The organism is Streptomyces sp. NPDC029526 (assembly GCF_040637405.1).
Classification (GTDB): Bacteria; Actinomycetota; Actinomycetes; order Streptomycetales; family Streptomycetaceae; genus Streptomyces.
In genome coordinates this window covers 508420-566090 of sequence record NZ_JBEZWE010000002.1, presented here as the reverse complement: position 1 = coordinate 566090, position 57671 = coordinate 508420, and the positions used below count along the sequence as shown (strand labels likewise).

The window sequence follows — 57671 nt, the reverse complement described above, 5'->3', positions numbered from 1 at the left end:
GGGGCGCCGGGTGCCGAGGCGGAGTCGGGCCGGGGGCTGGTGCTGCTGGACGCGCTGGCCGTGCGGTGGGGGGTGGACCGGGAGCCGGGGTGCAAGACGGTGTGGTGCGAACTCTTCGCCTCGGACGCCGAGGACGGCGAGGACGGGGAGGACGGCCAGGACGGCAAGGACGGGGAGAACAGCGAGGACGGCGTTGACGGCCAGGACGGGGCAACGGCCGAGCGCTCCGGGCGACGGGGTCCGTCGGCCGGAGCGCTCGGTCATCCATCGGCACGTTCGTGAAAGCCCGCGGGGCGGGCCGTGCCGCAGGGGGCGGGGGTGGTCCCGCCGCCGCCGTTCCCGTCGGGGCTGACGGGGAGCGGCGGCGGGTCCGGTACCCCGCACGCCGTTGTGCGGGGCCCCGCCGGTCGGTTCCGCGGCCGGTCGTGGCGTGACGATCGCTGGTCAGGGCATCCTCAAACCGAGTACCGACCGGCCGCGGGGTTCATGGGGCGAGGGCTCAGCCCAGGCGCTGCACCAGCGCGCGGTACTGGTCCCACAGCTCCTTGGGGGTGTGGTCGCCGAAGGTGTTGAGGTGCTCGGGGACCAGGGCGGCCTCCTCGCGCCAGACCTCCTTGTCGACGGTGAGGAGGAACTCCAGGTCGCTGTCGGAGAGGTCGAGGCCGTCGGTGTCGAGGGCGTCCTTGGTCGGCAGGATGCCGATGGGGGTCTCGACGCCCTCGGCCTTGCCGTCCAGGCGGTCCACGATCCACTTCAGGACGCGGGAGTTCTCGCCGAATCCGGGCCAGACGAACGTGCCCTCGTCGTTCTTGCGGAACCAGTTGACGTAGTAGATCTTGGGCAGCTTCGACTGGTCCTTGTCGGCGCCGACCTCGATCCAGTGGGCCATGTAGTCGCCCATGTTGTAGCCGCAGAACGGCAGCATGGCGAAGGGGTCGCGGCGCAGTTCGCCGACCTTGCCCTCGGCGGCGGCGGTCTTCTCGCTGGCGACGTTGGCGCCGAGGAAGACGCCGTGGTTCCAGTCGAAGGACTCCGTGACGAGGGGGACGGCGGTGGCGCGGCGTCCGCCGAAGAGGATCGCGGAGATCGGCACGCCCTTGGGGTCCTCCCACTCGGGCGCGATGATCGGGCACTGCGCGGCCGGGGTGGTGAAGCGGGCGTTGGGGTGGGCGGCCGGGGTGCCCGACTCGGGCGTCCAGTCGTTGCCCTTCCAGTCGGTGAGGTGGGCCGGGACCTCCTCGGTCATGCCCTCCCACCACACGTCACCGTCGTCGGTGAGGGCGACGTTGGTGAAGACGGAGTTGCCCCAGAGGGTCTTCATGGCGTTGGCGTTGGTGTGCTCGCCGGTGCCGGGGGCGACGCCGAAGAAGCCGGCCTCGGGGTTGATGGCGTAGAGGCGGCCGTCCTCACCGAAGCGCATCCAGGCGATGTCGTCGCCGATGGTCTCGACCGTCCAGCCGGGGATGGTCGGCTCCAGCATGGCGAGGTTGGTCTTGCCGCAGGCGCTCGGGAAGGCGGCGGCGACGTACTTGGACTCGCCGCGCGGCGGGGTCAGCTTGAGGATGAGCATGTGCTCGGCGAGCCAGCCCTCGTCGCGGGCCATGACGGAGGCGATGCGCAGGGCGTAGCACTTCTTGCCGAGCAGGGCGTTGCCGCCGTAGCCGGAGCCGTAGGACCAGATCTCCCGGTCCTCGGGGAAGTGCGAGATGTACTTGGTGCTGCTGCACGGCCAGGGGACGTCCTGCTCGCCCTCCGCGAGGGGGGCGCCGACGGAGTGCACGGCCTTGACGAAGAAGCCCTCGTCGCCGAGCTCGTCCAGGACGGGCTGTCCCATGCGGGTCATGGTGCGCATGGAGACGGCAACGTACGCGGAGTCGGTGATCTCGACGCCGATGGCCGAGAGCGGCGAGCCGAGGGGGCCCATGCAGAAGGGCACCACGTACATGGTGCGGCCCTTCATCGAGCCGCGGAACAGCCCCTGGTCGCCGGTGAAGATCTCCCGCATCTCGGCGGGGGCCTTCCAGTGGTTGGTGGGGCCGGCGTCCTCCTCCTTCTCGGAGCAGATGAACGTCCGGTCCTCGACGCGGGCGACGTCGGTGGGGTCGGAGGCCGCGTAGTAGGAGTTGGGGCGCTTGATCGGATCCAGCTTCTTGAAGGTGCCCTTGGCGACGAGTTCCTCGCACAGCCGGTCGTACTCGGCCTCCGAGCCGTCGCACCAGACGACGGCGTCGGGCTGCGTCAGTTCTGCGATCTCGTTGACCCAGGAGATCAGTCCCTGGTGGGTGGTGGGGACGCTGGGAGCCGCGATGTCGCGCGCCACGATTGCTCCTAAATGAGGGTTTTTGGGTTGGAGGCCCCGTGGGGGCTGCGGCCCGGATGCTTCACGGTGGGTGGCGCTCATCCGGTACCGACCGCACTCATATGATCATGCGATGCGAGCGCCCATCTGTCCAGAGGGGCGCACAGGTGAGCAACGTGACGATGACCACGGTTTTCCGTGGCTCTTTACGTACCCATTGAGGACACCTTGCGCATTCTTTGCGTGACGATGTCCGGGGCTGCCCGCCGTGACGATGTCCGGGGCTGTCGCCCACCCCGGAAGGCGTGAGACGATGGCCACTTCCCGTCGGCCCGGACCTCGCACTCATCCGTAACTTACGGTCGCGTAGGTACGATGAGGCCATGACAGCGTTCGTCCCCGACGCACACCGTGAGACCTCCACCGGCCGTGGACCGGTGACCCTTTCCCTGCCGCACCCGGTCAAACCGAAGCTCCGCGGCTGGCTGCACCTCGGCATGTTCCCCGCCGTTCTGGTCGCCGGCCTCACGCTCACCGCGCTGGCGGACTCGACCCGGGGCCGCATCGCCTGCGGGATCTACGCCCTGACCGCCTGCCTGCTGTTCGGCGTCAGCGCGCTGTACCACCGGGGCGACTGGAGTCCGCGCATGGACGGCGTCCTGCGCCGCCTGGACCACGCCAACATCTTCCTGATCATCGCCGGCACCTACACCCCGCTCACGATCCTGCTGCTGCCGGACGCCAAGGGGCAGTGGCTGCTGTGGGGCATCTGGGCCGCGGCCGCCGCGGGGATCCTCTTCCGGGTGTTCTGGGTGGGGGCGCCCCGCTGGCTCTACACCCCGTGCTACATCGCCATGGGCTGGGCCGCCGTGTTCTACCTCCCCGACTTCCTGCGGGCCGGCGGCGTCGCCGTCCTGGTCCTGGTCGTCGTCGGCGGCCTGCTCTACAGCGCGGGCGGGGTCATCTACGGCATCAAGCGCCCCAACCCCTCACCGCGCTGGTTCGGCTTCCACGAGGTCTTCCACTCCTTCACCCTGGCCGCCTTCATCGCCCACTACGTGGGCATCTCCCTGGTGGCGTACTAGCCGGCTCCCGCCGGACCGCCCGGGAGCCCGGCCCTCCGCACACTCTCCGCAAGCCGCGGCGTCGAGACCGACGCCGCGGCTTTCTCGTGCCCGCTCCCGCGATATTGACAGCCACACTCTTATGACAGTTACTCTCACTTCATGGCCACTGTCACTTCGGGCGCCCCCGCCCACGGCACCGACCCCCGGCGCTGGCTGGCGCTCGGCGCGTTGGTCGCGAGCATGCTCACCCTCGGTTTCGACCTGACGATCCTCAACGTGGCGCTGCCGACCATGGCCGCCGACCTGGGGGCGAGTACGGGTCAGCTCCAGTGGATCGTCGACGCCTACGTCGTCGTCTTCGCGGCGCTGATGCTGCCCGCCGGACTCCTCGGCGACCGCTACGGACGCCGCCGGATGCTGGTCACGGGCCTCGTCCTCTTCCTCGCCGGGTCCCTGTTCGGGGCCCTCACCGACGCGCCGGAGCTCGTCGTCGCCGCCCGCTCCGTGATGGGCCTCGGGGCCGCGCTGGTCATCCCGCTCGGGCTGTCCGTGCTGCCGTCGATGTTCGGCGAGGAGGAGCGGGGCAAGGCGGTGGCGGCCGTCACCGCCTCCATGGCCGCCGGAATGCCGCTCGGGCCGCTCGTCGGCGGACTGCTCCTGGACCACTACTGGTGGGGGTCGGTCTTCCTGATCAACATCCCCATGGCCGCCGTCGGCATCGCCGCCTGCCTGTTCCTGCTGCCCGAGTCGCGCGACCCCGCGTCGCCGCGCGTCGACGCGCTGTCCACCGCGTACAGCGCACTGGGGCTGGGCGCCCTGGTGTTCGGCATCATCGAGGGACCCTCGCGCGGCTGGGGCGGCGGCTGGGTGCTCGGCGCGTTCGCACTGGCCGCCGTGCTGCTGACCGCGCTCGTGCTGCGGGAGCGGCGGGCCGAGCGGCCCCTGCTCGACCTGGGCCTGCTGGGCCGCCGCGTGTTCCTGTTCAACGTGCTGGCCGCGACGCTGGGCACGTTCGTGTTCGCCGGGCTGCTGTTCGTCCTGCCCGCCCGCTTCCAGGAGACCGGCGGCGCCGACGCGTTCGGCACCGGACTCCGGCTGCTGCCCATGATGGGCGGCCTGCTGGTCTCCGCCCGCGTGAGCACCTCCCTCGTGCGGCGCCTGGGCCTTCGGCCCGTGGTCACCGCCGGCCTGACCGTGCTGTGCTTCGCCGCCCTGCTCGGCGCCCGCACCGGGCCCGGGTCCGGCTACGGGTTCATCGCGCTGTGGCTGACCCTCGCGGGCCTCGGCTTCGGCCTCGCGATGGTGCCGGCGATGGACGCGGCACTCGGCGGCGTCCCCGCCGACCGGGCCGGCAGCGGCTCCGGGCTGCTGATGACGCTGCGCCAGGTGGGCGGCGCCGTCGGCATCGCCCTGCTGGGCAGTCTCGTCGCCGACGTCTACGCCCGCCGCCTGGACACCGGCGGCCTGGCCGGGCCCGCCGCCGACGCCGCCCGCGCCTCCCTCAGCGGAGCCCACGCGGTGGCCGAACGGCTCGGCCTGCCCGCCCTCGCCCGCTCCGCCGACGCCGCCTACGCCGACGGCATGTCCACCGTCCTGACGGTGTGCGGCATCGCCGCCCTGCTGACGGCTCTCCTCACGGCGGCGTTCCTGCCCGGCACCCCGCCGCGCCGGGCAGGAACGCAGTCCGCCGCGGACCCGGACGTGGCCGCCGAGGAGCCCGATGCCCGACAATGACCTTCATGACGGCCGCACGATCCCCCCTCACCCCCACCGGTCCGCAGCCCCCCGGGCTGCGCGAGCGGAAGAAGATCAGGACCCGGCAGGCGATCCGCGCGGCGGCCTACGCGCTCATCGAGGAGCAGGGATACGAGGCCACCACGGTCGAGCAGATCGCCGCGCGGGCCGACGTGTCGCCGTCCACCGTCTTCCGCTACTTCCCGGTCAAGGAGGACATCGTCCTCACCGACGAGTACGACGAGCCGCTGCTCGCCGAACTCACCGCGCGGCCCGCCGACGAGCCCTGGCTGGAGTCCGTCCGGTACGTGGTGCGCCGGGGCATCGAGGTCGCCATGGCCGAGGAGCCGGAGGTGACCGAGCTGCGGGCGCGGCTGATGCGCGAGGTGCCGGCCGTGCGGTCCCGGCTGCTGGAGAGCATGTCGGCCACCGGACACCTGCTCGGCCGGGCGATCGCGCAGCGCACCGGCCTGGACCCGGACGGCCTGGAGGTGCGCGTGTACACGATGGCCCTGCTCGGCGGCCTGCTGGAGGCCTCGAAGTACTGGGCCGAACACGCACCGCGGGAGGACTTCGGCGACCTCGTCGACCGGACCCTCGACGTCCTCGCGCGCGGACTGCCCGCCGGGAAATCCTGAGGACGCGACCGGTCGCCGTGTCATCCTTGCCGGGTGAACGGTCCCGAGATCCGCGTCGAGTTCGCCCCGCAACTGCTCGTCTTCGTCCCCCAGGCCCGGGACACCGGCACCGTGCGGACCGGCACCGACGGTGTCAGCGGCCTGGGCCACGTCGTCGAGTCCCTCGGGGTGCCGCTCACCGAGGTCGGCACCCTGCTCGTGGACGGCCGTGAGGTGCCCGTCTCCCATCTGCCCGGCGCGGGCGAGTCGGTGACCGTGCACGCCGTCGAGCACCCCCAGCGGGTGCCGGGCGCGCCGCTGCGGTTCCTGCTCGACGTGCACCTCGGCACGCTGGCGCGGCGGATGCGGCTGCTGGGCGTGGACACCGCGTACGAGTCCACCGACATCGGGGATCCCGCGCTGGCCGCCCGCTCCGCCGCCGAGCAGCGGGTGATGCTCAGCCGCGACCGGGGGCTGCTGCGCCGCCGGGAGCTGTGGGCGGGCGCGTTCGTCTACAGCACCCGGCCCGAGGAGCAGCTGGAGTACGTGCTCGACCGGTTCCGGCCCGAGCTGCGGCCGTGGACCCGGTGCACCGCCTGCAACGGGCTGCTGCGCTCGGCGACGAAGGAGCAGGTCGCCGACCAGCTCAAGGGCGGGACGCACCGCACCTACGACGTGTTCGCACAGTGCGCCCAGTGCGGGCGGGCGTACTGGAAGGGCGCGCACCACGAGCAGCTGGAGGCCATCGTGGACCGGGCGGTCGCCTTCCACGCCGAGCGCGGGTGAGGTGCGGCCGGCACGCGACGCGGGCGGGGGCGCACGGACCGTGGTGGTCCGTGCGCCCCCGCCGTCGTTCAGCGGCTCCTCGGCGGTTCCTCAGCGGCGGTGCCGGTAGTCCCCCTTGCCGCAGGCGATGCCGTCCCGGTCGCGGTCCAGCTTCAGCGGGTCGTCCTTGCCGTTGACCTTCAGCCGGCCGTAGTCGTGCTCCTTCAGCCAGTCGCAGCGGGCGGCCGTGGTGGGCTCGACGTCCGCCGGGAAGGTGGTGGGCACGCAGACGTTGGCCGAGCCGTAGTGGCGGTCGCAGCCGGAGACGGTCGGGGCGACCGGTTCGGCGGCGCGCTTCGTGCGGGGGCCGGTGACCTTGCCCCGCGGGGCGTCGGCGAAGTCGTGGACGTGCGCGTGGGCGTGGGCGTCCTGGGCGGTGAGGGCGGGCGGGCCCTGGAGGTGCACCCACTTCGCCACCGACGGGACCCCGTTGGCGTCGACGGCGAACAGCATGTACCAGCCGGGCGGGGCCAGGTTGGGGTTGCTCGTCACGTTCAGGTCGACGGTCGTGGGGTCGTCACCGTCCACCGACAGCGGCAGGTCCACGAACCGCTGGTTGGGGTCGGAGGAGTGGGTCACGGCCGCCGGGCGGATCAGCTCGGCCTTGGCGATCGGCCGGTCGACGGTGATCCGCTGGGTGTCGCCGTAGGTCCACTCGGTGTCGATCAGCGAGGTGATCACCGGGCGTTCGCCCTTGAAGAGGTAGGGCGGGCTGTAGATCGACACGTTGTGGTTCCAGGAGCCGTCGCCCGGGTTGTCGCCGGTGGTCATGACCCGGCCGTCGGGCAGCAGGAACGCCGAGGAGTGGTAGCCGCGGGCCTCCGGGTCGGCGGCCACCGGGTCGAAGGTCTCCGTCGCCGGGTCGAAGATCGACGTCTCGTACACCGGGTCGGCCCGGTTGTGCAGGGCGCCGCCGGTCTCCAGCACCGTGCCGTCGGGCAGCAGGACCGCGGAGACGTACATCTTGCCCTGGTCACCGGTCTGCGGGACGCGGCCGTTGCCGAGGTCGACGGTGCCCTGCGGGATCGGCGGGCCGGCCACGTAGGCGGGGTCGGGCTGCTTGAGGTCGATGATGTCGGTCAGCCGGTTGGCGTCCGGGTTGGTGTCGATGTTGCCGCCGCCGAGGGTGAGGACCTTCTGGTCCTGCGCCGGGGGCAGCAGCACGCTGGCGGACTGGTCGCGCTCGTCCTTGTTCCGCAGGCCCGGCACCTGGGTGATGGTGTTGGCCTCGTAGTCGTAGATCGCGGAGCCGGTGCCCGGGATGTTGTTGCCGAAGACGTGGCTGCCGGAGTAGAAGAGGCGCCCGTCCTGCATGAGGATCATCGACGGGTACAGGCCCCAGTACGACCAGGTCTGGTTGACCTGCCAGGTCGGCAGCCACCGCTGTTCGGCGTCCGACCACAGCTCGGCGGTGACCGAGCCGGTGGAGTCCTCCCGCAGTCCGCCGAAGCTGATCACGTCGCCGTTGCCGAGGATGGTCGCCGACGGGTACCAGTGGCCGTCGTTCATGTCGTTGGTCTTCGTGTAGGTCTCCGTCTCCGGGTCGAAGATGTAGGAGTCCTTGTAGCCCTGGTAGCCGATGGTGCCGTCGTCGGACGGGTAGCCCTTGTTGCCGCTCATCACCAGGACCCGGCCGTCCTGGAGCTGCACGTGGCCCGCGCAGAACATGTCGTCCGGGGTGGGGATGACCGTGTAGGTGCCGTCCTCCGGGTCGTAGACGGCGGAGGTGAAGGTGCCCGCCTCGAACAGCTCGGGGTCGTTGCCGGACCCGGCGATCAGCAGCACCTTGCCGTTGTGGAGCACCACCGAGTGCATGGAGCGGACCGGGTTCTCGGTGGCCAGCACCTCCCACTCGCCGTCGGCGCAGTCGGCCGGTGAGCTGGTGCAGTCCGGCTCCGGGACGGGGTCGGCGACCTGCTCCATCGTGTAGTCGTCGGTGGTGGCCGCGCCGGTGCCGTAGACGGAGACGCCCCAGGAGATGCGGTCGGTGCCCTCGGGGACCTCGGGGGTACGGACGGTCGCCTCGGTCCAGGTGTCGGGCTGCATGTCCAGCGTCTTGAGGTCGGTCCAGTACTGCCAGCCGGCCGTGGTGTCGTGCCGGAAGAGGGTGATGGACGCGTCCGGGGTGGTCGTCTTGTACCAGAGGCCCAGGTCGTACTGCTTGCCCGGCGTCACCACGGGCGCGCAGTCGGCGGACTCGGTGATCAGCGCCTTGCGGTCGCCGTCGGTGCGGCGGGTCAGCTCGACCTTCATCGCGCTGTCGCCGGTGCGGGCGTCGGAGGTGGTGGTGAACGTGAAGTCGTTGTCGCCCCAGCCGGACTTCTCCCAGCAGTACGGCATGTCGCCGGTGCCGGGGGTCTCGAAGCCGGGGTTCGTGATCAGGTTGGCGGCGGAGGCGGGTTGCGGCGCGGTGAGGAGCAGGCCCGTGGTGAGGGCGCCGACGGCCAGCAGGGCCGCCGGTCTGCGCCGGGAGAGGACGGTGGCGAGGTTCATGGGGTGCTTCTCCTTGGACGACGGCGGCGAGGGAGGTACACCAGCGCTTCGGTCCCGGCGAAGCGCAGGACGAAGGTGATCGCGAGGGCCAGGGCGGTGGCCGGCACGGCGGTCATCCCGAAGTGGCCGACCAGCAGCGCGATCAGCGGCAGGCGCACCACCAGGTCGGCGTTGGCGAGCAGCGCGAACCGCGCGGTGCGGTCCGCCCAGTGCCGGTGCCGCCGCCGCTCACGGAACAGCAGGGTCTCGATCAGCAGGAAGTTCCAGGCCACGCCGAACTGGTTGGCGGCGATCTCGGCCGGCAGGTAGTGCACGCCCGCCCCGGTCAGCGCCCACAGCGCGGCCAGGTTCGGCAGGAAGCCGGTGAGGCCGATCAGCCCGAACACCACCATGCGGGCGGGCGGCGCCTCGGTGCGCAGCCCGGTCAGGTGCCGCAGGAAGCGCAGGCCCTCCCGGGCGGTCGACTTGGACTCGCCCGCGAACCGCTCCCGGAAGACGAACGGGACCTCGGCGACGGTGCGGGGGCGGGCGCGGACGGCGAGTTCGAGGAGGATCTTGTAGCCGAGGGGCTTGAGGTCGTCGGCGGTGACCGTGCTGCGGCGGATGGCGAAGAAGCCGCTCATCGGGTCGCTGATGCCGTGCAGGCGGCGCGGGAACAGCGCCTTGGTCAGCCAGGTCGCCGCCCGGGAGACGGCGACCCGGTAGCTGCCGGCCAGCCCGGCGCGGCTGCCGCCCTCGAGGTAGCGGGAGGCGACGACGAGGCCCGCGTTGGCCCGCTCCCCCGTCGCCACCAGCTCCGGCACCAGGGCGGGCGGGTGCTGGCAGTCGCCGTCCATGACGACCACCCAGTCCGAGGTGGCGGCCCGGATGCCCTCGACGACCGCGCCGCCGAGCCCGCCGGTCGGCTCCTCGCGGTGCAGCACGGTCACCGGGAACGGGCAGTCCTGCGCGGCCCGGCGGATGGCCTCGGGGGTGTCGTCGGTGGAGTCGTCCACGAAGACGACCTCGCACGGCAGCCGGGAGGGCACCGACTCGGTGATCTGCCGCAGCAACGCCGCCACGTTGGCGGACTCGTTGAACGTCGGGACGACGATGGTGACGGCCCCCGGCTCGGCCACCCCGGCCGGGTCGAGCGCCGGGTCGCCGAGTCCTCCCGGGACCGTGTGCTCCTGGCTCATCGGCTGCCTCCGGCGGTCTCGACCCGGCGTATCTCGACGCGGTCCTCACCGGTGCCGAAGGTGGCCACCGGCACCGAGTGCTCGATGGCCGCCCGCACGGTCGGCAGGTCCTTCGCGTCGCGCCGGACCGTCGGCGAGGCGACCACGTAGTCGACGTCCCGCCAGCCGCGCGGCAGCGTCTTCGTCACCGCCGGGTCCAGGTCGGCCTTGTAGAACCAGATGACGCCGAGACCGGGCCGGTAGCCGGCGTGCACCAGGTCGAGCCACATCGCGTCGTCGACCAGCACCCGGGTGCCGCTGGGATCGTCGACCTCGGTGGCCATCCACGCCGAGGCGGCCTCGTAGGGGGCGTTGGCGTCGGTGGTGACGGCGGTGCGGGCGCCGTCGTACCAGCGGGGGCCGACGTAGGCGCAGGCGGCGAGGGCCAGGGCGACGGCGAGTGCGTAGCGCGCCCCGCGCACGGACCGGCGCTCGGTGTCGGAGCGTCCGCGGCGCAGCACGGCGTGCGCGACGCTCGCCGCGCCCCCGGCGAGGACCAGTGCGAGGAACGGCAGCGCCTGGATGACGTACATCGCGGGCAGGTAGCCGTCGGGGCGCATCGCCAGCGCGGCCAGGATGGCCACGGTGAGCGCGGGGCCCGCGAGCGCGCGGGCGGTGACCGACCAGCGCCAGGTGGCGAGCAGCAGCAGGGCGCCCGCGAGGCCGCCGAGCGGCAGGATGCGGTCGTAGTACAGCCAGGACTGCAGGACGCCCCAGGAGCCGGACCCCTCGTCGAGGATGAAGCCGGAGCCGGGCCGGGTCATCTGGTAGGCGACGCCGTCCCACAGGGAGACGTGCCCGTTGCCCGGGAACAGCTCGCCCTTGAGCAGGGCGAACAGGGGGTAGGAGAAGCCGATGAGCGCGCAGGCCGTGACGGCGCCGGTCAGCGCGAACTTGCGGGTGTCGCGGTGGCTGTGCCGCCAGGCGGTGAGGAACAGGGCGGGCAGGACGACGAGCATCGTCTCCTTGGTGAGCACGGCGGTCGCGGCGGCCATGCCCGCGCCGAAGTGGTGCCAGAGGTGACGGCTCGGGGAGGCGGCGAGGGTGAACGCCAGGAGCGTCCACATCACCGCGAGGTTGTCGAGGAAGATCTCGCGCTGGAGCACCACCGACAGCGGCGACAGCCCGAACAGGGCCATGCCGAGCCCGGCGGCCCAGCGCGGCAGGGCGAGCCGGCGGCCCAGGACGTACACCAGCACCGCGCTGATGCCGCTGATCAGCAGCATCACGGCGCGCATGGTGCCCACCGTCATCGACTCGGGGCTGAGCATGGCGGGGATCCAGGTCAGGACGGCGAGCTGGATCCAGCCGAGCGGCGGGTGGTCGTACCAGTAGGTGTAGTGGGCGAGGCCCCGGCCCTCCTGGACGGCCCACGCCTGGGCGAGGTAGGTGCCCTCGTCGTCGCTGAGGGTGGGGTAGTCGGCGATGTTCCAGCCCTGGACGAACAGGATCGCCACCAGCAGGGCGCCGCACAGGATCAGGTCGGAGCGGGACGAACGGAGCCGTCTCGGCGGCAGTGTGCGGCCGGCCGGAGTGCCCGAGGGCGCGGGCCGGCGCTGCGCGGGGACCGTGGTCGTGGTCGCCGCGGGGAGGGTGGAGGTCACGCGGGTACGTCCTCTCGGGTCGCGGCGGACGCGTCGAGGTGGGCGCCGACGTGGGTGGTCAGCTCCCAGTCGTTGCGGCCGCGCTGCTCGCGCCAGACGGCGCGGACCGCGGCACCGGCGAGGAGCACCTGGTAGAAGGGGCCGCCCACGATCAGCTTCAGGTAGTGGACGAACCGGACGCGCAGGCCGTACTGCCTGCCGAAGTCGTGCAGTCCGACGACCTCGAAGACGAAGGTGACCAGGGCGGTGACGGCCGGCAGGAAGGTGATGAAGGCGATGCCGACGGGCACGTCGAGGAAGATCGCGATGGCCACGTTGAGCGGGATGATCAGTCCGGTGAACGCCTGGAGGAACGGGGTCATCAGCGTGTAGCGGGCGAGCATCCGCTGCCCGAGGGTGGGCAGTTGCTTCCAGTCCTTCTTCCGGTACACCTGGAGGAAGCCCTGGTTCCAGCGGGTGCGCTGCTTGAGCAGGGACACCAGGGAGCCCGGGGTCTCCTCCCGGGTGACCATGTCGGAGTCGTAGGCGACGACGACCCGCTTGCCGATGCTGGACAGCCGCACGCCCAGGTCGCAGTCCTCGGCGAGGCAGTCGGGGTCCCAGCCGTCCGCCGCGCGCAGCACGTCGGTGCGGACGAAGACGGTGTTGCCGCCGAGGGGGATGAACCCTTTCTGCGCGTGCAGGTGCAGGCGGGAGCGGAACCAGAAGAAGTACTCCAGGCAGTTGCGCAGGCTGTACCAGCTGGAGTGGAAGTTGATCAGCTGCACCCCGCCCTGGACCACGTCCGCGCCGGTGGAGCGGAAGGCGTGGTCGACGTGGGCGAGCAGTTCGGGGTGGACCTGGTCCTCGGCGTCGAAGACCCCGACGACATCGCCCCGGCAGTACGGCAGGGCCGTGTTCATGGCCTTGGGCTTGTTCTTGCGCTCGTGGGTGTCGACGACGACCCGCACGCGCGGGTCCCGGTCCGCGGCGGCTTCGGCGACCGCGGTGGTGCCGGGGTCGTCGTGTCCGACGATGACGATGATCTCGAAGTCGGTGTGGCTCGACTCCAGCAGGCGCTGGATCGTGTGGTCGAGCACCGCCTGTTCGTGCCGGGCGGGCAGCAGCAGCGAGAACGAGAGGTGCTCCCCGCCGTCCGGGCTGCTGAACCGCGTGGAGGCCAGCACCTCCGGCGTGCGCCAGGCGTGCATCTGCCACCACAGGGTGAATCCGGCCATCCAGAAGAGGGCCAGCGAGACGACAGCGATGAATAACGAGGTGAGCAAGACAGATCCCCCCAGATCCCGTAACCCCCGTGCTGTGACCGCGCGTCACCGGCGCAACGGCGCATGCGTCACGTCACCGTGCAGAGATTAGGGGGGAGTTGTGAAGCGCGGGGGCTTTTCCGATAAACAGACTGTTTCCCAACTGTCCAGGATCCGACCGGAGTTGCCAGGAACAAGCCATTCCGCGACCACGTCCGGAGGGCACCCGGACCCCGGGTGCCCTCCGCTTTCAGCCGCCCAGCGCTCCCCTCAACCGATCAATTTCGGTCGTCGGAGCGTCACAGGTGAAGTTGCGGCAGACGTACGCCGTCGCCCGCCCGTCCACCAGCGGACGGTCGGCCAGCAACGGGAACTCGTCACTCTCCGCAGTCCCCACCGCCACCACCGCACCCGGAGCCGCCCCCAGCAGCGCCGCCCGGTGCAGCGCCACGGTCCCGGGGTCGTCCGGCGCCGGACCCACCACCGCCACCTCCCGCGGACCGTCCAGCGCCGCCTCCGCGACCGCCAGACCCCAGCCGATGAACCGCGGCACCCGCGGCCCCAGCGCCTTCACCACGCCCAGCGCCCGCTCGGCCGCCGTGCGGTGCGGCACGGAACCCGTGTGCGCGGCATACCCCAGCAGCGCACCGGCGGCGGCCGTCCAGCCCGACGGCGCGGCGTTGTCGGTCGGGTCCTGCGGACGCCGGATCAGCCGCTCCGCGTCGGCCGCCGTGTCGAACAGCGCACCCGACTCCTCGTCGGTGAAGCGGGTCAGCACGTGGTCCAGGAGCAGTCCGGCGAACTCCAGCCACACCCCCTCCCCCGTCACCGACGCCAGCGCCAGGAACCCCTGGGCGACGTCCGCGTAGTCCTCCAGCACCCCCGCGTTCACCCCGGCGCGTCCGTCCCGGCTGGTCCGCACGAGCGCCGCGTGCTCGTCGAGGTGCACCCGCATTAGCAGGTCCGCCGCGGCCGACGCGGCCTCGACCAGATCCGGCCGGTCGAAGTACGCCCCCGTCTCGGCCAGCGCGGCGATCGCCAGCCCGTTCCACGCGGCCACCACCTTGTCGTCCCGCCCCGGCGCCGGCCGGGACGCCCGCGCCGACAGCAGCCGCTCCCGGATGCCCTCGATCCGCGCGGCGTCGAACACCTCGTCCTGCTGCGGGAGTTGCAGCACCGAGGCGCCCTCCTCGAAGGTGCCCTCCTCGGTCACCCCGAAGTACCGCGCGGCCACCTCCGCGTCCGCCTCGCCGAGGACCTCCCGCAACTGCGCGGGCGTCCACACGTAGTAGGCGCCCTCGACGTGCCGACCCGTGCCGTCGTCGCTGTCGGCGTCCAGCGCGGAGGCGAACCCGCCCTGTGGGGTGCGCAGTTCGCGCACCATGAAGTCGGCGGTCTCCAGGGCCACCCGGCGCGCCGGCTCCGAGCCCGTCGACCGCCACAGGTGGGCGTAGACGCGGCAGAGGAGGGCGTTGTCGTAGAGCATCTTCTCGAAATGCGGGACCGTCCAGTCCCGGTCGACCGAGTAGCGTGCGAAGCCGCCGCCGAGCTGGTCGTAGATCCCGCCCCGCGCCATCCGCTCGCAGGTGTCCGCCGCCATCTGCAGCGCGCCCTCGGCGCCCGTGCGGGCGTGGTGGCGCAACAGGAACTCCAGCACCATCGACGGCGGGAACTTCGGCGCCCCGCCGAACCCGCCCCGCTTCGGGTCGTAGTCGCGGGTCAGCCCCAACAGGGCCTGCGCCAGCTCCTGTTCACCCGGCATCTCGGCGTCCCCGAAGGCGATCTCCCGGGCGGACAGGTCCCGCGCGATCTTCCCGGCGACATCGGCGACCTCGTCCCGCCGCTCGTCCCACGCCCGCTGCACCCCCTCCAGGACCTGCCGGAAGGACGGCATGCCCTGCCGGGCCTCGGGCGGGAAGTACGTGCCGAAGTAGAACGGCTCCCCGTCCGGCGTCAGCCACACCGACATCGGCCAACCCCCGTGGCCGGTCGCCGCCTGCACGGCCTCCATGTAGACGGCGTCGACGTCCGGGCGCTCCTCGCGGTCCACCTTCACGCTCACGAAGTGCGCGTTCAGGTAGTCGGCGGTCTCCCGGTCCTCGAAGGACTCGTGCGCCATGACGTGACACCAGTGGCAGGCGCTGTAGCCGACGCTCAGGAAGACGGGGACGTCGCGCCGTCGGGCTTCGTCGAACGCGCCCGCCTCCCAGGGCCACCAGTCGACGGGGTTGTCCGCGTGCTGGAGGAGGTACGGGGACGTGGCCTGTGCGAGTCGGTTGGGCATACCCCCATCCTCGCTCACCCCGCCCCGGGCCCGCCCGCGCGCCACAGGGGAGGACACGAACGGCGGGAAACGGGGGCCGGTCGGGACGCCCCGGCCCTCGCGGCGGGGCGCCACCGGCCGGGGCGGCGGACTCCACCGGCCGGGAGCGGTCGGTGACGGGGCCCACGGCGAGGTCACGGCGCCGGGAAGACGGGCAGGGTGAGGGACGTGTGGGCGGGGCGGGGGGCCGGGGCGGGGAGGGAGCCCAGGGTGCGCAGGGCGCGCAGGCGGGCGTCGCGCCGGGCGAGGGCCGGGGCGGTGGGCGGGAAGAGGGTGGTGCCGCCCTCGCCGACGAGGTCCTGGTTACGGGTGACGAAGGCCCGGGTGCCGTGCTCGTAGGCGGCGAAGCCCGCGGTGTGGTCCCGGCCGGCCAGGGACGCCGCGAGCATGTAGGCGCCGACGAGGGCGAGGCTGGTGCCCTGTCCGGTCAGGAAGGAGGGCGCGTGCGCGGCGTCGCCCAGCAGTGCGACCCGGCCGCTGGACCAGCGGGGCATGCGGATCTGGCCGACGGCGTCGAAGAACAGGTCGTCGGCCCCACGGGCGGCGGCCAGGATGTCCGGGACGTGCCACCCCGCGTCGGCGAAGACCTCGGTGAGGAGGGCCCTTTGGGCCCGCGAGTCACCGAACAGGCGCCTGGGCGGGCGGGGGTGGGCGAAGGCGAGGAGGGCGTGCACCTCGTCACCGTCGCCCACCGCGTACAGGGCCGCGGCCCTGCCGGGGGTGTTCCACAGGACCACTTCGTCGGCCAGGGCGAGGGTGTTGGGCATCGTGAACACGGCGAAGCAGTGGCCGAGGTGGCGGTGGAAGCGGTCCTCCGGGCCGAACAGGATCTCCCGGGTGCGGGAGTGGGTGCCGTCCGCGCCGACGACCAGGCCGAAGGTGCGGCAGGCGCCACTGCGGAAGGTGACGTCGACGCCGTGGCCGGCCCGGTGGCCGGGGCCGTGGCCGGCCCGGTGGCCGGTCCCGTGCCCGGTCCGGTGCCCGGTCCCGTGCCCGGTCCGGTGGCCGGTCCCGTGGCCGGCCCGGTGGCCGGTCCCGTGCCCGGTCCGGTGCCCGGTCCCGTGCCCGGTCCGGTGGCCGGTCCCGTGGCCGGTCCGGTCGGGGTCGGGGGTGTCGATCGAGTCGATCGAGTCGCCGAACAGGAACTCCACGTCGTCCCGGACGACTTCGTACAGGGCGTCGGTCAGGTCGCCGCGGCGCACCTCCAGGTCGCGTCCCTCGGCACCGCCCGTGACGGAGTGCGGGGGGAGGGCGGCCACCTCGGTGCCGTCGCCGTCCAGGAAGGTGAGGCGGCGCAGGCCGATGTGCGCCTCCCGCAGCCGGGGCAGCAGGCCCATCCGCTCCACGACGTCGAGGGCGGTGCCGCGCACGTCGACGGGGTAGCCGCCGCTGCGCGGCGCGCCGGCCTTCTCGACGACGGTGACCGGGTGTCCGAGGCGGCGCAGCCAGTGGGCGAGGGACAGGCCCGCGATCCCGGCGCCGGAGACCAGGACCGGCTCCGGAGGCGTGGTGTGCGGGCGGGCCGGACGGGGGGTGCGGGTCATGGCGTGACTCCCTTGGTCGGGGTGCGGGTGAGGAACAGGGCGGGCAGGGTGACCAGGCCGGCCAGGACGAAGCCGGTGACGTAGGCGGATTCGGCGGCGACCGTGGAACCGGGCGGGGTCGCGGCGGTGAGCAGGGCGCCGCCGAGCTGTCCGCCGACGACGTAGCCGAGCACCCGGCTCACCAGGATCAGGCTGGTGGCGACACCGGTCTCGCCCGCCTCGACGGCCGTGGCGGTGCTGGTCATCAGGGCGGTGACGCACAGGCCGTTGGCCAGCGCGACGAGCGCCTTGCCGGCGGCGACGTGCCAGATCTCGCTGTGCGCGGCCGCCAGGAACAACAGGGAGAGGCTCATCGTGACGACGCCGGTGGCGACCACGGCGCGCGAACCGAACCGGCGCTCCCCGAGTCCGCCGAGCGGCCCGGCCGCGGTGGCGGCGACGGCACCGGGGAGCAGGACGAGGCCGATGGCGGCGGCGCCGAGGCCGAATCCGTGGCCGGCGCCGCGTTCGTCGAGCAGTTGGGGCACGAGGAAGACCGCCGTCGACGCGCCGAGGCAGATCACGAAGGTCAGTACGCAGGCCCTCCAGATCGCGGGACGGGCCAGCAGGCGCAGGTCGATCATCGGATCGGGCACCCTCCGTTCCACGGCCACCCACGCACTGCCGAGGGCACCGAGGAGGACGAGGAGCGCCCCGAGCACCGCGGGGTGCGCGCCGGCCTCGGGGGCCAGGGCGAGGAGGAGGACGAGGGTGACCAGCGTCCCGCTCAGGAGCAGCAGGCCGGGCCAGTCGGTCCGGGTGCCGCGCGGCCGGCCCGGCGGGTCGGTCGGCATCAGCCGGTGCACGAGCAGGGTGGATCCGGCCACGGCGACGGTGGGCAGGGCGAACATCCAGTGCCGGGAGAGCGCTTCCGCGACCGGCCCGGCGGCCAGCATGCCGACCATCCCGCCGCCGACGAAGAGGCCGCCCACCGTGCCGATGGCGACCTTCGCCCGGCCCGCGGGCAAGTGGGCGCGCACCACGACGAACGACAGGGGCAGCGCACCGACCATGGCTCCCTGCAGCACCTGTCCGAGCAGCAGCAGGGGCAGGTTCGGGGCCAGCGCGGACACGGTGCCGCCGACCGCGACGACCGCCATCAGCCGCACGAGGACCGTCTTGCCGCCGTAGCGGTCGCCGAACGAGCCCGCCAGCGGGGTGACGAGCGCGCCGGTGACGAGCAGCACGATGCCGAGCACGGCCGACCCGGAGGGATTCAGGCCGAGTTCGCGTTCCAGGAGCGGCAGCGTCGGCGCCACCACCGACTCCAGGGCGCCCGCGGACAGCGCCAGCAGGCCGAGCGCCCCGACGGCTGCCCTGCCCGTCGGGGGTGGGGCGGTGGGGGCCTGGGTCGTGGTCATGGGCGTCCTTTCCGGCGGGAGGGGCGGGAGGTGCGGGTGGTGTGGCGTGCGGGGGCGTGGGGTGCGGGGCGTGGTGCGCACGGCACGTCGGCAGCGCGGGCACCGGCGGCGGGGCGGCCCCGGGCCGGTGCCGGGCTGGGCCGGGACCGGCGGGGATGGCCAGGTGCCGGCCGGGACCGGTGGGCCCATGGGAACCCCATCGGGACCGCCGTCGCCGGTGCCGTCGCGGACGCCGGTCAGGGGTGGCGTCGCAGTACGCCCCGGGCGGGCAGCGTGACCGCCAGCAGGGCCAGGCCTCCCGCGGTGACCACGAAGCCGCCGTACACCAGGGGTGGTACGTGGGGCAGGGCGCCGGTGGTGCCGCGCACCATCGGGATCAGGGTGGCCGCGGCGATCGCGGAGCCGAGGGCCACGCCGATGCCGGAGACCAGCAGGCTCTCCCAGCGGAGCATGGCCAGGACCTGGCGCGGGGTCGTGCCGACGAGGCGGAGCGTGCCCAGTTCGCGGCGGCGGTCGAGGACCGTCATCACCAGGGTGTTGACGGCGGCGACCGCGGCGAAGCCGCCGAGGAGGGCCGCCATCGTGCGGTTGGTCCAGTCGCCCAGCCGGGCGTCCAGGCCGCGTTCGGCGGCGTGGCCGGACGCGTCGGTGACCGCGCCCAGCGCGGCGAGGGACTCCTTCGATCCCCCGCGCACCAGCAGGGTGGTGTCGAAGCCGGACGTGACGTGCCCGGCCAGGGACGCCCGGTCCATGGTCACCGTGGCCAGGCCGAGGCCCCGGCCGTAGACGGCGACGATCTCGGGGGCGGTCCGGGTGCCGTCGGGGAGGTGGAGCGGGAGCCGGTCGCCGACGCCCGCGTCGGCCGCGGTCGCCAGGGTCCGGTCGACGGCGATCCGGCCGGCGCCGATCCGGTCGAGGCTGCCGTCGCGCACGTCGAGGTCCTGCACCGCGGCGAGTTCGGCCCCGGTGCCCGTGATGCCCTGGACCCGAGCCCCTTGCAGGGACGCGAACTCCCCGGACCCCAGCGGGACCAGCACCTGGGTGGTCAGCAGACCGACGGCCGCCTCCACACCCGGCACCCGGGCGGCACGAGCGACCGCGTCGGGCGGCAGCCCGGCCGGGTCGGTCACCACGTGGTCCGCGGTGATGCCCTCGCGCAGCTGCCGGTCGGCGACGTGGCGCTCGCTGGTGTTCATGAAGACGAGCGTCGAGGCGAAGGCCAGGGCGAGCACGACCGGGGTGATCGCGGACGCCAGACGGCGCGCGTTCGCACGGGAGTTGGCGGCGGCGAGCCGGGCGACCGGGCCCGCGCCGCGCAGTGCGAGGCCGAGGAGTCCGACACCCAGCCGTGCGATCAGCGGGCCGAGCAGGGCGACGGCGAACATGAAGCACATGACGACGCCCAGTGCCGCGCCGGCCGCGTCGTCCCCCGCGCTCCGGGCGGAGACCCCGGTGAGGAACGCGCCGCCGACGAGGGCGGCGAGCCCCAGAGCGGTCCGGACGGGCCCCGGGCGCAGCCGTTCCACCGAGGCGTCGGTCAGCGCCTGCCCCGGTTTGGTCCTCGCGGGCCTGCGGCCGGCCGCCCAGCCGGCGACGAGCGCGGTGAGCAGTCCGAGGCCGACCGCGGCGAGCAGCGGGAAGGCGGAGACGTGCACCTGCACCGCCCGCGGGATCGCCCCGCGGTCCTGCAACTGCCCGAACCACCAGTGCGCCAGCCCCATGCCCGGCAGGCAGCCGAGGAGCCCGGCCAGGGGGGCCACCAGCAGCGCTTCGGAGGCGACCGCGCGGCGGATCTGCCGGGGGGTGGCGCCGACGGCGCGCAGCAGGGCGAACTCCCGGGCCCGCTGGGACACGGACAGGGCGACGGTCCCGGCCGCCGTGAAGATCGCGACGAGGGTGGCGATGCCGCCGAACGACGCGCCGATGCCGAACAGCGTCTCCTTGGCGTGACCGAGGAGCGGATCCTCCAGGGCGCCTCGGTCGTCGCCGGTGTGCACCCGCGCGCCGGTGCCGTCCAGGGCCGTGTGCACGGAGGCGGCGAGGGCGTCGGGGTCGGTGCCCCGCCGGGCGAGGACGACGACGGCGTCCGCCTTGCCGGGGTGACCGGCCAGGGCGGGAGCCTGGGCGTCGGCGAACCAGGCGAAGCCCCCCGTGGAATCGGGCCCGTGTGGTCCGGGGGCGTCCCCGGGCCCGGGCTCCGCGAGGCCCGCGACGCGGAAGTCCCGCCGTCCGGCCGCGGTGTCCAGGGGGAGGGTGCCGCCGGTGCCGGTCCCCAGGGCGCGGGCGGTCCGGGCGTCGAGCACGACCTCGCCCTCGCGGGGTGCGGAGCCTTCGGTGAGCACGGCCCCGGTGAACGTGTGGGAGCCCCACCCGTGCCCGGTGAGCACCCCGCCCGGGACGGCCGGTCCGGGACCACCGGCCTCCCCGGCCGGCCCGGCATCACCGGCCCTCCCGGCCTCCCCGCCCCGGGCGTCCGGGCCGCCGTCGCCTGCTGCGCCGGCCGGGCGGACCGGGAAGGTGAAGTCCGCGACGGCGTCCGCCGCGCCGGGTGCGCGGGCGGCCCGCGCCGCCAGCGCGACGTCGACGCGCGCCGTGTCCGGCAGCGGGACCGCCTCTTCCTCACGGTCCTCCCCGCTGCCGGTGACGACGCGCACGTACTGGTCGGCCGCCACGACGACCGGCGCGTCGGCGTAGCGCTGCGGCGGCACGCTCGCGCGCAGGCCGGTCTCCAGCAGGACCCCGCACGCCGTGACGATGAGCGCGGACATCATCAGTGCGAGGAAGGTCCCGGCGAAGGACGCGGGCTTGAAGCGGACCGCCGCGCGGGCGAGGCCGTTGGGACGCCTCATGCCGCCACACCCGCCGTCCTGCCGGCGCGGTCGGTGAGCACCGTCATCCGCTGCGCGATCCGTTCCGCCGGGGCCCGTTCGAGATGGCCGGCGAAGGCGCCGTCGGCGAGGAACAGGACCCGGTCGGCCCAGGTGGCCGCGGCCGGGTCGTGGGTGACCATGACGACGGTGGCGCCGAGGGCGTCCACCGCGTTCCGGAGCAGCCCGAGCACCTCGGCGGCGGCCCCGGTGTCGAGGGCGCCGGTGGGCTCGTCGGCGAACACCACGTCCGGCGCGGTGACCAGAGCACGGGCGACCGCCACCCGCTGTTGCTGGCCGCCGGACAGCTCACCGGGCCGACGCCCCGCCTTGTCGGAGAGCCCGACCTGCGCGAGCACCTCCGCCGCCCGCCCCTGGTTGCCGCGGCGCACCCCGGCCAGGCGCATCGGCAGCAGGACGTTCTGCTCCACCGTGAGCGACGGCAGCAGGTTGAACGCCTGGAAGACGAAACCGAGGCGGCTGCGGCGGAGTTCGGTCAGCTCGTTCTCGCTCATGCCGGTGATCTCCGTACCGCCGAGCCGCACGGAACCCGCCGACGGACGGTCGAGTCCGGCGGCGCACTGGAGGAAGGTCGACTTGCCGGACCCGGAGGGGCCCATGACGGCGGTGAAGGTGCCGCGTGCGAGGGCGAGGTCGATGCCGGCGAGGGCGTGCACGGCGTCCGCACCGCGGCCGTACTGCCGCCGCACCCCGCGGAGTTCGACGGCGGCACCGGGCACGCCGTCCGGCGCCGCGTGGCGCCCGTCCGGGGTTGTGGCGCGCCCGTCCGGGGCTGTGGCTGTGGCGGTGCGGCGCCCGTCCGGGGCCGCCCCGTCGCCGGGCATCGTCCGCCGCCCGCCCCTGCGTAGTCTCATGGCTGCTCTCCCTCACTCCGGTGCGTGACCGTTCGTCGGTACGGGAGCAACCGTGCGCCGAGGGTCCGGTGCCGGGCGTCATACCGGGGAGCCGATGTGGGGGTGCTACCCCGGTAGGGGGTGGAGGAGGGCCGCGGGACGCGGTGAGACGGTGCGGCCCGGCGCGGGGCGATTGCGGGGGACGCTTCGGGAGCGGTGAGGCGGGGCCGGCCCGGTCTCCTACTCCCCCGGGGTCACCAGGCCCGACTCGTAGGCGAGGACGACCGCCTGCGCGCGGTCGCGCAGGTGCAGCTTGGTCAGGACACGGCTCACGTGCGTCTTCACCGTCTGCTCGGCGAGCACCAGGATCTCGGCGATCTCCGTGTTGGACCGGCCGCGGGCGACCAGGGTGAGGACCTCGGTCTCGCGTTCCGTCAGCGCCTTGAGCCGCAGCTCCGGTCTGCCCCGCGCGGCAGGGCGCTGCCGTGCGAAGTCCGCGATCAGCCGGCGGGTCACGGACGGGGCGAGCAGCGCGTCGCCCGCCGCCACGATGCGTACCGCGGCGATGAGGTCGGCGGGTGGTGCGTCCTTCAACAGGAAGCCGCTCGCCCCCGCCCGCAGCGCCTCGTAGACGTAGTCGTCGACGTCGAACGTGGTGAGCATCAGGACCCGCGGCCGGTGCTCCCCCGCAGTCCCCGGGCCGCCCGGGGCCGGGGCGGTGGCTCCGCCGCCCGACGTGGGCGCGAGCAGCCGCCGCGTGGCCTCCAGCCCGTCCATCTCCGGCATCCGCACGTCCATCAGCACGACGTCGGGACGGGTGCGCCGGCTCAGTTCGACGCCCTGCGCACCGTCGGGGGCCTCGCCCACCACGTCGATGTCGCTCTGGGCGGCCAGCAGAGCGGCGAACCCGGCCCGCACCATGGCCTGGTCGTCGACGATGATGACGCGCGTCGTCACGTGAGGTCCCCTCCGGTCTTTCAGGTCTTCCCGGTCTCCCCGGTCTCTCCGGCTTCCCCGGCTTCCCCGGCGTCACCGGGCTCTCCGGTGTCCCCGGTCCTCCGAGTCTCCCTGGTCTCTCGGTTCGCTCCGGTCGTGCCGGGCGCTCCCGTTTCTCCCGGCGCTCCAGTGGCTCCCGGCGATCCCGTGGCTCCCGACGCTCCCGCTTCTCCGGGCGCTCCGGTGGCTCCGGGCGCTCCGGGCGCTCCGGGCGCTTCGGGCGCTCCGGGCGCTCCACTCACGGGTAGCCGGGCGGCGACCCGGAATCCGCCGTCCGGCAGCGGTCCCACGTCGAGGGTGCCGCCGACGAGCCGGACCCGCTCGCGCATGCCGACGAGTCCGTGCCCGGTGCCGCCGCCCGCCTCGAGCGGCCGGCCGGGCGGCCGGGGCGGCGGCCCGTTGACCACCAGGACGGTGAGCCGCCGACCGTCCCGGTCGCCTTCCGGCCCTGGCTGCGACCGCGGCTCCGACAACGTCAGTGACACCCGGGCCGGGGCCCCCGGCGCGTGGCGCACCACGTTCGCGAGGGCCTCCTGGACGATCCGGTACGCCGAGAGCCCGACCGCGTCGGGCACCTCACCCTCGCACGGGCTGTACTCCACCGGCCCGCCCGCCCGTGCCGTCGCCTCGACCAGCTGACCGATCTGCGTCAGGCCCGGCTGGGGCCCGAGTTCGCCCCGCGCCTCCTCGCTCCGCAGGACGCCGAGGAGCCGGCGCATCTCCCCCAGCGACTCCCGGGCGGTCGACGCGATGGTCGTGAACTCCCCGCGCACGTCCGGGGAGAGGCCCGGCAGACGATACTCGGCGGTGTCGGCCTGCACCGTGATGACGGACATGTGGTGCGCCACCACATCGTGCAACTCGCGGGCGATGCGGGCGCGTTCCTCCAGCAGCGTCCGCCGGGCGCGCTCCGCCTCGCTGATCGACTCCTGCTCGGCCAGCCGGCGCTGCACCTCGTACCGTTCGCGCAGCGCACCGCCCAGCAGCAGCGCGACGCCACCGAGGATGGTGAACAGCAACTCCCGGGCCCCGAACCCGTGCGGGGCGACGAAGCCGAGGCCGACGTTGGCCGCCGCGGTCGCCAGCCACACCTGCAGCAGCGTCCGGCGGCGTTCGCGCAGGCCCAGGGCGAGGCAGAGGGCGACGTACCCGACGAGCCCCGGGGGCGGGAACGGCCACAGCAGCCGTTCCTCGAAGTCGACGCCGAGCAGGGCCAGCGCCCCGGCCACGTCCGCGACGAAGATCACGTACCAGGCGCGCAGCGGTCGTGCGACGGCGAGCAGCAGCGGCGCTGCCTGCCCGACGGCGAGCCCGGCGGCGACGGCGCCGTTCAGTCGGTAGTCGGCGGTGAGGACCACGATGGTGGTGGGGAGCAGCGAGACGGCCAGGACGAACGCCAGTGCCCACGGCAGCGCCCGCACCCACCCCCGCGAGGCCGCCGCGAGGAGCGCGCGCGGCGGTTCCTCCTTCACCGGACTCAAGGGCCCACCCTCTCGTGTACGGCCCGCGACCGGTCGGCCGGCCCGTGGCCGTCCGGCGGAACGTGTACCTGCGTGTGCGCGTGAGCCCACCGTAGTCGGCGGCGAGGCCCGGGCCACGGGGCCGGCCGCGTCCGGCGCGACCGCTGCGGGTGCGTCGCCCTCGGGGGCCCGGGGGCTGCCGGGGAGCCGGCCGGTGCGGTGACGGCCGGTGCGGTGACGGCCGGCAGCGCGGTGGCTGCCCACCTCGCCGCGGAGGCCCGCATCCGCCCGTCTCCCTCCGTCTCGTCCCTGCTCACCCTGCGCAGGGTAAGGAAGAGGGCGCCCGTGAGGCGTCACCCCGGGGAGCCATGTCCGGCTGATACCCCGGTAGGGGGTGGCAGCAGCAGGCCGGCAGCGACAACCGGGAGCGCCGCGTGCCCCCTGGTCCGGCTCCGGCCCCGCCCTCCTCCGACCCGCCCCTCGCGCCCGCCCCTCCGACCCGCCCCTCCCGGCTGCCCCCTCCCCACGATGGCTCCCGGACGACACACTTGGGATCAGGGAACGGGGCCGGAAGGGGCGTCGCCGCCGGAGGGGGACGAGACATGCGGGACAGTCATCGGGCGGAAGCGGAGAGGCTGTTGGGGCGGGCCGTCGAGGAGGAGGTCCGCCGCACCGGGGGACGTACGGACGGGAAGGTGCTGCTGAGCCGGGCGCGCGGGGCGCTCGACGCGATGGCGGCGACCGCGGCCGAGGAGTACCAGGCGTACGTGAGCGCCCTGGACGAGGCGGAGGCCGGGCGGCTCACCTTCCGCCAGCGGTACGCCCGCGAGGGCGCCGGGACACCGTTACTCGTGGCCGGGGTGGCCGGCGTGGCGGCCGTGGTCGCCGACGTGGCCCTCGGCACCGGCGTCGGGACGGCGGTGAGCGCCGGGGTGACCGTGGGCGTGGCCGGTGCCGCCGCGACGGTGGTGAAGGTGGCCGGGACGCACGTGCCGGCCGCGCACCGCCGGGCCGGCTCGGTGAGCCAGCCGGGCGGGCCCGAGCAGTTGCGGCTCCAGTGGCTGACCGCCCTGGAGGTGCGGGGCATCCGGCCGTTCCTGGACCAGCAGCGGGTGCTGGCCGCGTCGACCGGTCCGAAGAGGACGGGGCCGCTTCTGCGCGGCGCGGACAAGAGCGCGGCGGCCCGCGGGCGGAGCGCACTGGAGCAGTCGTTCCGGCAACTGCCCGAGCCGGTGGGGCCGTTCGCGGGCCGACGGCAGGAGATGGGCCGGATCCGGCAGTGGGTCCAGTCCGCACGGGCGAGCACCGAGACCCGGCCGACGGTGGTGGTGCTGCACGGTGCGCCGGGCAGCGGCCGGACCACCCTCGCGGTGCGGGCCACGCACGAGCTGCGGGACCACTTCCGGGGCGCCTGCGTGGTGGACCTGCGCGCCGACAGCCCGGGCGAGCCGCCGCTGTCCACCCGGGACGCGCTGCTGCACCTGCTGAACCGGCTCGGCGCGCCCCGCGAGCAACTGCTGTTCCGCGAACGGTCCTCCGCGGACCAGCAGGTCAAGCGGCTGAGCGAGCTGTACCAGCAGCACCTGACGGGGCTGCCGGTCACGATCGTCCTCGACGACGCCTCCGACCCGATGCAGGTGCGCACCCTCGTCCCGGAGCGGTCCGACAGCCTGATCCTGGTCACCGCCCGCGCCCCGCTCGGACTGCCCGACGACCTGCCCGCACGGGTGCACCAGCTGGCCGTGGAGGCGCTGGACCCGGCGGGCGCGGAGGAACTGCTGTCGGCCGCCGCGCAGGACTCCTCCGGCCCGTACGACGCCGAGGCCGTCGACACGGTGCGGGACCTGTGCGGCGGGCTGCCGCTGGCGCTGCGGATCGCCGGTTCCTCGCTCGGCCCGAGATCCCCGCGTGCCCTCGCCGCCGACCTGGGCGCGTACGGACCGGTGGAGCCGGTGGAGCGCGCCCTGTGGCTGCGCTACACCGACCAGACGGAGACCGTACGGCGGCTGCTGCGCCGGCTGGCGCTGGCCGGCCGCGCCTCGCTCGGTGCCGCGGCGGCTGCCGCGCTGCTGGCCACCGACGAGACCGAGGCGGCCCGGCACCTTCGGGCACTGGCCGGAGCCGGCCTGATCAGCCCCGTCCGGCAGGGCCGGTACCGGCTGCACGACACGGTGCGCTCCTTCGCCCGGGCCCGGCTGCACGACGAGGAGGACCCCGCCGAGCGGTCGGCGGCGCAGGAACGGCTGATCGTGAACTACGCCGAGCTGGCCGACTCCGTGCTGCGGCTGGTCGACGGCAACGTGTCGACCCGGTCCGACCGCTTCGGCTCCTACGGCTTCACCTCGCTGGAGGAGGCCCTGCGCTGGCTGGACGACGAGTCCAGCTTCATCACCGCCGCCCTGCGGCACGCCGAGGGCGTCGACCGGGCGGCGGTGCTGAACCTGCTCGGCGCGCTGTGCGACTACTGCCTGCTCCGCGGCGACCTGTACCGGCTGGGCGAGATCAGCGAGCTGGCACAGGCCGTGGACGAGGGACTGCTGGTGAGATCGGTGCAGTGGCGCACCGGCATCGCCGCCCGGCAGCTGGGCGAACTGGACAAGGCCCGCACCACCCTCACCTCCGTGGTGGACCTCTACCGGGAGGCGCACCACGACGCGGGCGCGGCCCGTGCGCTCGCCTCGCTCGGGATCACGCTGCACCACCAGGGGAACCTGACGGAGGCGGCGGCGAAGCTGCGGGAGTCCCTCGCCCTGCAGGCCGCTCCCCAGCTGGCCACCGACCGGGCATGGACGATGCACGCGCTGGCCGCGGTCGAACGCGACCGGGCCCGCCTGTCCGAGGCGCTCGGCCTGCTCACCGAGTCCCTGGTGCTGCACCGCGCGGGCGAGTCCGTGCACGGCCAGGCGTGGGCACACTTCCAGCTGGGCCAGCTGCACCTGCTGCTGGGGGACGCGGCGCGGGCCGAGAGCGAGCTGCGCACGGCCCTGGAGCTGTACGGCCGCACCCGGGACGCCCGCGGGGAGGCCTGGGCGCTGACCCAGCTGGCCCGGACCCGGCTGGTGACGGGGGACGCCGCCCCGGCGGTGGAGGACCTGCGCGGGGCGGCGGCCCGGCACCGGGACAACGAGGACGCGCGCGGTGAGGCGTGGACCCTGTACTACCTCGGGCAGGCCCTGGAGGAGACCGGCGACCTGGACCGCGCGGTGCGCGAGCTGGAATGCTCCCGCACGATGTTCTCCCGGATGCGGGACGTCTACGGCCTGGCCTGCGCCCGGCACCACTCGGCCCGGGTCACCCGCGACCAGCGCGCGGCCCGGACCGGCTCGCTGCGCAACTCCGGGTTCGCCCGTCAGCTGCTGGTGGACGCCCGCGCCGACTTCCGGCGCATCGGCGTCGCGCACGGGGAGGCGTGGACGTGCCTGGAGCTGGCGGTCGTCGACGCGGGGAACGCGCGCACGCAGCAGGCGCTGGCGCTGTGCGACGAAGCGGTGCCGCTGTTCGCCTCCTACGGGGACCGGCGCGGCGAGGACTGGGCCCGCTTCCTGCGCTGCACCCTCCTCCCGTACGCGGCCCCCGGCGGCACGGAGGTCGGCACGGCGGTGGCCCAGGAGGAACTGTCCCGGCTCGCGCGGGACGGTCATCCGCTGCGCGACGAGAAGCTGGACGACTACGTGGAGGCGTTCCAGCTCCTGCTGGAACGCGGCGTCACCCTGGAGGCGGGCTGGCAGGCCTGGCGCCTGGGCATGGTGCCCAGCCGTCACGCCCGCGAGGTCATGGGCGTGCGGGTCACGGCGGTGCCGTAGCCGGGTGGCGGGCGACCGGGCCCCTCCGGCCGACGCCCGGCCTGACGGCGGGCAGCGGTGCCTGGCCGGCGGCCCCATGGGCTGTGAGCGTGCGGAGCGGCACGTCCTGGTGCCCAATTGCGGCACTCCCGGTGCTGTGGAGCCGCACGTCTCGGTGCCGAACCGCGGCACCTCCGGTGCTGTGGAGCGGCACGTCCCGGTGCCGACCGCAGCGCTTCCGGCGTGAGGAAGGGCCCGGGCCGTGGGACGGCGGCCCTGTACCGCGCGGGCCGCCGCCGACGAACCGCGGCTCGCCCACCCATGCCTTCGGCGGTGTCCAGGTCCCCCGCACCGGCTCAGGGCTGGGCTGGGTCGCGAAGTGCGACTTCAATCGGCACAGCGCGGGGTCGTAGAGGGGGTCGCGAAGGGGCGGTCCCACCCGGCGCAGAGCCGGGTCGTGAAGGGGGCCGTGAAGGGCGACCCGCCCCGGCGCGGGGCCGTCGGACGCGGCGGCATCCGGTGTCGGGGACCGTGAGGCCGTGAGGCCGTGAGGCCGTGAGGCCGTGAGGCCGGAAGGCCGGAAGGCCGGAAGGCCGGAAGGCCGGAAGGCCGGAAGGCCATGAAACCCGGAGGCCATGAAGCCGGGAGGCCGTCAGGTGGCCCGGGCCCGGCGGGCCGGACCGTGGGCTCTCCGCCGGAGCGGAGAGCCCACGGTTCAGTCCCGCTTGTTCTCGGCGGCGCCGGACGCCGCCGTCGGTTCGGCCTCCGCGCCCGGCTCCGGGGACTCGGTGAAGTCGACCCTGTTCATGTGCCGGTTCATCGACTTCATCAGGGCCCAGACCGCCAGGGCCATCGCCGCGAAGACGATGAACCCCAGGACGCCGGGGGTGACCTTGTTCTCGTCGAATTCCTCGGCAAGAGGGACCAGGTGCGTCAATGCCAGGCTTGCACTCGCGCTCATGTCAGCCATTGTCCCGGATGCCCGCGAAGAGGTCGTCCTCGGGGAGGGAGGTGTCGACGAGGGACTTGGCGAGCTCGTACTCCTCGGTGGGCCAGACCTCCTTCTGGATCTCCATCGGCACCCGGAACCAGCCGCCGTCGGGATCGATCTGCGTGGCGTGCGCGATCAGCGCCTTGTCGCGGATCTCGAAGAAGTCGGCGCACGGGACGTGGGTGGTGATCGTGCGTTCCTTGCGCTCGGAGTCGGACCAGCGCTTGAGCCAGTCCCCGTAGGGCGACTCCAGGCCGCGCTCCAGCAGGGCCTCGTGCAGGGCCTCGGTGCGGGGACGGTTGAAGCCCTGGTTGTAGTACAGCTTCAGCGGCTGCCAGACGGGCCCGAACTCGTCCTCGGGATACTTCTCGGTGTCCACCGCGCCCTCGAACGCCACCATCGTGATCTTGTGGGTCATGATGTGGTCGGGGTGCGGGTAGCCGCCGTTCTCGTCGTAGGTGGTGATCACCTGCGGGCGGAAGGAGCGGATCCTCCGCACCAGCTCACCGGCCGCCCGGTCGACGTCCTCCAGGGCGAAGCAGCCCTCCGGCAGCGGCGGCAGCGGGTCGCCCTCGGGCAGTCCGGAGTCGACGAAGCCGAGCCACTCCTGCTCGACCCCGAGGATCTCGCGGGCCTCGTCCATCTCCTTCTTGCGGACCTCGTGGATGTGCTCCTCGATGTAGGCGTCGCCCTGGAGCTTCGGATTGAGGATGGAGCCGCGCTCCCCGCCCGTGCAGGTCACCACCAGCACGTCCACCCCCTCGGACACGTACTTCGCCATGGTGGCCGCGCCCTTGCTCGACTCGTCGTCGGGGTGGGCGTGCACAGCCATCAGTCGCAACTGGTCAGTCAAGACTCAAATCCTCAGTCGGTCGGCGCCCTGCGTGCGTCGGCGCGGTCTCGGGCTTCTATAGTGACCGAACCGGGGGGCGAATAATTCCGGGGCTCCGCTCCGGGCCTCCCACGGGACCCGGGTCCCCCTTCCTGCCGAGGAGACGATCATGACGACGGCGAGCACGCGACCGCCCGAGGGCCGCTACGGCCGTTCCTCGGATGAGCGTGCCGACCGGATGCTCAAGATCATCGGGGCCGTGCTGGGTGCGGTGATGCTCGGACTGATCGGCTGGTTCGGCTACCACTACGTGGTCCAGAACGAGATCAGCGCGGAAGTGATCAGCTTCGACGCCGGGGAGAAGTCCGTGCGCGTGCACCTGGAGGTGCACAAGGACGCGGACACCGCCGGCTACTGCACGGTGCGCTCGGTGGACTCCACCCGTGCCGAGGTGGGCCGGGCCGACTTCCGCTTCGACGGGGACGCGACCCGCATCGACGAGGTCGTCACGCTGCGCACCACCGGCAAGGCGACGTCCGCCGAGCTGATCGGCTGCCACGCCGACTGAGGGCACGGTCAAAACACAGTCGCTGACCTGCGACGACATGAGTCCGGTGGCTTATGTCCTCCCCCTTCCTGCGCTGAATTGTTAGGCTCGTGGTTTCGCCCATCCGTGGAGGAACATCTTCTGGGGAGGGCGATCCTTTGTATTCCCAGTCCTACGAGGAGCACCTGTGACCCAGACCAGCGAGAACGTCACCTGGCTGACCCAGGAGGCGTACAACAAGCTCAAGGACGAGCTTGCGTACCTTACTGGTCCCGCGCGCTCGGAGATCGCTGCCAAGATCGCCGCCGCGCGTGAGGAGGGCGACCTGCGCGAGAACGGCGGGTACCACGCGGCCAAGGAGGAGCAGGGCAAGCAAGAGCTCCGCGTGCGCCAGCTCACCCAGCTCCTCGAGAACGCCCAGGTGGGCGAACCCCCGGTGGCCGACGGTTCGGTCGCTCCCGGCATGGTCGTGACCATCGCGTTCGACGGCGACGAGGACGACACCCTGACGTTCCTGCTCGCCTCGCGGGAGTACGCGAGCGCCGACGTGGAGACCTACTCCCCGCAGTCCCCGCTGGGCTCGGGCGTGATGGGCCACAAGGTGGGCGAGGACGTCCAGTACGAGCTGCCCAACGGCAAGATGGCCTCGGTGCGGATCCTCAAGGCCGAGCCCTACGACGGCTGAGTCCCGAGCCCCACGACGGCCGAGCCCGAAGCCCTACGACGGCGGAGTCCGAAGCCCACGGCGGCGGAGTCCGCCGCACCGGCCCCGTGCCGGCCGGCTTCGCAGCGGCCCCATGTGGACCGACCGGCCACGACCGGCCTCGACGGGCCCCCTGCCCCGCGCCTCCGCGTGGGGCAGGGGGCTTCGTCATGCCGCGGCCGAGCGGTACTTGCGCACCGCCAGCGTTCTGAAGACGACGATGATCAGGACCGAGTAGATCAACGACGCCCACACCGGGTGCTGCATGGGCCAGGCGGTCGAGGTGGACACCCCGGGGTTGCCGAAGAGTTCCCGGCAGGCCTGGACGGTGGCGCTGAACGGGTTCCACTCGGCGATGTGGCGCAGCCAGGGAGTCATCTGACTCGCGTCGACGAAGGCGTTCGAGATGAACGTCACCGGGAACAGCCAGATGATCCCTCCGGAGGTCGCCGCCTCGGCGGTGCGCACGGACAGGCCGATCAGCGCGCCGATCCAGGTGAAGGCGTAGCCGAGCAGGAGCAGCAGGCCGAAGCCGGCCAGGATCTTGCCGAGGTTGGTCGGCTCCGCGGATCCGGGACGCCAGCCGACGATCAGGGCGACGACCGCGAGCACCAGCAGGGTGATGGACGTCTGCACGAGGTCGGCGACCGTGCGGCCGGTCAGCACCGCGCCGCGGGCCATCGGCAGCGAACGGAAGCGGTCGATGAGCCCCTTCTGCATGTCGTCCGCGATCCCGGCTCCGGAGCCGGCGGTGGCGAACGTGACCGTCTGCGCGAAGATGCCGGCCATCAGGAAGTTCTTGTAGACGTTCGGGTCGGTGGTGTCGCCGATCTTCATCGAGCCGCCGAAGACGTACGTGAACAGCACGACGAACATCACCGGCTGGATGATCCCGAACAGGACCATCTCGGGGATCCGGGCCATGCGGATCAGGTTGCGCTTGGCGACGATCAGGGAGTCCCGGACCGACTGGCCGATCGGGTTGCCGGGTGCCGTGCTGGTGCGCACGGCGTCGGTGGCGGCACTCACTTCGCGGTCTCCTTCTGCTGGGGACGCCCCTCGGCGGTCCCGTTGCCGTTGTCCTCGGCGCGCTCCGCGACGTGTCCGGTGAGGGAGAGGAACACGTCGTCGAGGGTGGGGCGGCGCAGGCCGATGTCGTCGATCTCGATGCCCCGGGCGTCGAGCTCCCGGATGACCTCGGCGAGCAGCTTGGCGCCGCCGGTCACCGGCACCGTGAGCTTGCGCATGTGCTCCTCGACCGTGGTCTCGCCCTTGCCGAAGCCGCGCAGGACCTCGGAGGCGGTGGCGAGGTGCTCGCGTTCGTGCACGACGACCTCGACGCGCTCGCCGCCGGTGCGGGCCTTGAGCTGGTCGGAGGTGCCCTGGGCGATGACCCGGCCGTGGTCGACCACCGCGATGTCGTGCGCGAGGTGGTCGGCCTCCTCCAGGTACTGGGTGGTGAGCAGCAGGGTCGTGCCGCCCGAGACGAGCTGCTTGATGACCTCCCACAGCTGCTGGCGGTTGCGCGGGTCGAGGCCGGTGGTCGGTTCGTCCATGAACATCACGGGCGGCGAGACGACCAAGGCGGCGGCGAGGTCGAGGCGGCGGCGCATGCCGCCGGAGTAGGTCTTGGTGGTGCGGTCGGCGGCGTCCGCGAGGTTGAACTGCTCGAGGAGTTCGTCCGCGCGCGCCTTCGCCGCCTTCGACTTCATCTGGTACAGCTGGCCGACCATCTGGAGGTTCTCCCGGCCGGTCAGGTACTCGTCCACCGCGGCGAACTGGCCGGACAGGCCGATGGAGCGGCGCACGGCGTCGGGGTGCTTGAGCACGTCGATGCCGGCGACGACCGCCGAACCGGAGTCGGGTCGCAGCAGGGTGGTGAGGCAGCGGACGGTCGTCGTCTTGCCCGCGCCGTTGGGTCCGAGCAGGCCCAGGACGGTGCCCTCGGGCACCTCGAGGTCGACGCCGTCCAGCGCCTTGACGTCTCCGAAGGTCTTCACCAGACCTTCGGCATGGATGGCGCCTGGCATATCAGTCTCCACGTCGTCGGGGGTTCTTCGAGAAGCCTAGATTTGTGCGTTTTCTTCTGCCGAGATTTTTTCGCCTCTGCGGAACGGCGCTGGGACCGTCACCCCACACACCATAACGCGATGTATCGCGTCTCACCATGAGATCACCCGGATGAGTGACAACCGGGGTCCCGAGGGCCGCCGGGCTCAGCCGATGACCGTGTAACCGGCCTCGCGCAGGGCCCGTTCGACCTCCGTGCAGTGCTCGGGGCCCTTCGTCTCCAGGTGCAGCTCGACCTCCACCTCCGTGAGCCCCAGACGGGGGTCGGTCCGTACATGGCTCACGTCCAGGACGTTAGCGTCCACCACTGACAACGCCCGCAGAAGTGCCGCCAGCGCCCCCGGCCGGTCCGGCAGCCGCAGCCGAACCGCCAGGTAGCGGCCCTGCACGGCCATCCCGTGCCGCAGCACCCGCTCCATCAGCACCGGGTCGACGTTCCCCCCGGACAGCACCGCCACGACCGGCCCCTCGAAGCTGTCCGGGCGGCTCAGCAGCGCCGCCACCGGGCTGGCCCCGGCCGGTTCCACCACCAGCTTGGCCCGCTCCAGGCACAGCAGCAGCGCGGCGGACAGTTCGTCCTCGGTGACCGTGCGGACCTCGTCCACCAGCTCGGCCACGATCCCGAACGGCACCTCACCGGGCCGCCCCACCTTGATGCCGTCCGCCATCGTCGCCGGATCGCGCACCGCGACCGGGTGCCCGGCCGCGAGCGACGGCGGGTACGAGGCGGACCCCTCCGCCTGCACGCCGACGATCCGCACGTCGGGCCGGTACGCCTTCACCGCGACCGCGATCCCGGCGATCAGCCCGCCCCCTCCCATGCCGACGACGACCGTGCGGACCTCCGGGCACTGCTCCAGGACCTCCAGGCCCACGGTGCCCTGACCGGCGATGATGTCGGGGTGGTCGAAGGGGTGGATGAACACCGCACCCGTGCGCTCGGCGTACTCCGTGGCCGCGGCCAGCGTCTCGTCGACCACCTGGCCGTGCAGGCGCACCTCCGCGCCGTACTCGCGCGTGGCACTGATCTTGGGGAGCGGAGCACCCTTCGGCATGAACACCGTCGAGCGGACCCCCAGCAAGGACGAGGCCAGCGCGACGCCCTGCGCGTGGTTCCCGGCGCTCGCGGCGACCACCCCGGCGGCCCGCTCCTCGGGCAGCAGCCCGGCGATCCGCACGTAGGCGCCGCGCAGCTTGAAGGAACCGGTGCGCTGGAGGCTCTCGCACTTCAGGTGCACCGGTGCGCCCACCAGGCGGGACAGGTGCCGGCTGCTCTCCAGCGCGGTCGCCCGGGACACCCCGGAGAGCATCTTCTGCGCGCCGCGCACGTCGTCGAGGGTGACGGCCCGCAGGGAGCCGGCCGTGCCGTGGTTCATGGCTCCAGCATCGCAGTTCGCGGCCCGCCGCGGGCGGCGAAGGCCCCGGACCGCAACCGGTGCGGAGGGAACCGGCTTTGCCCGGACCGGTACGGCGGGGGGCCGGGCCGCGTACCCTGTCCTTCCACATCAGCAGCCCTCCACGAAGCGAGCGCCCGGACATGGCCACAACACCTGGAACGTCGATGGACAGGACGACCGTCGGGGACACCGGTCTTCTCGACACGTTGCAGCACGAGGTGGCGTTGTTCGCACGCCGTGCCGAACAGACCCGGCTCGGCGGGGTGGGCCAGGTCCGCAACTCCATGGACCGTGCCGCCTACCTGCTGCTCAACCGGCTGGACAAGGAAGGCCCGATGGGGGTCAAGGCCCTCGCCGCGAGCATGGGCATCGACTCCTCCACGGTCACCCGGCAGGTGGCGCCGCTCGTGGACACCGGCCTGGTCAAGCGCACCTCGCACCCCGACGACGGCCGCGCGGTCGTGCTGCAGCTGTCCCCGCGCGGGCAGGCCCGGCTGGAGGAAGTGCGCTCCTCCCGGCGGCAGTTGATGGCAGAGCTGACGCAGGACTGGGGGCCGGAGGAGCGCGAGGTGTTCTGCGCGCTCCTCACCCGTTTCAACGGCGCGCTCTCCGCGCGCATGTCCGCGCACGGTGTGCCCGGTCCGGAGGCCCCGCCGGCCTCCTGAGCACACCCGGAGACCGGGGCGGCCGTGCCGGTGGTGCGCGCCCCTTGACCCCGGGGGCCGCTGTGGCCCGATGATGGAGAGCGGGTCCCCGTCGTACGCGCCCGCCCGGCGCCGTACGCGGCCGGGACCGGCTGTCCGGGTCGTACGGGAGGCGCGGTGCGAGAACGGCACGTGCTCCAGGACGCTCGCCGGGACCGCGAGTTCGCGGCGTTCGTCGCGGGCGCGGCCGGGCGGCTGCTGCACACCGCCACGCTGCTCACCGCCGAGGCCCCCGAGCACAACCCGCGGGCGCGGCGGCTGTTGACCCGTTCCCTGGCGCACACGTACGCCTGCTGGAACCGGCTGCACGGGGACGATCCCTACGACCACGCCCGGCGGCAGCTGGCCCTGCGCTACGCGCACGGCGACCGGCGCGGGCCGGGCGGCCTGCTGCGTGCCCGCCCCCATCCCGGCAGCCCGCTGGCCGCCCTCGGCCGGCAGGAGCGGCTGGTGGTGGTGCTGCGTTTCCTGGAGGGGGTCGCCGAGGAGCAGACCGCGGCTCTGCTGGGGCTGTCCCCGGAACGGGTCCGCGCGCTGGGCGCCCGCGCGACGGAGACGCTGCTGCGGCGCCCGTCCGCCGCGGTGTCCGCGGTCGGCGGCGTGCGGGCGGTGCTGTCATGATCCCGGCGCGGGGCGGGCCTTCCGTCACAGCGGTCCCCTCGGCCGTCCCCTCTGCGGTCCCCTCGGACGTCCCCTCTGCCGGGCCGTCCCGGGCGTCCGGGCCGCCGCGCTCCGGCGGTACGGAACCGCGGCCCCGGCCGGCTGCCGGAGGGTCGGGGCCGACGGCCGGAGGGCCGCGACCGGGTGCGGTGGGACCGCGGCCGGCCGCCGGAAGGTCGGGCCCGACGGCCGGAGGGGGGCCGCCCGGTACCGGAGGGCCGCCGACGGATCCCGGTGCGTCGCGCCCGGCTGCCGGAGGGGTGCCATGAGTCAGCTCCACCGCGAGGCGCGGGTGCGGCGGCTGCTGGAGGCACCCTCACCGCCGGTTCCGCCGGAACTCCACGCGGACGCCGTGCGTCACGGGCAGCGCCTGCTGCGGCGCCGGAACGCCGCCCGCCGCCTGATGTGGCTGCTGCTGTGCGCGGCGACGGTGGCGTTCCTGGTGTGGTCACTGACCGCACGCCCGTGGGTGGAGCCGCCGTCGGAGACGACCCCACCCCTGACCGGCTGGTGAGCCGGTTCTCTTCCGTCCCTACTTGTCGAGGGCCTGCTGGAGGTCCTGCAGCAGGTCGTCGACGTTCTCGATGCCGACCGACAGGCGCACCAGGTCACCGGGCACCTCCAGGGCGGAGCCCACCACGGAGGCGTGCGTCATGCGCCCCGGGTGCTCGATCAGCGACTCGACGCCGCCGAGGGACTCCCCGAGCGTGAAGACGCGGGCCCGGTTGCAGACCTCGACGGCCGCCTCCTCGCCGCCCTCGACGCGGAAGGAGAGCATGCCGCCGAAGGAGCGCATCTGCTTGGCGGCGACCTCGTGGCCGGGGTGGTCCGGCAGCCCGGGGTAGAGCACGCTCGTGACCCGCGGGTGCCGGGTGAGCATGTCGGCGACCTTGGTGGCGTTCTCGCTGTGCCGGTCCATGCGCACGGAGAGGGTCTTGGTGCCCCGCAGCACCAGCCAGGAGTCGAAGGGCCCGGCGACCGCGCCCATCGCGTTCTGGTGGAAGGCCAGCTCCTCCCCGAGCTCCGCGTCCGCGGTGATCAGCGCGCCGCCGACCACGTCGGAGTGCCCTCCCATGTACTTCGTCAGGGAGTGCACGACGACGTCCGCGCCGAGCGCGAGCGGCTGCTGCAGGTACGGCGTGGCGAAGGTGTTGTCGACGACCAGGCGTGCGCCCGCGTCCCGGGCGACCTGGGCGACGGCCGCGATGTCGGTGATCCCCATCAGCGGGTTGGAGGGCGTCTCCACCCACACGGCCTTGGTCTTCGGCGTGATGGCGGCCCGCACTGCGGCGGCGTCACCGGTGTCGGCCACCGACCACTCCACGCCCCAGCGGGCCACGACCTTCGCGAACAGGCGGAAGGTGCCGCCGTACGCGTCGTTGGGGATCACCACGTGGTCGCCCGGGCTGAGCAGGGTGCGCAGCAGGCAGTCCTCGGCCGCCAGTCCGGACGCGAACGCGAGACCGCGGCGACCGCCCTCCAGGGCGGCGAGGTTCTCCTCCAGCGCGGTCCGGGTGGGGTTGGCGCTGCGGCTGTACTCGTAGCCGCCGCGCAGGCCGCCGACACCGTCCTGCTTGTAGGTGGAGACCTGGTAGATCGGCGGGACGACCGCGCCCGTCAGGGGGTCGGCGGTATTGCCCGCGTGAATCGCGAGCGTCTCGAAGTGCTGACTGATGTGCCTGTCGCTCATGGGCCCGAGGGTAGTGCGCCCGCGAGCCGGACGCCGATCCGAGCCACTGCCGGTGGTCCCGCGCACGCCCGCGGGGGCCGCGGGGCACGCCTGCGGGGGTCCGGGGGGCGGGGTGAGGGGGGTCCGCGGAGGGGCTGTCCCGATCTATGGGTTCCACGGCGGGCTATCCCGGTCCCTCCGAGTTGATTCGGGTGGTCCGGGGTCTGCCGGTCGGTGGGCGCGGGCCGGCAGACCCGGTCCGGCGCGGCCCTTGCCGCCGGACCGCCGGCCCCCGGGCGCGGCCCTCGCCGCCGGACCGCGGGCCGTCGGCCCCCGGGTGCGGCCTCGCGGGGCAGCGGGGCGAGCCGTACCGGGCGGGCGACCGCGTCCGCCGGCATCCCCGCGCGGGGTTTTCCACAGACCCGACCCCAGGTTGGCCAATTGTCGGCGTGTTCTGGTTCGCTTGAGACATGGAGATTCTCTGGGTCCTGATGGCGCTGATCATGATCAGCATCGTGCTGCTTCCCGTCCTGCGGCGCAGGAAGGGCGCGGTCGGCCTGGTCTCGCCGGACCACCCGGACGCGGCGGACCCGGCGAACTACGGCTTCGTCCGCGAGGAGGAGCTGGACATCCGCATGCCGGGCCCCGACCAGGATCTCCTGGACGTCCTGGACCTCGTGCAGCGCACCCAGGACTACCGCGCCGCCCGGCAGCTGCTGTCCGGCACCGACGCCGGGGACGAGCAGCGCTGGCAGCGCGTGCAGGCGTTCGCCGGTGCCGCCTCGCTGGAGCTGCGGGACCGGCCGGGCGGGGTGGACGAGGCACCGGGCGGTCAGTGGCTGCGGGTGTGGCGCGCCGAGCAGCCGAAGGACGCGGGCGGCGCCGCGGTGCACGCCGAGTTCCTGGTGCAGCAGGCGTGGCGCACGGCGACGCCCGGCACGGACGAGTTCCGGATCATCATGGAGGAGGCGAGAGCGGCCTGCGGGGACGCGGCGCTGCTGGCCCCCGGCGACCCGGTCCCCTACATCATCGAGCTGTCCGTGGCCCGCGGGCTCGGGTACTCCCAGAAGGAGTTCGAGCAGGTCTGGCTGAAGATCCTGGACCGCGCTCCGACGCACATGGGCGCCCATCTGGCGGCCCTGCAGTACTGGTGCGAGAAGTGGCACGGCTCCCGGCAGCTGGCGTACTCCTTCGCCGAGGCCGCCGCGGCCCGGGCGCCCCAGGGTTCGCTGCTGGCCGCGATGCCGCTGTTCGCGGTGTTCGAGCACCTGCCCGACGTCACCCTGGTCAGCAGCTTCTACCAGACCGAAGTCGTCACCAAGGCGGTGCACGGCGCGCTGCACGCGGTGCACGCGGCCCGGCCCGACGACCCGATGCAGGCGCACGTGCGGCACCTGCTGGTCTTCTTCCTGGTGCGCAGTGAGCGCTGGGCGGAGGCCATGGACCAACTGGTCCGGGTCGACGGCCACGTCGGCGCGCTCCCCTGGTCGCTGGCGGACGATCCGGCCGCCGAGTTCGCGGTCTACCGGGCGCTGGCGGTGGCGGGTTACGAGGCGAACGGCGGCAGCCCGGCGACGCTGCCGCACTGACCCGGGGAGCGCCCGGGCCGGGCGACCCCGAGGCACTCCGCGTGCACCCGGCCCGGCCCGGTGCGCCCCGAGGCACTCCGCGTGCACCCGGCGCGAGGCGCGCCCCGATGAACCCCGGTGGCGGGCTCACCGGCCGTCCATCAGCGTGCCGCCGACGTCGTTCGCACCGGAGCGGAGCAGCTCGCCCGTGCCCGGACGCGACGAAGGGTCCGCCGGAGGCAGGCGCCCCCGACGGACCCCTACGCGGCGCTCACAGCGCCGCGGGACGGCTCACCTGCCGTGGTACGCGTGGTGGATGGCGACCGTCGAGACGGTGCCCTTGGTGTCGGTGACCTTGGCACGGAAGGAGATCGACCGGCCCTTCGCCGGGTTCTTGACGGTGATCGCGCCCTTGGTGACCGCGGCCTTCTTCCAGGTGCGGCCACCGTCGTAGGAGACGTGCACGGCGAGGGACCTGAGGTTCTTGCCGCGCGCGGCGCCCTCCACCGACACCGGCACCTTCGCGGTCCGTCCGGCGGCGACCGTGCTGTCCGCGGCGGTGACCGCGCCGAAGCGGACCGTGGACAGGGGCAGCGAGGCGGCCTTGGCGGCCTTCTTGGAGCGGAAGGTCCAGGACGCGTCGACGCGGGTGGAGACTCCGGCGCCGACGCGGGGGCCGCGCTTCAGGGAGGTCGTCAGCCGGTACTCGGCGTTGCCGGACGGGACACCGAATTCCACCCCGTCGGACAGCGAACCGCGGAGGGTGCCGATCCGCTTGCCGTCGCGATAGAGCTGGGTGAGGGACGACGTGATCCGGGAACCGCCCTGGTTGCGGGCGCCGTCGACCAGCATCGGCACATAGCCGTACAGGGTGTTGCCCTCACGGGTCAGCCCCGAGTCGCCGTCCAGGGCCGGGCCGAAGACGGCCCGGTTGACGCTGTGGGTGTACTTCTTGCCCGCCTGGTAGGCCCGCTCCCCGCCCAGGCTGTAGGCGGCCTCGACGACGGGCAGTCCCCGCGCGTCCACGCCGGCCCGCTGTTCGAAGTCGAAGGCCCACCGGGCGCGGTCCCCGGTCGACAGGTGCAGGGTGCGTGAGCCGGGGAGCTTCTGCTCGATCAGCTCGCCGAACACCACGTCGTCGGCCAGCAGGCCGAAGGTGTTGACCCCGCCGGTCCGGCCGGGGGCCGGGGCGCCCAGGCCGAGGGTCACGGTGGCGAGGTCGCGGGCGGTGAAGTGCCGCTTCTTCGTCCCCTGGATCTTCTTCACCCGGGCACTGGTGGCCACGTGGTACTCGGTGTTCGCGCCCCTGGTCCACTGGCCGTTCCAGGTCTGCTGGATGCCACCCGGCACCTCGGGCCCGAGGTGGGCCATCCGCACGTCGGCGAAGGAGTCACCGGCGAAGCCGATCAGGGCGCCCGAGGGGTCGTGCACGTAGGAGACGGTGGCCGTGGCGGGGCGTGCCTCGGCGTCGGGCACGGTGATGTCGGCCGCCCGGGTGGTGCGGGCGTCCACCGTGACCGTGGTGTCCCGGGTGACGTCCAGCCGGGGCTGCACCACCCAGTCGATGCCGCCGCGGAAGGTCTCGGGGTCCTTCACCGTCCAGGAGTCCAGCAGGTAGGTGCCCTTGGGGACGCGCACGGTGGTGGTGCCGTCGTCCTCGGCCGGGACGGCGTACTGGCGGTCCTTGCCCTCGCCGGTGTAGCCGGTGAGGTCGGTGAGGTGCTCGGTGGCGGGCTTCCCGTCGGGGCCGATGGTCCTGACGGTCACGTCGTAGGACTCCGCCTCGCGGTGCACCGAGGCGGCGGTGCGCACGGTCTGGCCGCCGCCCGTGGCCACCACGTACGCCCCGTAGGCGCCGTGCACGGTGCCGCCGAGCCGGGTGTCGGCGGTGAGCGGCACGGAGGCCGTGCCGCCCGCCGGGACGGTCACGGTGGTGGCGCCCAGGGTGAAGAAGCCGGCGGGAGCGGCCTTGCCCTTGGGGTCGGTGGCGGTGGACGTCAGCTTCAGCGTGACGTCCTCGGTGCCGAGGTTGCGGTAGGTGAGGTTCCGGGTGACGGGTTCGTCGTCGGTGTGCGGCCACTGCTGGACGCCGAAGGCCAGCGACGCCGGCTCCGCGATCAGGGTCTGCCGGATCGCCCGGTCCACCTGGATCCGGCCGGTGCCCTGCTGGAACGGCGTGTACGCGCCGCCCTTGGCGGAGGCGGTGAGCGCTCCCTTGAGTTCGGCGGGGCCCCAGTGGGGGTGCTGCTGCTTGAGGAGCGCGGCGGCGCCCGCGACGTGCGGGGTCGCCATCGACGTGCCGGAGATGGTGGTGTAGCCGGCGGGCTTCTCGCCGAACTCGGCGGCGATCGCGCTGCCCTTGGCGGAGGCGGCCGTGATGTCCACGCCCGGCGCGGTGACGTCCGGCTTCACGGCTCCGTCGCCGGTGCGCGGGCCGGTGGAGGAGAAGTCGGCCAGGCGGTCCTTGCCGTCGACGGCGCCCACGGTGAGCGCGGAGTCGGCACTGCCGGGCGAACCGATCGAGTCGGGCCCGGCGTTGCCCGCGGCCACCGCGACCAGGATGCCCTGGGCGGACAGTTTGTCGACGGCCGCTTCCAGCGGGTCGGTCTCGGGACCGTCCGGGCCGCCGAGGCTCATGTTGACGATGTCGGCGCCCTGGGCGGCCGCCCATTCCATGCCGGCGAGGATGCCGGAGTCGTCGCCGAACCCCTCGTCGTCGAGGACCTTGCCGTTGAGGATCTTGGCGCCGGGCGCGACACCCTTGTGCGTGCCGCCGGACTTCGCGCCCGTGCCGGCGGCGGTGGAGGCGACGTGGGTGCCGTGGCCGGACCGGTCGCCGGTGCCGGGCGAGGCGCTGAAGTTCTTCTCGGCCACGACCTGGTTCTTCAGGTCGGGGTGGGTGGCGTCCACGCCGGTGTCCAGCACGGCGATCCGCACGCCGGTGCCGTCGTGGCCCGCCGCCCACGCCTTGGGCGTGCCGATCTGGGCCACGGACGTGTCCAGGGACGCCTTGCGCACGCCGTCGAGCCAGACGCGGGAGATGCCGGGGGCGGTGCCCTCGCCGTCGGTGACGGCGTCCCACAGCGCGCCCGCGTTCTCGGGCGGGGTCCGGACGGCGTCCGCGTTCAGCGTGGTGAGGGTGCGGCGGAGGGTGCCGGCGTCGCGTACCTCGGCCTTGGCCGCGCGGGCGGCCCCCCGGTAGCCCACGATGACCTTCAGGCCCTGCTGCTGCGACGTCCTGGCCGCCGTCCCGGCGAGTTCGGTGACGTCGAAGAGGCGCCGGTCCAGGCGCCCGTTCGCGACCAGCGGGGCGGCGTCCGCCGGTATCACCAGGGTGCGGCCGCCGGTGCCGCTGATCCGCACGGGTATGTGTTCCCGGCCCTCGGCCCGCTGCAGGCCGACCACCCGGCCCCGGGCGTCGACGGCGACCCGGTCCCCCGTGATCAGCGTGACGTGTCGGGCGGCGGGCGGGGAACCCCCCGCTGCCGCCGACGGGCCGGCGGCGCGTTCCCCGCCCGCCGCCGGTACGGTCAGGCCGGCCGTCAGCGCCACGGCCGCCGCCGTGGCGACCGCGACCGCGCATGCTCTCTTCACTTGTCCGGGCACGTCCCCCCCTGGGGTCTTCGCGGAGTCTCTCGACATCCGGCCGACGGTGGTCGTGTGCGCGGGTGCGCACCCGTCGGCCGACGCAGTATGACCGGGCCCGATCACGCCCCTCAAGGCGGGCGGCGGCCCGTGTGCAAGCCGTCGGCCCACCGCAACGACACCGCCGCAACTCCGTTACAGAACCGACGGGTTGAGCGGCACCCAGGTCCCCGGGGGCAGGCATCGGCGGCGGCCCGGAGGTCCGCTCCGGGGGGCGATGTCAGTGGCGGGCGCTACCTTCGATCTTGTTGCGCCGCAGTGGCGTGGACGTCCCCTTTCGCATGCATGGGAGATGGTGCGTTGTCCGTCTGGGAGAAGTCGAGCACGGTACGGGTGGTGCCGCCCGCGCGTCCACGGAAACTGTCCAAGGTGCCCTTCGTGGAGCTGGCCGACGGCCGGCTCCAGGGCGTGGTCTCCAGCGGGTCCGACATCGGCCGGGTGTACGTGTCGTCCGTCGCCGCCGGGACGTACGCCTTCGCCTGCAGCACCAACAACAACCGTCCCTGCGGCGGCGCCCGCGGCACGTTCTGCAACCACATACGGGCGCTGATCGGTGAAGCGGTGCTGCAGTACGGCGCCGAGCGCGTGGCCCGCTACCTGAAGGCCGACGTCGACGGCGACGCACCCGACGCGGGGGCGCTCACCGCCGCCATGACCTCCACCCGGCCCGCGCAGGGCGACACCTCGGCGGCGGCACCGGTCTTCAGCCGGTTCCTGCGCCACCTCGCCTACCTCGAACTCGCGCCGGTCACCACCCCGCTGCCGGAGATGCAGTGGTTCCCGACGACGAGGGCGGTGGCCTGATGCGCGCCGACCTGCTCACCGCCGGCATCGAGGGCCTCGACGAGGCGCTGGCGGCCGTGGACGCCTTCGACGGCGTGCTCGTCGCCGGACTGCTGCGGCCGCAGGCGGCCCAGGCCGCCGCGCTGGCCGAACTGGCCGACGCCGTCGCCGGATCGCCGCTCGCCGCGCGGGTCGCGGAAGCCGCCGACAAGGCTGCCGCCGGAGCGGCCGGCGAGGACCACCTCGTGGCGCTCGCCGCCGCCCGCGCCGCCCTGCTCGGCTCCGTCCACGACGCGCTGACCGCCCGGGTGACGGAGGCCGTCGGCCGCCCCGCCGCCGAGGACCCGCCCGCCCCCGGCGCGGGGGACGCGGGCCACGCGGCGAACCTGCTGTCGGCGGCCCGCAGCTGGCTCAGCGACCTCGCGCGGGCCGGCTGGCGCGGCCTCGACCACGAACTGGTCGCCGGTGCCGCCCCCGTCGTCTCCGCGATGCTGCCGGATCCGGCCCTGCGCCGTCAGGCCACGCTGCTGGACGGCTTCGCCGCCGAACTCGCCGCCTCCTGCCCGGGGGCCGCCCTGGAGCGGGTGCCGGTGCGCCGGTGGGCCGACCTCTGGTCGAGGGCCCTGCTGCTCACGGTGCCCGGCGCGGCCGGCGGCCCCGCGACGGCCACGGCCACCGGCCGGCTGCTGCCGCTCGGGGTGGACCTGCGGGAACACGCCACGGCCGTGCAGGCCCAGGTGCACGCGGTGTTCGAGCCCGCGGACGGCGGCACGCCCCGCCTGGTGCGGGCCGGGGTGTCCGCCCCGAAGCCGGACACGGTGGTCGGCGCGGGCCTGTGGCAGCTGCTCCGCCCGCACATGTCGCTGCTGGCGGCGGTGAGCGAGGGCCGCGCGATGGACCTCGACGCCATGCCCGTCACCGCCGAGGGCGACCTGGTCTGGGACGACGCCCGCGCCCGCGCCGGGGAGCCGGCCGACGCCCTCGTCACCGCGCGGGTGGCGCTGCCCGCCGCCACCGCCGCGCCGGTGGCCCCGCTGGACCGCCACCCGGCCCGCATCGCCGTCCCCGTCCTGCTGGAGGGGTACGAGGCGGAGCAGGACGACACCGGGCTCGCGTTCCGGATCGCCGGACACCGCCTCGCCGTCGACGCCGACCGGGTGCCGGCCGCCGGACCGCTCACCGCGGACGCCGTCGCCGCGTCGGCCGCCTGCGTCGCGCTGCTGCGCTGGGACGCCGGGGAGTTCCGGGTGCAGCCGCTGGCCGTGGAGCGCCTGGTGCGCAAGAAGCCCGTCGCGGTCCACGCGGGCGCCTGGGCGGGAGGCACGACCGACAAGGCCGGGGTGCGTGCCGAGAAGGCCGCCACCGACGCCGTCGCCGTCCTGCGCGAACGAGCCGGAAAGCTGCTGCGCACATGACCCACGACACCCACCACGACCCGGCCGCCGCACCCGCCGTCCCGGACGGCCCGGCCTCCCCGAACACCCCCGCGGACGGGCCCGACCCGCACGACAACCGCCGTCAGGCCCTCTACTGGCGCCTGCTGGCCCGGCTGTTCGACCCCGAGGAGCAGGCCGCGCTGGAGTCGGCGAGCCTGGCCGTCGTCGAGGACATCGGCCTGCCGTCCGCGCTGCTCGACCCGGGCGTCTCGCTCGACTCCGTGGTGCAGCGCCATCCGCAGCTGGCGGACGAGTTCGACGGACTGATGGCCCCCGAGCCGGAGGAGGACGGCGCGCGGGACAGGGCGGCGGAGGTGCGGCGTGCGGCGCTCGCCTCCAAGGTGCTGCTGAACGTCTTCGCCACCGGCTCCGGCACGGTCAGCGCCGAGCAGCTGGCCCGCTGGCAGTCCGACGCGGGGTGGCTGGAGCGGGCGTTCGGCTGCCGTCCCGGCGAGCTGCGCGGCCAACGCGGCGCGGCCCCCGCCCCGAACGGCGGCGCGGGCGACCGGGCGGGCGGCGGCGCGGGCGGCGGTGTCAGCCCGACCGGTACCGGTGGCGGGCGCACCCCGGACCTGAACCGGCTGATCCCGGCCATCGGGCCCGAACTCGGCGCCATCGAGGCGGGGCTCGTCAAGCGGATGCATCTGCGCGAGGTGCTCGCCGACTCCCGGCTGGCGGCGCGGCTCACCCCGAGCATGTCCCTGATCGAGCAGTTGCTGCGCGACAAGGACAACCTCTCCGGCGTGGCGCTGGCGAACGCGAAGTCGCTGATCCGCCGTTACGTCGACGAGGTCGCCGAGGTCCTGCGCACCCAGGTGGAGAAGGCCACGGTCGGCGAACTCGACCGGTCGGTGCCGCCGAAGCGGGTCTTCCGCAACCTCGACCTGGACCGCACCATCTGGAAGAACCTCACCAACTGGAGCCCGGAGGAGGAACGGCTCTACGTCGACCGCCTCTACTACCGGCACACCAGCCGGAAGACGACGCCGCAACGGCTGATCGTGGTCGTGGACCAGTCCGGCTCCATGGTCGACTCGATGGTCAACTGCACCATCCTGGCCTCCATCTTCGCCGGCCTGCCGAAGGTGGACGTCCACCTCATCGCCTACGACACCCAGGCCCTGGACCTCACGCCCTGGGCGAGCGATCCGTTCGAGACGCTGCTGCGCACGAAGCTGGGCGGCGGCACCGACGGCACGGTCGCCATGGCCCTGGCCCAGCCGAAGATCGCCGAGCCGCGGAACACCGTGGTGGTGTGGATCTCCGACTTCTACGAATGGCGCACCACCGAGCTGTTCGACAGCATGGCCGCCATCCACCGCTCGGGGGCCAAGTTCATCCCGGTCGGCTCGGTCACCAGCTCGGGCCGCGGCAGCGTCAACCCGTGGTTCCGGGAACGGTTCAAGGACCTCGGCACGCCCGTGATCTCCGGCCACATCAAGAAGCTGGTGCACGAACTCAAGACGTTCCTCACCTGAGTCGCGCTGAGTCCCGCGCCGCCACGGCCCCTTCCGGTCCGTGTCCGCCGCGCACCCCGGGCCGCCGCCCGGGACGACCGCCGGCGCGGTCCCACGACCTTCCGCCCGGAGCCCGCTCCGGACCCCTGTCCGCCCACGTACGAAAGGCCCTCCCCCTGATGTCCGACCTGCTGCGCGCACCCGCCGAGATCAAGTACGCCGAGGAACTGGACTGGCTGGAGTCCGTCGACGACCACCCCAAGCCGTTCTCCTGGCGGCTGTCCCCCAAGATGATCCGGCTGTTCATCCTCGGTTCGGAGCGCTCCGACGGCCTGGACCGGGAGATCTCCCAGAAGTGGTTCGGCGACCGGAGCCTCGTCGAACGCTCCATCGTCACCCTCGCCTCGGACCGCGGCCTGCTGCTGATCGGCGATCCGGGCACCGGCAAGAGCTGGCTGGCCGAGCTGCTGGCCGCCGCGATCAGCCGCAACTCCACGCTGGTGGTGCAGGGCACCGCCGGCACCACCGAGGACCACATCAAGTACTCCTGGAACGTCTCGATGGTCATCGCCAAGGGGCAGTCCCGGGAGTCGATGATCCCCTCCCCGATCATGACGGCGATGGAGGCGGGCGCGATCGGCCGCTTCGAGGAGCTGACCCGCTCCACCAGCGACGTCCAGGACGCGCTGATCTCCATCCTGTCCGAGAAGTACATCTCGGTGCCCGAACTGGAGAGCGGCGGCAGCGACAACATCGTCTTCGCCAAGCCCGGCTTCTCGATCATCGCGACGGCCAACAGCCGCGACCGCGGGGTCAACGACCTGTCCTCCGCGCTGAAGCGCCGGTTCAACTTCGTGCGCATCCCGGTCGTGACCAACAAGAGGAGCGAGACGGAGATCGTCCGCTTCCGCACCGAGGAGCTGCTGCGGCGCCACTCCATCGAGCTGGACGTGCCGCCGACCCTGCTCGACGTGCTGCTGCGGAGCTTCGCCGACCTGCGCGCCTCGGCCGCCGCGGCCGGCAGCGACGACGAGAAGCTGGAGTCGGCGCTGTCCACCGCCGAGCAGATCGGTGTGCTGGAGGACGCCATCCTGCACAGCAACTTCTTCGGCGAGCGCACCCTGACCGCCCGCGCCCTCGCCGCCTCCCTGGTGGGCTCCCTCGCCCGCCGCGAGCCGGAGGACCTGGCCATCCTCAACAAGTACCTGCACGGCGTCGTCGAGCCGCGCAGCAAGGAGGAGGGCGGCTCCTGGCCCGAGTTCCTGGAGGGCGGCCGCGACGCGATCGCCACGCTGTCATGAGCGGCGCCCCGCAGAGCCCCGCCCCCGTCCCCGCCCCGCGGGACACGCCCACGCCCCTGGAGGACACCGTCACCGAGCACGGGAGCACGTTCGCCGCCCTGCGCGGCGAACTCCACGAGGCCGCCGCCGCGTTCGCCGGGGGGCCGGACGCCCTGGAGGGCATCCTCCTCGGCATGGTCGACGACGTGGACCGGGCGGTCCGGGAACCGCTGGAGATCTTCCCCGTCTGCCACCACTCCCCCGCGTCCGCCACCGCGATGGCCCGCCGGCTGCGCGAGAAGCAGCCCCGGGTGGTGTACCTGGAGCTGTGCGAGGACATGGCACCGCTGCTGACGGAGCTGCGCAACTGCCGCCTGCCGGTGGCCGTCCAGGCGTTCGCCAGCGAGGTGAAGGACTTCCCCGCCGAGTGGGCGCCGCTGTCGGTGGTCGCGCCGATCACCGAGGCGTCCGCCGAGTACCAGGCCATCGCCTACGCCCTCGACACCCCGGGCGTGGAACTGGTCCTGGTCGACCGGTCCTCGGACCACGTCTTCCAGTGGGACGCCCGCGGGGAGCCCGTCCCGGAGCCGGCCGCGGAGGGGGCGGCCGGCCCCGGCGGCGGGGGGACGGCCGACCCGGCGGGCCAGGAGGAGGCCGCGCTGCACGGCGAGGCCGTCGGCGTGGAGATCGGCGACCTGCGGCCCCGCTTCGCCGAACTGGAGGAGCACCTGCTGCGGCACGGCCGGGTCCGGCACTGGTCGGAGTGGTGGCACCAGTACGTCGAACTGCCCCTCGGCGACGCCGACCACGACACCTACCGCCAGGTCATGTTCCTCATCGGCAGCCTCTTCCGGCGGCTCGCCCCCGGCGACGCGGCCAGGACCCGGGTGGACGAGGACCGCGAGCGGTACATGTGGACGCGGATGCGCGAGCACCTGGCCGCGACCGGGACCGACCCGGCGGACTGCCTGTACGTGTGCGGCGCGTTCCACGCGGCCAGCCGGGTCGAGGAGTTCGGTGTCGGCGGTGCGGACACCTTCACCATCACCCCGCGTTCCGCCACCACCTGGCAGTACGGCCTGATCCCGTCCAGCCACGCGGCGATCGAGGCGCAGTTCGGCCTCGCCCCGGGGTCGGTGTCCATCGCGGCGACGCAGTGGGCGAAGAACCTCAGGCGCAGCAAGGTGAAGCCGTACCGGCTCCAGGGACAGGCCGGCACCAGGACGTCCCGCGCACGGCAGTCCACCGCCCCGGCCGTCCCGGTGGCCGGCGACCCGGTGGCCGACGACCGGCTGACCGGCTTCCTGAGCCGCCCGCCGGTGCTGGACGCCCTGGACGAGGCCGAACTCCTCGGCTGGTCCGTGGACATCGTGCGCGCCGCCCGGCGCAACGGCTACCTCGCCTCCACCGCCGACGCGATCGCCGTCTTCGAGACGTCGATCCTGCTCGCCGGGATGCGGGACCGCGCCAAGCCCACCCCGTACGACTTCCAGGACGCCGCCGTCACCTGCATCGAGAAGGACGTGGTGCCGGGGCGGCGGGACGTGCGGCGGCTGGTCGAGATCATGATGGGCGGCGACCGGATCGGCCAGGTCGGCTACGACGCGCTGCCGCCCCTCGCCCGCGACGTGCACGACCGGCTCGCCCCGCTGGGGCTGAAACTGCAGCAGCGGGGCGTGCAGCGGGCGTTGCTGGACATGGCCTCCCGCCCGGAGCTGCGGGCCTGCTCCGACGTGCTGTGGATGCTGCGGCGGCTGCTGCCGCAGGGCGCCGCCCGCCCAATCATGGGCGAGCGCGCCCTGGGCGAGCGGTCCATCCAGGAGTCCTGGGACCTGTCGATCGGCACCCACCAGCGGGCGTTGATCGAGCTCGGGTACGAGGGCGTCAGCATCGAGCAGGTGCTGGAGCAGCGGCTGCGCCGGGCCGCCTACGCGCCGCAGGCGACGACGGCGGCCGTGCTGGCCGCCGTGGAGGACGCCACGCTGTACCTGGGCAGCCGCCGTCTCGCCGACGAGCTGGGCACGCGCGCGCTGGAGGTCCTGGCCTCCGAGCGCAGCGTGGACGGCGCGCCGGAGGTGCTGCGCCGGGTGCGCCGGCTGCTCGCGTACTACCGCACGAGCGAGCCGGAGCTGCCCGCCTGGATCGAGTCGTTCGCCAAGACCGGTTACGCGCACTACTGCACGCTGCTGCCGACGGCGTTCTCCGACGAGGACGCCACGGTGGGGCAGGTCGCGGCGATGCTGGGCTTCCTGTTCTCCATGGAGGGCCTGGCGCTGTCGCTGGGCTGCGACCGCGCCCAGCTGGAGCTGGCGGTCGCCCAGTCCCACCCGCAGGACCCGTCGCGGACGGCGCTGCTGTGGGCGGCACAGGTGCAGCTCGGCACACTGACCCGCGGGGAGCTGCGGGAGCGCTGTGACGCGCTACTGGCCAACCCGCTGGTGGTGCCCGCGTATCCGCGGTACCTGAGCGGGTTCGTGCACGCGCTGGAGCCGGTGCCGGGGCTGGCGGACGTGGTCGTGGAGGCGGTGTCGAACGCGTTCGGCCGGCTGCCCGACGCGGTGCTGCTCCCGTGGCTGCCGACGCTGATCACCACCCTGCGCAACGACGCGGCGGACCTGGCACCGCTGCTGATCCGGGAGGCCGGGCGCGTCTTCCCGGGACGTCTGGCGGAACTGGACGCGTGGGTGCCGCCGTGGCGGGCGCCGGCCCTGCCCCCGGCCCGTCGCGAGCGGACGACGGCGGCGGCGGCCGGACCCAGGGGTGCGGCGCTGCTGGCGGCGCACCCGGACGCCTGCGACGCGGTGGCCGCGCTGCTGGGGTGCACCGACGGCTGGGCACCCGCCGCCGCCACGCAGACCCCGCGGGGCGTGCCGCTGCTCGCCGCGCACCCGGCGGCGTGCGACGCGGCCGCCGCGCTCCTCGGCTGCACCGACGGCTGGGCACCCGCCGCCCCGGGCACCAAGGCGGGCACCGTCCTGACGGCCCGCCACCCGGAGTCGGCGGCGGCACTGGAGTCGCTGCTCGCCGGCACCTGACCCGAGGGCTGCGCTCGGTGCCCGCCCGGCGCCCCCGGGTGGGCCCGAGGCGGGGCGCCGGCAGGTGAGGACGGGTCAGGACCGGCTCGCGACACGGGGTGAGCCGGGCGACCGGTCCGGTGGGGAACACGTCCGTCCCGCGGGGAACACGTCCGTCCCGTGGGGTGCATGTTCCGCGAGTCGGAGCCCCGACGCATCCGGCGAGCGGGCTCCGGGACGCGGACGGCGCCGAGATCGACCGCGCCGCACGCGCCGGGACGCGCGCGGCCCCGGAAGCGACGATGCCGCCGCTCACCCCGGACGGGGGCGGGCGGCGGCATCGGCGGATCGGCAGGGCCGGAGGGCGGCGGGAGCGCTGCCGCTCCCGCCCGCGGGCGGTCAGACCGCCGAACCCGCCTTCCACTGCTGCCAGTCCATGTTCCAGCCGTTGAGGCCGTTGTCGGGGGCGATGGTCTTGTCGCCGGTGTTCTGGACGACGACCACGTCACCGATCATCGAGTTGTCGTAGAACCAGGCGCCCGGCGTGTTCGGGTCGTTGGCGCCCTTGGTGTCGGACAGGCCGATGCAGCCGTGGCTGGTGTTGGCGCTGCCGAAGATGGACTTCGCGCCCCAGTAGTTGCCGTGGATGAAGGTGCCGGAGGTGCTCAGGCGCATGGCGTGCGGCACGTCCTTGATGTCGTACTCGCCCTTGCCGTCGTCGTCGGTGAAGCCGACGGTCGCGCCGTTCATCCGGGTCTCCTTGAACTTCTCGGAGATCACCATCTCGCCCTCGTACGTCTTGTTCTCGGGCGAACCGGCGGAGATCGGGATGGTCCGGATGGTCTTGCCGTCCCGCGTGACCTTCATCTGCTTGGTTTTGGCGTCGACGTAGGAGACCTGGTTCCGGGCGATCTTGAAGGTCACCGTCTTCTGCTGGACGCCGTAGACGCCGTCGGCACCCTCCACCCCGTCGAGGTCCAGCTTGAGGGTGACCGTGGAGCCGCCCTTCCAGTACTCCTCGGGCCGGCAGTCCATGCGGTTGGCGTTGAACCAGTGGCAGGCGACCTCCTGACCGCTGTCGGTGGAGACGGTGATGCCCTTCTGGACATCGGCCTTGTTGGTGATCGCCTTGTCGAAGTTGATCGACACCGGCATGCCGACGCCCACCGTGGTGCCGTCGTCCGGAGTGAAGTTTCCGATGAAGCTGTTGTCCGGGGAGACCGTGGTGAACGACGCGTTCTCGTGCGCCGCGCGTCCCTTGGCGTCCTCGGCGCTGGCGGTCAGCTTGTACGTGGTGGCCCGCTCCAACTGCCCCTCGGGCTTCCACGACTTCTTGTCCGCGGATATCTGCCCCTCGACGGCCGTGCCGTCGGCGGTCGTCATCTTCACCTCGGTCAGCGTGCCCTTGGCGACGGTGACCGCGGCGGAGTTGTTGATGGAGGCGTTGGTGGACCCGTCCTTGGGCGTGATCTTGATCTGGGCCTCGGACGACTTCTTGGCCGCGGCCTCGTCGACCTGGGCCTGCGAGGTGTCGTTGCCCTTGTCCCCGCCGCTGTCACCACCGCCGGAACACGCCGAGAGCACCATCACTCCGCCGAGCAGAGCGGACGCGGCCATGAGACCCCTGCGCCGCTTACCGTCCGTCATCACACGCTTCTCCATCGTCGCCGCTTCCCCGAACCCCGCGGGGCCCACGGTCAAGGCCGAGGAACCCCGCCAACACTTACAACGCTCCGACCGGTTGATCTCGTTCCCGCTGCCTCACGGATGTGGGGCACACCACGTCCGCCGCAAGCGAACGGCGCGGACGACCGTCGGCGCTTCGCGTGAGACGCCTGGACCCCGGCCGACGGTTGCCGGCCGAGGTCACGAATTCCCCTCGGCGGTGCGCCTCAACCGGCCGCGCCCACTCCGCGTACCCCGCCGCCCTCCCGGGAGTCGTCGTGGCCGCCGCGCCCGTGGTCGCCGTGGCCGGCCCCTTCGTCGTCCACGGACACGTCCGCCCAGAAGTCGTCAGCGGCCTCCGCGAAGTCCGCGTCCTCCTCGTCGTCGGCGTCGGCGGCGTCGTCGGCGTACGCCTCGTCGTCGAAGTCGAAGGAGTCGTCGTCCTCCTCGAAGGACGCGTCGCCATCCTCCCCGTCGACGTCCCAGTCGTGCGAGTCGGGGTCGTAGTCGATCCGCTCGCCGCTCCAGGAGGCCTGGTGCAGTTCGACGCCCGGCACCTCACCCACCAGGGCGAACGGGTCCACGAGGTGGGCCAGGGCCTCCGCCGTGTCGTCGGTCACAGCGGCCTCGGCGTGCGCGCGTTCGGCGGCCGGCAGGTCGGCGTCGCGCGCGATCCTGGCCAGCGCTTCCTCGGTGACCGCGCCCTCGTCGCCGACCTCGAGGACGAGCTCGACGCGAAGCCGTACAAACCGTGATGTCTCCGGTGCTTTCATGCCCGGAGCGTACGGTGCCGGGCGCCTGTGACTTTCCTGTGACCCGCGCTGTTCACTAACATCGCACCACACGGCCAATTCGCCAGCGTCGCAAGGGGATCGATATTCCGTGTCATCCGCTCTCCGTCCGTTGCTGACCGCCACCGCGGCGGGCACGCTGCTGTGCGCTCTCTGGTTCGTCCCGTCCGCCAACGCGACGTCGGACGCCCCCTCGGGCAGCATGACCCCGGCCACCCCCTCCCCCCAGGTCACCGAGCAGGCGAGAGCCGCGTCCAGCGCGACCAACGCCTCTCTGGACAGCACCGCCGGGAGTCCCCGCCTGGCCGACACGGGCAGCTTCGACAGCACCCCGTACGTCGTCGGGGGCACCGCCTTCCTGACCCTCGGCGCCGGATTCGTCGTGTACTCGGTGCGCCGGGAGCGCCTGGGGCTGTGAGACGCCCGGAGAGCTCACCAGGGCGTTCATGAGCCTTCCGGGTGCGTGACGGCGCCGTACGTCACGCACCTGACGGTCCGTTCAGCGCAGCGGGCCGGTGACCCGCTCGACCGCCTCGACCAGCCGCCCGTCACGGACGAAGGTCTCCGCCGCCGCCAGATCGGGCGCCAGGTACCGGTCGGGGCCCGGCCCCCGCACCCCCGCCCGGCGCAGCGCGTCGAGCACCGCCCGCGTGGCGGGAGCCGACTCCATCCCCTCCCGCAGCTCCACCGCCCGTGCGGCGGCGTACAGTTCGACGGCCAGGACCCGGGTGAGGTTGTCGACGGTCGTGCGCAGCTTGCGCGCCGCCGACCAGCCCATGGAGACGTGGTCCTCCTGCATCGCCGACGACGGGATCGAGTCGGCGGAGGCCGGTACGGCGAGCCGCTTCAGCTCTGCGACGAGGGCGGCCTGCGTGTACTGGGCGATCATCAGCCCGGAGTCGACCCCGGGGTCGTCGGCCAGGAAGGGCGGCAGCCCGTGGCTGCGGTTCTTGTCGAGCAGCCGGTCGGTGCGGCGCTCGGCGATGGAGCCCAGGTCGGCGGCGGCGATGGCGAGGAAGTCCAGCACGTAGGCGACGGGGGCGCCGTGGAAGTTCCCGTTGGACTCCACCCTGCCGCCCCCGGAGCCGTACCCGCCGGAGGGGTCCTCGGGCAGGACGACCGGGTTGTCGACGGCGGCGGCGAGTTCACGCCGGGCGACGGTGCGGGCGTGGGCCAGGGTGTCCCGTCCGGCCCCGGCGACCTGGGGGGCGCAGCGCACGGAGTAGGCGTCCTGGACGCGGGGCGCGTCGTCCTGGTGATGTCCGGTCAGCCCCGAACCCTCCAGTACGGCCAGCATGTTGGCGGCGCTGGCGGCCTGCCCCGGGTGCGGGCGGACGGCGTGCAGCTCGGGCGCGAGCACCTTGTCCGTGCCGAGCAGGGCCTCCAGGCTGAGGGCGGCGGTGACGTCGGCGGACTTGTAGAGGGTGTCCAGGTCGGCCAGGGCCATGACCAGCATGCCCAGCATGCCGTCGGTGCCGTTGAGGAGCGCGAGCCCTTCCTTCTCGCGCAGCTCGACGGGCCGGATGCCGTGCTCTGCCAGCAGGTCACCGGCGGGCCGCACCGTGCCGTCGGGGCCCTCGGCGTCCCCCTCACCCATGAGGGCGAGGGCGCAGTGGGACAGCGGGGCGAGGTCTCCGGAGCAGCCCAGGGAGCCGTAGGCGTGCACGACCGGGGTGATGCCGGCGTTGAGGACGTCGACCATGGCGCGCGCGACCTCGGGGCGTACCCCGGTGTGCCCGGAGCACAGCGTCTTCAGGCGCAGGAACATCAGGGCGCGGACCACCTCGCGCTCCACCCGCGGCCCCATCCCGGCCGCGTGCGAGCGGACGATGTTGCGCTGCAGCCGGCCGCGCAGTTCCGGGCTGATGTGCCGGGTCGCCAGGGCGCCGAAACCGGTGCTCACGCCGTAGACGGGGTCGGGCTTGGCGGCCAGGGCGTCCACGATCTCCCGGGACGCGGCCAGGGCGGCCACCGCCTCCTCGGACAGCTCGACGCGGGCGCCGTCGCGCGCCACGGCGAGCACGTCGGACTCCGTCACGCCGGAGGGTCCCACCACCACAGTGTGCATATCCATATTCAGGAGCGTACGCAGTGAATTCCGCGCTGTCACCCCTGAAAACCGCGCCCGCCCCTTACCCGTCGACTCAGGGCGAATGACGCCCGCGGAACCTGCGCCGCTCCCCGTCGGCGGGCCCGGACGGCTCGTCGGCGAGGCGCACCACGGGATCGTCCGGCCCCTCCCGCCCCGCCACCACCGGATGCCGCGCCCGCTCGGCCTTGGCCCGGTACTGCGCCGCGTCGGCCAGCCGGAACAGCCGCCGGGCGGAGCGCACCGGGCCGATCGGGTCCTCGGTGGACGCGACCCCGCAGGACACACCGTCACCGATGCCCAGTTCCACGGCCCGGCGGCAGACCTCGTCGGCCGCCTTGACCACCTCGTCCGCGGGCGGGCCCACCGCGAGCAGGCAGAACTCGTCGCCGCCGAGGCGCGCCGCCAGGGCCCCGGGGAGCATGGCCCCGCACAGCGACAACACCATGCCGAAACGTTCCAGCAACCGGTCGCCGACGGCATGCCCCAGGGTGTCGTTGACGCGCTTGAGACCGTTCACGTCACACACGACGAGGCTCACCACCGCGCCGTCCCGGTGGTGCCGCTCGATCGCCTCGTCGAGCCGCGCGTCCACGGCGCGCCGGTTGGCGAGACCGGTCAGCGCGTCGGTGTACGCCAACCGCCGCGCCTCCTCCAGCCGCTCGGTCTGCGCGATCCCGGCGGCCACCACCGCGGCCAGCACGGTCGCGAACTCCGCGTCGGCCCGCGCGAACACCGGCTGCCCGACCGGGCGGGCCACGTACAGCTCGCCCCAGGCCCGGCCGTGCAGCACGATCGGCGCGACCACACAGCAGCCCCGCCCGCGCCGCCGCAGCGCGGCGACCCGCTGGTGGCAGTAGCCGGGCCGCCCCTCCGCCGGACCTTCGGCGGTCTCCACCCAGGCGTCCGGCTCCCCGCCGCCGGCCCACCGCTCGTGCAGAAACTCGGTGATCTCGGCGAACTGGTGCACCGGGTAGGACTCGTCGTCCGGGAACTCCTCCTCACCCTCGGCGCGCTCCCCGACGTTGACCAGGACCCGCAGCCGCCCGAGGTCCCGCTCCCAGACGGACAGTGCGGCGAAGCTCCCCCCGAGCGCCCGGCAGGCGCCACAGGCCGCGGCCCGCCACGCCTCCCGCGAGCTGTGCGCGGCGGCCATGCCCTGGGCCAGCGTCACCACGTCCGCCAGCCGGCTGTCCTCACCCATCCCCCCAGGCTAGGGACGTTCGTCCGGAATAGGGAGATTTTCGACGCGAATGGGGATCATGCGGGATGCATCGGCGCAGATCACCGCGGGTGGGGTGGCTGCTCCGCCGACCGCCACCGGCGCGGCGTCCGGCTCCCCCTGGCACGACGGATGCCGCGTCCGGCTCCTCCTGGCACGACAGATGCAGTCCGGCTCCCCCTGGCGCGACGGATGCAGCGTCCGCTCCGCCGGGCACCACGGACGCAGCGTCCATCCCCCGCGCACCACCGATGCGGCGTCCGCCCCCAGGCACGATGGACGCAGCGTCCGCTCCTCCGGCACGACGGACGCAGCGCCCATTCCCCCGCGCACCACGGATACGGCGCCTACTCCCCGGGCACCACGGGTACGGCGCCTACTCCCCGGGCGCCACGGGTACGACCTCTACTCCCCCGGCCAGTTCGGCCGGCGCTTCTCGTTGAAGGCGGCGACCCCCTCCGCGCGGTCGCCGGAGAACGCCACCGACCGCCAGGCCGCGTCCTCGACCTCCAGACCGGCGGGCAGGTCGAGCCCGTGCCCGAGCCGGAGCGCCTTCTTGGCCGCCCGCAGGCCCACCGGCGAGTTGCCGGCGATCCTGGCCGCCATCCCCAGGGCCTCCTCCCGGTCCTGCCCCTCGTCCACCAGCTGGTCCACGAGCCCCAGTTCACGGGCCTCGGGGGCCTCCACCCGGCGCGCCGTGAAGATCAGCTCCGCGGCCCGCGCCGCCCCCACCCGCCGGGGCAGCAGCTGTGTGCCGCCGCCGCCCGGAATCACGCCGACCGACACCTCGGGCAGCCCCAGCACCGCCGTGCGGTCGGCCAC

The 57671-nt window shown here is 73.6% G+C and carries 41 protein-coding genes and 1 pseudogene (2 of these 42 only partly in view); 18 read left to right on the top strand and 24 right to left on the bottom strand.

The window, feature by feature from the left end; translation table 11 throughout:
• Nucleotides 1-282 carry the 3' portion of an ATP-binding protein gene (locus AB0F01_RS08050; RefSeq protein ID WP_362092520.1) on the top strand. It extends 234 nt beyond the left edge of the window, so 282 of the gene's 516 nt are visible here — the last part of the coding sequence; its start codon lies beyond the left edge, outside the window; it ends in the stop codon at nt 280-282.
• Nucleotides 283-499: 217 nt separating this feature from the next.
• On the opposite strand, the gene AB0F01_RS08045 is transcribed toward AB0F01_RS08050, so the two are convergent.
• Nucleotides 500-2320 (bottom strand): phosphoenolpyruvate carboxykinase (GTP), encoded by a 1821-nt coding sequence (locus AB0F01_RS08045; RefSeq protein WP_362091047.1) that lies wholly within the window; start codon nt 2318-2320, stop codon nt 500-502.
• 362 nt (nt 2321-2682) lie between these two features.
• Between AB0F01_RS08045 and AB0F01_RS08040 the strand changes: the two genes are divergently transcribed.
• The 4 genes from AB0F01_RS08040 (at nt 2683) to AB0F01_RS08025 (ending at nt 6503) form a co-directional block, all read left to right on the top strand.
• Complete coding sequence (locus tag AB0F01_RS08040; RefSeq protein WP_362091044.1) at nt 2683-3384, top strand: hemolysin III family protein; 702 nt, start codon at nt 2683-2685, stop codon at nt 3382-3384.
• Nucleotides 3385-3525: 141 nt separating this feature from the next.
• Complete coding sequence (locus tag AB0F01_RS08035) at nt 3526-5100, top strand: MFS transporter (RefSeq protein ID WP_362091042.1); 1575 nt, start codon at nt 3526-3528, stop codon at nt 5098-5100.
• A gap of 5 nt (nt 5101-5105) precedes the next feature.
• The gene (locus tag AB0F01_RS08030; protein ID WP_362091039.1) at nt 5106-5738 is read left to right on the top strand and encodes a TetR family transcriptional regulator; all 633 of its coding nucleotides are present in this window, start codon (nt 5106-5108) and stop codon (nt 5736-5738) included.
• A gap of 33 nt (nt 5739-5771) precedes the next feature.
• Complete coding sequence (locus tag AB0F01_RS08025; RefSeq protein WP_362091036.1) at nt 5772-6503, top strand: Mut7-C RNAse domain-containing protein; 732 nt, start codon at nt 5772-5774, stop codon at nt 6501-6503.
• Between the two features lie 90 nt (nt 6504-6593).
• Here AB0F01_RS08025 and AB0F01_RS08020 read toward each other — a convergent pair whose 3' ends face one another.
• The 11 genes and pseudogenes from AB0F01_RS08020 to AB0F01_RS07970 all read right to left on the bottom strand — a co-directional run.
• Complete coding sequence (locus AB0F01_RS08020) at nt 6594-9035, bottom strand: galactose oxidase-like domain-containing protein (RefSeq protein ID WP_362091034.1); 2442 nt, start codon at nt 9033-9035, stop codon at nt 6594-6596.
• Complete coding sequence (locus AB0F01_RS08015) at nt 9032-10213, bottom strand: glycosyltransferase family 2 protein (protein WP_362091031.1); 1182 nt, start codon at nt 10211-10213, stop codon at nt 9032-9034. The genes AB0F01_RS08020 and AB0F01_RS08015 overlap by 4 nt, the downstream gene beginning before the upstream one ends.
• Entirely contained in the window at nt 10210-11856 is a 1647-nt protein-coding gene (locus AB0F01_RS08010; RefSeq protein WP_362091028.1) for a phospholipid carrier-dependent glycosyltransferase, read from the bottom strand. Before AB0F01_RS08010 ends, AB0F01_RS08015 begins: the two co-directional genes overlap by 4 nt.
• Entirely contained in the window at nt 11853-13121 is a 1269-nt protein-coding gene (locus AB0F01_RS08005; RefSeq protein WP_362091025.1) for a glycosyltransferase, read from the bottom strand. Before AB0F01_RS08005 ends, AB0F01_RS08010 begins: the two co-directional genes overlap by 4 nt.
• Nucleotides 13122-13350: 229 nt before the next feature.
• Nucleotides 13351-15384 carry a thioredoxin domain-containing protein gene (locus AB0F01_RS08000; protein WP_362091022.1) on the bottom strand — a complete coding sequence of 678 codons (2034 nt, stop codon included), beginning with the start codon at nt 15382-15384 and terminating at the stop codon, nt 13351-13353.
• Between the two features lie 173 nt (nt 15385-15557).
• Complete coding sequence (locus tag AB0F01_RS07995; RefSeq protein ID WP_362091019.1) at nt 15558-16967, bottom strand: FAD-dependent monooxygenase; 1410 nt, start codon at nt 16965-16967, stop codon at nt 15558-15560.
• Nucleotides 16964-18367: an MFS transporter gene (locus tag AB0F01_RS07990; protein WP_362091017.1), complete on the bottom strand. Its 1404-nt coding sequence runs from the start codon at nt 18365-18367 to the stop codon at nt 16964-16966. The genes AB0F01_RS07995 and AB0F01_RS07990 overlap by 4 nt, the downstream gene beginning before the upstream one ends.
• 236 nt (nt 18368-18603) lie before the next feature.
• Entirely contained in the window at nt 18604-21216 is a 2613-nt protein-coding gene (locus AB0F01_RS07985) for an FtsX-like permease family protein (protein ID WP_362091014.1), read from the bottom strand.
• The gene (locus AB0F01_RS07980; RefSeq protein WP_362091011.1) at nt 21213-22109 is read right to left on the bottom strand and encodes an ABC transporter ATP-binding protein; all 897 of its coding nucleotides are present in this window, start codon (nt 22107-22109) and stop codon (nt 21213-21215) included. Before AB0F01_RS07980 ends, AB0F01_RS07985 begins: the two co-directional genes overlap by 4 nt.
• Nucleotides 22110-22328: 219 nt before the next feature.
• Nucleotides 22329-23045 carry a response regulator transcription factor gene (locus AB0F01_RS07975; RefSeq protein WP_362091009.1) on the bottom strand — a complete coding sequence of 239 codons (717 nt, stop codon included), beginning with the start codon at nt 23043-23045 and terminating at the stop codon, nt 22329-22331.
• Nucleotides 23046-23320: 275 nt separating this feature from the next.
• Nucleotides 23321-24565: pseudogene (locus AB0F01_RS07970) on the bottom strand (histidine kinase); the annotation flags it as partial.
• 581 nt (nt 24566-25146) lie between these two features.
• On the opposite strand from AB0F01_RS07970, the gene AB0F01_RS07965 reads away from it, so the two are divergent.
• Entirely contained in the window at nt 25147-28347 is a 3201-nt protein-coding gene (locus AB0F01_RS07965) for a tetratricopeptide repeat protein (RefSeq protein WP_362091006.1), read from the top strand.
• Nucleotides 28348-29041: 694 nt separating this feature from the next.
• Here AB0F01_RS07965 and AB0F01_RS07960 read toward each other — a convergent pair.
• Together AB0F01_RS07960 and mca are read right to left on the bottom strand one after the other, a co-directional pair.
• On the bottom strand, nt 29042-29296 hold the full coding sequence (locus AB0F01_RS07960; RefSeq protein ID WP_362091003.1) for a hypothetical protein: 255 nt from the start codon (nt 29294-29296) through the stop codon (nt 29042-29044).
• Nucleotides 29289-30170, bottom strand: coding sequence for a mycothiol conjugate amidase Mca (gene mca / locus AB0F01_RS07955; RefSeq protein ID WP_362091000.1), 882 nt, complete (start codon nt 30168-30170; stop codon nt 29289-29291). Before mca ends, AB0F01_RS07960 begins: the two co-directional genes overlap by 8 nt.
• 148 nt (nt 30171-30318) lie before the next feature.
• On the opposite strand from mca, the gene AB0F01_RS07950 reads away from it, so the two are divergent.
• Both AB0F01_RS07950 and greA read left to right on the top strand, forming a co-directional pair.
• The gene (locus AB0F01_RS07950) at nt 30319-30717 is read left to right on the top strand and encodes a DUF4307 domain-containing protein (RefSeq protein WP_362090997.1); all 399 of its coding nucleotides are present in this window, start codon (nt 30319-30321) and stop codon (nt 30715-30717) included.
• Nucleotides 30718-30883: 166 nt separating this feature from the next.
• Nucleotides 30884-31381 carry a transcription elongation factor GreA gene (greA, locus tag AB0F01_RS07945; protein ID WP_362090994.1) on the top strand — a complete coding sequence of 166 codons (498 nt, stop codon included), beginning with the start codon at nt 30884-30886 and terminating at the stop codon, nt 31379-31381.
• Between the two features lie 186 nt (nt 31382-31567).
• Here the strand turns inward: greA and AB0F01_RS07940 are convergent, their stop codons facing one another.
• The 3 genes from AB0F01_RS07940 to ilvA all read right to left on the bottom strand — a co-directional run bounded on the left by AB0F01_RS07940 (nt 31568) and on the right by ilvA (nt 34845).
• Nucleotides 31568-32428: an ABC transporter permease gene (locus AB0F01_RS07940; protein WP_362090991.1), complete on the bottom strand. Its 861-nt coding sequence runs from the start codon at nt 32426-32428 to the stop codon at nt 31568-31570.
• Nucleotides 32425-33429: an ATP-binding cassette domain-containing protein gene (locus tag AB0F01_RS07935; protein WP_362090988.1), complete on the bottom strand. Its 1005-nt coding sequence runs from the start codon at nt 33427-33429 to the stop codon at nt 32425-32427. Before AB0F01_RS07935 ends, AB0F01_RS07940 begins: the two co-directional genes overlap by 4 nt.
• A 186-nt stretch (nt 33430-33615) precedes the next feature.
• Entirely contained in the window at nt 33616-34845 is a 1230-nt protein-coding gene (gene ilvA / locus AB0F01_RS07930) for a threonine ammonia-lyase (protein ID WP_362090985.1), read from the bottom strand.
• A 185-nt stretch (nt 34846-35030) separates the two neighbouring features.
• Here ilvA and AB0F01_RS07925 point away from each other — a divergent pair, with 185 nt between their 5' ends.
• The 3 genes from AB0F01_RS07925 (at nt 35031) to AB0F01_RS07915 (ending at nt 36744) form a co-directional block, all read left to right on the top strand.
• Entirely contained in the window at nt 35031-35531 is a 501-nt protein-coding gene (locus AB0F01_RS07925; protein ID WP_362090982.1) for a MarR family transcriptional regulator, read from the top strand.
• A 156-nt stretch (nt 35532-35687) separates the two neighbouring features.
• Nucleotides 35688-36191: a sigma factor-like helix-turn-helix DNA-binding protein gene (locus AB0F01_RS07920; protein ID WP_362090979.1), complete on the top strand. Its 504-nt coding sequence runs from the start codon at nt 35688-35690 to the stop codon at nt 36189-36191.
• A gap of 304 nt (nt 36192-36495) precedes the next feature.
• Entirely contained in the window at nt 36496-36744 is a 249-nt protein-coding gene (locus AB0F01_RS07915) for a hypothetical protein (RefSeq protein WP_362090976.1), read from the top strand.
• An 18-nt stretch (nt 36745-36762) separates the two neighbouring features.
• Here the strand turns inward: AB0F01_RS07915 and AB0F01_RS07910 are convergent, their stop codons facing one another.
• A complete protein-coding gene (locus AB0F01_RS07910; RefSeq protein ID WP_362090974.1) occupies nt 36763-37920 on the bottom strand; it encodes a cystathionine gamma-synthase in 1158 nt (385 codons plus the stop codon).
• Nucleotides 37921-38369: 449 nt separating this feature from the next.
• On the opposite strand from AB0F01_RS07910, the gene AB0F01_RS07905 reads away from it, so the two are divergent.
• Nucleotides 38370-39488 (top strand): hypothetical protein, encoded by a 1119-nt coding sequence (locus AB0F01_RS07905; protein ID WP_362090972.1) that lies wholly within the window; start codon nt 38370-38372, stop codon nt 39486-39488.
• Nucleotides 39489-39758: 270 nt separating this feature from the next.
• On the opposite strand, the gene AB0F01_RS07900 is transcribed toward AB0F01_RS07905, so the two are convergent.
• The gene (locus tag AB0F01_RS07900; RefSeq protein WP_362090969.1) at nt 39759-43073 is read right to left on the bottom strand and encodes a S8 family peptidase; all 3315 of its coding nucleotides are present in this window, start codon (nt 43071-43073) and stop codon (nt 39759-39761) included.
• Between the two features lie 339 nt (nt 43074-43412).
• Here AB0F01_RS07900 and AB0F01_RS07895 point away from each other — a divergent pair, with 339 nt between their 5' ends.
• The 5 genes from AB0F01_RS07895 (at nt 43413) to AB0F01_RS07875 (ending at nt 51103) form a co-directional block, all read left to right on the top strand.
• On the top strand, nt 43413-43916 hold the full coding sequence (locus AB0F01_RS07895) for a hypothetical protein (protein ID WP_362090967.1): 504 nt from the start codon (nt 43413-43415) through the stop codon (nt 43914-43916).
• Nucleotides 43886-45310: a hypothetical protein gene (locus AB0F01_RS07890; RefSeq protein ID WP_362090964.1), complete on the top strand. Its 1425-nt coding sequence runs from the start codon at nt 43886-43888 to the stop codon at nt 45308-45310. Before AB0F01_RS07895 ends, AB0F01_RS07890 begins: the two co-directional genes overlap by 31 nt.
• Nucleotides 45307-46809 (top strand): VWA domain-containing protein, encoded by a 1503-nt coding sequence (locus AB0F01_RS07885; RefSeq protein ID WP_362090961.1) that lies wholly within the window; start codon nt 45307-45309, stop codon nt 46807-46809. Before AB0F01_RS07890 ends, AB0F01_RS07885 begins: the two co-directional genes overlap by 4 nt.
• Nucleotides 46810-46967: 158 nt before the next feature.
• Nucleotides 46968-48089, top strand: coding sequence for an AAA family ATPase (locus AB0F01_RS07880; RefSeq protein ID WP_362090958.1), 1122 nt, complete (start codon nt 46968-46970; stop codon nt 48087-48089).
• The gene (locus AB0F01_RS07875; RefSeq protein WP_362090956.1) at nt 48086-51103 is read left to right on the top strand and encodes a hypothetical protein; all 3018 of its coding nucleotides are present in this window, start codon (nt 48086-48088) and stop codon (nt 51101-51103) included. The genes AB0F01_RS07880 and AB0F01_RS07875 overlap by 4 nt, the downstream gene beginning before the upstream one ends.
• A 378-nt stretch (nt 51104-51481) precedes the next feature.
• On the opposite strand, the gene AB0F01_RS07870 is transcribed toward AB0F01_RS07875, so the two are convergent.
• Both AB0F01_RS07870 and AB0F01_RS07865 read right to left on the bottom strand, forming a co-directional pair.
• A complete protein-coding gene (locus AB0F01_RS07870; protein ID WP_362090953.1) occupies nt 51482-52729 on the bottom strand; it encodes an Ig-like domain-containing protein in 1248 nt (415 codons plus the stop codon).
• Nucleotides 52730-52974: 245 nt separating this feature from the next.
• Nucleotides 52975-53520, bottom strand: coding sequence for a hypothetical protein (locus AB0F01_RS07865; protein WP_362090950.1), 546 nt, complete (start codon nt 53518-53520; stop codon nt 52975-52977).
• Between the two features lie 109 nt (nt 53521-53629).
• Here AB0F01_RS07865 and AB0F01_RS07860 point away from each other — a divergent pair, with 109 nt between their 5' ends.
• Complete coding sequence (locus tag AB0F01_RS07860; protein ID WP_362090947.1) at nt 53630-53956, top strand: hypothetical protein; 327 nt, start codon at nt 53630-53632, stop codon at nt 53954-53956.
• Between the two features lie 81 nt (nt 53957-54037).
• On the opposite strand, the gene hutH is transcribed toward AB0F01_RS07860, so the two are convergent.
• The 3 genes from hutH to AB0F01_RS07845 all read right to left on the bottom strand — a co-directional run.
• Nucleotides 54038-55606: a histidine ammonia-lyase gene (gene hutH / locus AB0F01_RS07855; protein ID WP_362092517.1), complete on the bottom strand. Its 1569-nt coding sequence runs from the start codon at nt 55604-55606 to the stop codon at nt 54038-54040.
• A gap of 76 nt (nt 55607-55682) precedes the next feature.
• Entirely contained in the window at nt 55683-56831 is a 1149-nt protein-coding gene (locus AB0F01_RS07850) for a GGDEF domain-containing protein (protein WP_362090944.1), read from the bottom strand.
• Nucleotides 56832-57254: 423 nt separating this feature from the next.
• Nucleotides 57255-57671 carry the 3' portion of an enoyl-CoA hydratase-related protein gene (locus tag AB0F01_RS07845; RefSeq protein ID WP_362090941.1) on the bottom strand. 384 nt of this gene lie beyond the right edge of the window, so only the last 417 of its 801 coding nucleotides appear in the window; its start codon lies off the right edge, out of view; its stop codon occupies nt 57255-57257.

Excerpts from the sequence above, each read along its gene's own strand:
- AB0F01_RS08040 (WP_362091044.1), top strand. The coding sequence starts at position 2,683 with ATGACAGCGTTCGTCCCCGACGCACACCGTGAGACCTCCACCGGCCGT.
- AB0F01_RS08035 (WP_362091042.1), top strand. The coding sequence starts at position 3,526 with ATGGCCACTGTCACTTCGGGCGCCCCCGCCCACGGCACCGACCCCCGG.
- AB0F01_RS08030 (WP_362091039.1), top strand. The coding sequence starts at position 5,106 with ATGACGGCCGCACGATCCCCCCTCACCCCCACCGGTCCGCAGCCCCCC.
- AB0F01_RS08020 (WP_362091034.1), bottom strand. The coding sequence starts at position 9,035 with ATGAACCTCGCCACCGTCCTCTCCCGGCGCAGACCGGCGGCCCTGCTG.
- AB0F01_RS08015 (WP_362091031.1), bottom strand. The coding sequence starts at position 10,213 with ATGAGCCAGGAGCACACGGTCCCGGGAGGACTCGGCGACCCGGCGCTC.
- AB0F01_RS08000 (WP_362091022.1), bottom strand. The coding sequence starts at position 15,384 with ATGCCCAACCGACTCGCACAGGCCACGTCCCCGTACCTCCTCCAGCAC.
- AB0F01_RS07995 (WP_362091019.1), bottom strand. The coding sequence starts at position 16,967 with ATGACCCGCACCCCCCGTCCGGCCCGCCCGCACACCACGCCTCCGGAG.
- AB0F01_RS07990 (WP_362091017.1), bottom strand. The coding sequence starts at position 18,367 with ATGACCACGACCCAGGCCCCCACCGCCCCACCCCCGACGGGCAGGGCA.
- AB0F01_RS07985 (WP_362091014.1), bottom strand. The coding sequence starts at position 21,216 with ATGAGGCGTCCCAACGGCCTCGCCCGCGCGGCGGTCCGCTTCAAGCCC.
- AB0F01_RS07980 (WP_362091011.1), bottom strand. The coding sequence starts at position 22,109 with ATGAGACTACGCAGGGGCGGGCGGCGGACGATGCCCGGCGACGGGGCG.
- AB0F01_RS07965 (WP_362091006.1), top strand. The coding sequence starts at position 25,147 with ATGCGGGACAGTCATCGGGCGGAAGCGGAGAGGCTGTTGGGGCGGGCC.
- AB0F01_RS07960 (WP_362091003.1), bottom strand. The coding sequence starts at position 29,296 with ATGGCTGACATGAGCGCGAGTGCAAGCCTGGCATTGACGCACCTGGTC.
- AB0F01_RS07950 (WP_362090997.1), top strand. The coding sequence starts at position 30,319 with ATGACGACGGCGAGCACGCGACCGCCCGAGGGCCGCTACGGCCGTTCC.
- AB0F01_RS07935 (WP_362090988.1), bottom strand. The coding sequence starts at position 33,429 with ATGCCAGGCGCCATCCATGCCGAAGGTCTGGTGAAGACCTTCGGAGAC.
- ilvA (WP_362090985.1), bottom strand. The coding sequence starts at position 34,845 with ATGAACCACGGCACGGCCGGCTCCCTGCGGGCCGTCACCCTCGACGAC.
- AB0F01_RS07925 (WP_362090982.1), top strand. The coding sequence starts at position 35,031 with ATGGACAGGACGACCGTCGGGGACACCGGTCTTCTCGACACGTTGCAG.
- AB0F01_RS07915 (WP_362090976.1), top strand. The coding sequence starts at position 36,496 with ATGAGTCAGCTCCACCGCGAGGCGCGGGTGCGGCGGCTGCTGGAGGCA.
- AB0F01_RS07910 (WP_362090974.1), bottom strand. The coding sequence starts at position 37,920 with ATGAGCGACAGGCACATCAGTCAGCACTTCGAGACGCTCGCGATTCAC.
- AB0F01_RS07905 (WP_362090972.1), top strand. The coding sequence starts at position 38,370 with ATGGAGATTCTCTGGGTCCTGATGGCGCTGATCATGATCAGCATCGTG.
- AB0F01_RS07885 (WP_362090961.1), top strand. The coding sequence starts at position 45,307 with ATGACCCACGACACCCACCACGACCCGGCCGCCGCACCCGCCGTCCCG.
- AB0F01_RS07880 (WP_362090958.1), top strand. The coding sequence starts at position 46,968 with ATGTCCGACCTGCTGCGCGCACCCGCCGAGATCAAGTACGCCGAGGAA.
- AB0F01_RS07875 (WP_362090956.1), top strand. The coding sequence starts at position 48,086 with ATGAGCGGCGCCCCGCAGAGCCCCGCCCCCGTCCCCGCCCCGCGGGAC.
- AB0F01_RS07870 (WP_362090953.1), bottom strand. The coding sequence starts at position 52,729 with ATGACGGACGGTAAGCGGCGCAGGGGTCTCATGGCCGCGTCCGCTCTG.
- AB0F01_RS07865 (WP_362090950.1), bottom strand. The coding sequence starts at position 53,520 with ATGAAAGCACCGGAGACATCACGGTTTGTACGGCTTCGCGTCGAGCTC.
- hutH (WP_362092517.1), bottom strand. The coding sequence starts at position 55,606 with ATGCACACTGTGGTGGTGGGACCCTCCGGCGTGACGGAGTCCGACGTG.
- AB0F01_RS07850 (WP_362090944.1), bottom strand. The coding sequence starts at position 56,831 with ATGGGTGAGGACAGCCGGCTGGCGGACGTGGTGACGCTGGCCCAGGGC.